Genomic DNA, 45,856 nt, shown 5'->3' on the forward strand with positions numbered 1-45,856 from the left:
CCGCTTTAATCGTCACACCTTCACCTTTTTCTATGGTATCTGGTAAAACTTTTGCACCGGTAACAATTTTCACGCCTTTTTTCTTAAGAATACGGGTTGCTTCTTTGGAAACTTCCTTATCTTCAGTCGGTACGATGCGGTCAGCATATTCGAGTACAGTAACTTCTACACCAAAATCAATGAACATTGATGCCCATTCGATACCGATGACTCCGCCACCGACAATTGTGATTGAGGAAGGTAATTCTTGTAGCTGTAAAGCCTCATCAGAAGTAATAACTAAATCACCATCAATATCAAGACCAGGTAAGCTTCGGGGACGTGATCCAGTCGATACCAACAGATTTTTAGGAACTAAAATGACATTTTCGTCGCCGTTATTAAACTCAACGGAAACTGCCCCTGGCATTGGTGAGAAGATTGATGGGCCCAAAATACGTCCATGCCCCTCAAATACATCAACCTTTCCCTTTTTCATGAGATGCTGAACACCTTTATGCAACTGGTCAACAATAGACTGTTTTCGTTCTTGTACACGTTCAAAGTTTAACGCAACATCCTTTGCGATTACTCCGAACTCTTCTCCTTTTCTTGCAGTCGCATAAACTTCTGCACTTCGGAGTAAAGCTTTACTCGGAATACATCCTTTATGTAGACATGTTCCTCCGAGTTTTCCTTTTTCTACGATCGCAACAGTTAATCCGAGCTGGGAAGCGCGAATTGCAGCTACATATCCACCTGTTCCTCCACCGAGGATGACGAGATCATAATTCTCAGCCATGATTCTATCCCCTTTCGTTTATACAGTCTCTTTAATCGCTTCATTCGGGTATATTTTCGATTCCTCTTCACCACGAAGAACACGTAAACCACCTTCAGCAAGAGCCTGAAGTTCGTTCTCACCTGGTTGGACAATGACATCACTAATCCATTCAATTCGCTTGGTAATTTCGTTTACAAAGTCTTTACCATACGCGAGTCCCCCAGTTAATACAATCCCATCAACTTGACCATGTAATACAGCACTAGCTGAACCAATTTCTTTTGCAACTTGATAAGCCATTGCATCATACACGAGTTTTGCCTCGTGATCTCCCTCTTCTATACGTCTTTCAACCTCAACCGCATCGTTCGTTCCAAGGTATCCGACGAAGCCTGCTTGTCCTACAAGTTTTTTCATGATTTCTTCGGCATAATATTCTCCTGAAAAGCACATTGAAACGAGGTCGCCAACAGGTACTGTTCCAGCTCTTTCTGGTGAAAAAGGCCCTTCTCCATGGAGACCATTGTTTACATCGATGACCCTGCCTTCTTGGTGTACGCCAACTGTAATTCCACCGCCCATATGCGTTACAATTAGACGCAAATCTTCATAGGAGCGACCAAGCTGTTTAGCGACTCTACGTGCTACGGCTTTTTGGTTCAACGCATGAAAAATACTTCTACGTTCAATTTCCGGAACGCCGGATACTCTCGCAATTGGCGCCATTTCATCGACAACTACGGGGTCCACAATAAATGACGGGATGTTAAGTCCCTCGGCAATTTCATAGGCAATGATTCCACCGAGATTTGAGGCATGTTCACCTGAAAATCCATTACGAAGGTCTTCTAGCATTTGATCATTGACATTGTAAGTGCCACCTTCAATCGGTCGTAATAATCCACCTCTGCCGACAACCGCACTTAATTTTGAAACATTAATACCTTCATGGTCTAGTGTCTCCAAAATAACATTTTTACGAAATTCATATTGATCGATGATATGTTCAAATGAACGAATTTCTTCCGAATTATGTCTGATTGTTTTTTCAAACACAGAGCGTTCATCGTCAAATATACCGATTTTCGTAGATGTTGAACCTGGATTTATTACGAGTAAGCGATATTCTCTTTGTTGCAAAACGGAACCCTCCATTGATAATGGCCATTTGAAAGAGGAGACTCAAGGCAATGATCTTGACTCATCCCCTTTACAGGCACTGTTCTAATATTGTTATTTCCTTTTAACGATTTGAAAGAATATGACGTTCGTTTAACAAGAATTGACTTCTTGAATTCTTCACACGTTCAATTCGTTCCTCAGCAAGTCGGTCTGCTGCCATATAAGTAGGGATATTGTCGCGACTAGAAATCTCAAACACGCGAGCAATGTTGTCATAAATCAATTCTACCTTCTTCATAGCACGCTCACGATTGTAACCATGTAGTTCATCTGCTACGTTGATTACTCCACCTGCATTGATCACGTAGTCAGGTGCATAGGCAATACCCATTTCATGAATTTGATCACCATGGGTCGTCTCTTTAAGCTGGTTGTTTGCTGCACCAGCAATTACCTTTGCTTTTAATTGTGGAATCGTTTCATCATTTATTGTCGCACCCAAAGCACATGGAGCATAAATGTCGCAGTCGACAGAATAAATATCATTAGTATCTACTGCTTTTGCACCGAAATCTTCAACCGCACGCTGAACAGCTTCCTTGTTAATATCTGTTACAATTAACTGCGCTCCTTCTTCATGAAGGTGCTTACACAGGTTATAAGCCACGTTACCTACACCTTGCACAGCGATCACTTTACCTTCTAATGAGTCTGTTCCAAATGCAGCTTTAGCAGCAGCTTTCATTCCACGGTATACTCCGTAAGCCGTAACTGGTGAAGGGTTACCAGAAGATCCAAATGCTGGTGAAACGCCTGTAACGAATTCCGTTTCTTGACGAATCAAGTCCATATCCGCAACCGTAGTTCCAACATCTTCAGCAGTAATATAACGACCATTCAAACCGTGGATGTAACGACCGAATGCACGGAACATCTCTTCGTTCTTGTCTTTACGTGGATCTCCAATAATAACTGTCTTACCTCCGCCAAGGTTCAATCCAGCAGCAGCGTTTTTATAAGTCATCCCTTTCGCTAGACGAAGGGCATCTTCAATAGCTGCATCCTCAGTTTCGTATGTCCACATTCTAGTTCCACCGAGTGCAGGTCCAAGGGTAGTATCGTGGATACAAATAATTGCTTTTAACCCGGATTGCTTGTCTTGACAAACTACCATTTGCTCATAATCATACGTTTCCATATACTTGAATATCTCCATTTTTTTCATCCTCCTTAGAATATAAACCTTTACCTTTATCTAAAAATGTGCTAAATCTCATCATTAAATAATGGTACTAGCACGTCCAATGGTTACTCTTAAACGTTCTCGTTATGCTGAACTCACAGCAAGTGCAATAGAATAGAGTTTACTCTCTGCTGAATCAGCACGTGACGTAAGTACAATCGGTGCTTTTGCACCAGCAATCACTGCACCAACTCTAGCGCGTGCGAAATAGATTAAGGACTTATATAGTGCATTACCTGTTTCAATGTTTGGCACAAGCAAAATATCAGCTACGCCTGCTACTTCTCCCTTAATTCCTTTATGCGCAGCAGCTTCTATAGACACAGCATTATCAAGGGCAAGTGGACCATCAACGACACAACCTTTGATTTGTCCGCGACGATTCATCTGCGTAAGTGCTGCAGCATCGAGTGTAGCTTCCATTGCAGGGTTTACCACCTCAACAGCTGCAATTGGGGCAACTTTCGGTTCTTTAATACCGATACTAGCTGCAATATTGACCGCATTTAGAATAATATCCGCTTTTTGCTGAAGATCGGGTGCGATATTCATTGCAGCATCTGTAATGAACACAAAACGATCATAGCCAGAAATTTCAAATGCGGCTACATGCGATAGTACTTTGCCTTTTCGTAATCCGTATTCTTTGTTCAACACTTCTTTTAGAATACGGGCAGTGGGTACCATCCCTTTCATTAATACATCAGCATGTCCGCTACTAACTGATTGGACAGCTTTCTTAGCTGCATCTTCTGGAGATGTGCATGGGATGATCTCTAGCTTGTCAGAAGTTTTCAAGTTCAACTCCTGAAGCATTGCTGCGGTTTTGCTTTCGTCTCCAAACAACTGAAAAGAAGCAATGTCTTGTTCCAAAGCCATTTTTACTGCTTCGACCACTTCATGATCCTCAGCTGCTGCGACTGCAACCACCTTATTCGTTCTCTGGGTTGCTTCTTGGATGAGTTTTTCTAATAACATGATCTGACGTCAACCCTTTCTAATCTAAAGGTTCCTTCACAACTAATAAGTTAGTGCAAGTTTCATGCCAACATTAAATTGTTCCTATACGCTGGTTCCTGAGCAAAGTCCTATGCAAATTATTGCACGCCACGCAAAATTTTGCGTGCTGTTTTATTCAAAATTATATTTATCGAGTTTATAATATAAATTCCTTAAGGAAATACCCAATATTTTTGCTGTTTTCGTTTTGTTATGATTACAATGGGTCAACGTTGTTCGAATCACTTCTTTTTCAAATTCATCCATTTGTTTCTGTAGTGTGTGTTCGGGTACCGATTGTTCCCTTGGTTTGCTTGGTTTTGATACACCCGTCCCTAATGGGGGAATCGCCTCAACATTGATCCAGGATTCGTGAAAGGATAAGTGAATAATTGCACGCCCAAGAATATTCTCAAGCTCACGCACATTCCCCGGCCAGTCGTATTCTTTAAGGAACCGTATTGCTGGTTCGGTTATCCCTTCAATGTTTCGACCATAATCTTGATTCAGTTTTTGAATCAGATGCTCACATAATAAAGACAAGTCCTCTTTTCGTTCACGTAAAGGAGGAATGAAAATAGGAAGACGATTTATCCGATAATATAAATCTTCCCGAAAAGAACCATCAATTATTCTTTTTTCGAGGTTAACATTTGTGGCAGCAATCACTCTGACATTAATCGGGACTGATTTTGTGCCTCCAACTCGGATAATTTCATTTTCTTGGAGTACTCGGAGTAGTTTTGCCTGAGTATCCCCTGAAAGCTCACCAATCTCATCAAGAAATATACTGCCTCCGTTCCCTTCTTCAAACAGGCCCCTCTTGCCGCCTTTTTTTGCACCTGAGAAAGCTCCTTCTTCATACCCAAAAAGTTCACTTTCAAGTAAAGATTCGGAAATGGCGGCACAGTTAACACGAACGAATTTGTTATATTTACGATTACTGCCGTTATGGATAGCGTGTGCGAACAATTCTTTGCCCGTTCCAGACTCTCCCCTTAGTAATACTGTTGCTGGAGTTGACGCACCGAGCTTTGCTTGTTCGACAGCGAAGTTCATTTCACTTGATTGGCCAATAATATCCGTGAACGAATACTTGGCTTCTAACGTGCGAATGATTTGTCTTGCTCTGTGTAATTCATCTGTTAAGGATTGAATTTCAGACATGTCGTGAATAACCCCGACACTTCCTTTTATTTTCCCATCTACAATTACGGGTGCGACATTGACGATCACATCTCTGCGATTTGGTCCAACCTTTTGTCTTACCCCACGGACAGGTTTACGAGTTCGTAACACCCTCATGTGCATGCTCTCACCCTCAGATATGTCCGTTGTAGCGGGTTTCCCATAAATGTCTCCAGCCTTCATTCCCGTCAAGCGTGTATAAGCAGGGTTAATCATTAGGCCTTTTCCTTCTTCATCAACCACTGTAATGGCTTCATCAGAAGACTGAATAATCGCCTCAAGCATCGTTTGTACACTTTTTAAACTTGTGACTTCTTCAGCCATTTCAACGACCTCTGTAATATCTTTAAATACAGCAAAAGCACCGACAATATTTCCTGTATCGTCAATCATCGGAATTCTAGTTGTTATTATTTTTCTACCATTATCAAGCACTTGCTCCCTATTCACTTCGGTCACACCACTATCTAAGATTCTAGGCAGTTCACTATTAGGAATAAGTTCTGTAATTTCCCGACCGATTACATCTTTCATTTCAGAGCCAATCATGGATTGAGCACTTTTATTAAAAATAATCACTTGCCGGTTTTGGTCAATTGCAATCATTCCATCGTGAGTTAATCGAAGCACGAGGTCTTGTTTTCTTGATTGTGCGGATAGTTGGTCGATAAGACTTTCTTGTTCTTCCATTAGATCCGAGATTAATGTTGCTACAGTAGCAGGAATTATGACCCATCGACGATCTTTTACTTTCCTGAGTGAAGAAAAAATCTTTTCATTACCGGTCGTTTCAATCACCACATCAATGGGCTGATCACTGAACTCTTGCCACTTGTTATCTGTAGCGATTCCTCTCTTTTGCGCAAGCTGCATTGCAGGAGCATCTTCATTTGGGTCAATCACAGCAGCTAAGTGGAAGGAATCAGATTGATCAATAATATTGACAAGTGCAGCTCCAACTTTACCTGCACCAATAATAATCGTATTCTTCATATTTGCACACCCTAAATTTACCATGCAATTTTTTTCACACTCACTATTTTAAACCTACCTAGACTCTTTAGCAAACTTATGGACATTGCCATCTAAAATCGATACAATGAGTAGCGATAGAAAAGGATGGTTATCATGATACGAATAATAGCACTTCTTATCCTCGTGATCCCTGGGATTGCAGGTGTACTAGGAATTAAGTTAATGCGGGATGCACTGTTTGGAATCATACACCCGCCATTTCCGAATTTCATTGTCGAAATGATTGGCGGGTTACTGTTATTTATTTTAGGTTTTGCATTTATCGGTGGTTTTATTTTTCACCGTGATCGAAAACGAAATAAGGTACAAAAGCGATTTCGAAACAAATAAGGAGGTTTGACGTGGAACAATTCAGCGTTATCTTTTTTGAAGAGAACTTTCTGAAATTCGTTGAACAAAACAATGATGTTTTTTCTAAACAACAGGCCATGAATAATTACTATGTATCGATGGTGTCTACAATCATTAATGATAATATTAATAAGAATTCAGAGCTAGTGAAACGGATTCGGAACTTAGACACCGCATACCAGAACGTAAGATAATTTTTATCGCAACAAAAATGGGAGGACCCACTAACTGGTCTTCCCATTTTTCCTGTAGTAATTAAACTATAGTTATGACATTTTAGAATAACATAATTGAGTTATTATCGGTTACGTTATGCTAACATCCGCTTAACCTTTGATGTACCTACTTTCAGCCTGCTTTATGTTCAATCCTCAACTTATCAGCGACCATCGCGATGAATTCACTATTCGTTGGTTTGGCTTTAGACATACTAACCGTATATCCGAAAAGATTGGAAATTGAATCGATATTTCCGCGACTCCATGCTACTTCAATTGCATGACGTATTGCTCTCTCTACACGACTTGCTGTTGTATTAAATTTCTTTGCAATATCCGGATATAACACTTTTGTGATTGATCCAAGAAGTTCGATATCGTTGTATACCATCGTTATTGCCTCACGAAGATACATATAACCCTTAATATGAGCAGGTACTCCAATTTCGTGAATAATACTTGTAATGCTAGCATCTAAATTTCTTGGTTTGTATTCCTTAGTAAATGATCTTGATGAAGAAGATTTTTGAATGAAAGATTTTTTAGAGCCGCTAATTTGGCGAATTTGATTCGTAAGATTTTCCATATCAAATGGTTTCAGAATAAAATAAGATGCCCCTAGTTCTACAGCTTTCGAAGTAACATCCTCTTGTCCAAATGCGGTTAACATAATGACATTCGGCTTTGAACTTAAATTTAAATCATGCATATTTTCAAGGACTGCAAGACCGTCCAAATGCGGCATAATAATATCTAATACCAACACGTCTGGGGATTTTTCCTGTAACAGTTCTAAACAATCTTTTCCATTGTAAGCTACCCCAACAACTTCCATATCCTCTTGACTTTCTATATACTCCTCAAGAAGGTTCACCAATTCTCTGTTATCATCTGCTAGACACACTTTAATTCTTTGCAATTTTCTATTCCTCCTCATAACATTTTCATGTATGGTGATCTGCTTTTTTGATGCTACGATATGATTTCCACATATGCATCATATTTCCTCTATTTTTTTGTATTTTTTATAAAAAATATATTAATATCTGATTCATGCTCTTATTTTCTCTTTATTTCGACGTAATCCACAAGTTGACAAGTCGTATTTAAGTGTTATTTGTCGAATTTTCTTTAAATCTTAGTTTTTATTTTATCAAAACTATTTTCGATATTCAATTAACTCTTAAAAACGCACAAAAAAAGCGAGCCTTGTTTAGCTCGCTGCTTTTTCACCATTTCGATTTTCTTTATAAATATCTATACCGGCCTCATCTAACATCCATTCAATATGAACGCCATAGCCTGAGGTTGGATCATTTACGAACACGTGAGTTACGGCTCCAACTACTTTCCCATTTTGGATTATCGGACTTCCGCTCATTCCTTGAACGATTCCACCAGTAGCTTTTAGAAGCTCGGGATCGGTTATCTTTATTACTAACCCCTTTGTTGCAGGGAATTTTTGCGGTACTGAACTAACTATTTCGACATCATATTTCCGAACTTTTTCCCCTTTAACTACTGTTAAAATTTCAGCAGGACCTTCTTTTACCTGATGCGATAGCGCGATCGGCATCGGTTTATCTAAAATTCCATTCCGAAGATCCGTATTTAACTCCCCAAAAATTCCAAATTGTGTGTTCTCAGTTATTGAACCTAATATTTTCTCTCCATCACTAAAACGAGCTAATTTTTCTCCAGGATTCCCATTACTCCCTTTTTCGATAGAGGTAACTGTCGATTCAATAATTTGTCCATCGTTTACGACAATTGGTTTTTTCGTATCCATATCTGAAATGACATGTCCTAGTGCTCCATATTTTCCTGATTCAGGGTGGTAGAACGTCATAGTTCCAACCCCAGCCGCTGAATCTCTAATATATAAGCCAATACGATACGTATGATCAGACGCATCTTCTACAGGAGTTAGTTTCTTTTTTATCTTTTCTTTATCCCTTAAGATGGTTACCGTCATTGGATTATGTGAGCCGGCACTTTCTTTTACGATAGGGGCAACATCACTTAACTTTTGAATGGGTTTACCATTGATGGCTGTTATCATATCCCCTACATGAATCCCTGCTTTTTCACCTGGTGAGACTTCGCCTTTGGACGTATCCACTTGGTGATGACCTACAACAAGGACCCCGACTGTGTTCAATTTTACGCCAACCGTTTGGCCACCAGGAATTATTTTAAAATCTGGAAGAACTTTCACGTCGACTTTTTTGACAGGCATATTTGAGACTTTTAATGTAACCTCTGTATCTCCAGGTTTTTCTGTATGAAGAGAAAAAGATTGAGGTTTGTTCTCAGGTTTTGCAATCGAAACAATTGCTTCTTGCTGATCTGATGATTGAATAGTCGCCGAAGATGGCTCGTGGTCTATAGTTAATTCCTCTCCTTGGAAGACGGTTATATCAGTAGGAATACTGAGATAATCCTGAACCGGCTTTAGAAAGCCTAGGCTTATGAGGAAGCCAAGGAGAAGAATGCCAATCACTTTTCTATATGCAATTTTCTTCATTCATTCACTCTCCTCTCTCCTTACCCTGCACCTTTGTTGGCTGCATTTATAATGTAGCCTTTCGACGTTGTTTCTATAACTTTGTTCAGAAGAAAAAGCTATCCTATTTTGGATAGCTTTTCATGAGCTTACTTTAATCCCGTCTGCGAACTGAATCATTTCCTTTGCGTGTTGTTTGGTAAGATCTGTTATTTCGACCCCGGAAATCATTCGACCAACTTCTCTTACTTTTTCATCATAGGATAGTGGATTCACGCTCGTTAACGTACGATCACCTTTTATTTGTTTTTCAATATATAAGTGCTGATCTGCCATTGCTGCAACTTGGGGTAAATGTGTAATACAAAGTACTTGTGACCCTGCAGCAAGCCTTTGTATCTTTTCTGCGATCGCTTGTGCAACCCGACCACTCACCCCTGTATCCACTTCATCGAAGATAATCGAGGACACCTCCTGCTGATTAGAAAATATCGCTTTCATTGCAAGGATAATCCTTGACAACTCACCACCAGAAGCAATTTTAACAAGAGGTTTTAAAGGTTCCCCAGGATTTGTAGATATCAAAAATTCCACTTCATCGATTCCTTGTTTTGTAAAATGAACATATTTACCGTCAAACTCTGGGTCAATTCCTGGCTTTGCATTTGGAATTGAGAACGCAACCTCAAACGTCGTTTTCTCCATATAGAGATCTTTCAGTTCTCGTTGTATTGCTTTTTCTAACTTTGATGCGATATCCTTTCGCAATTGCGTTAAATTTTTGGCCTCAACATAAATATCCCAGCTTATTTCCTTCAATTCTTCATTTAGATTTTGTATTCGGCTATCTTTATTTGTAATGGTATCACGTTCTTCTTCTATTCGTGAGCTATACTCCAAAATTTCTTCAACTGATTGACCATATTTTCTTTTCAGCATATTGATTTCGTGAAGCCTTTCTTCGATTCTGTCAAGGCGATTTGGTTCAAACTCCAATGTATCAACAAAATCTCTAAGTTGGTGTGCAGAATCCTCCACTATGTAATAAGCATTTGTTACGGCTTCCTTTAAAGATTCTAAGGATGGATCGAGCTCTGCTACATCCTCTAAATGACTCATTGCTAATCCTAAATAATCAAGACCCCTTTGTTCACCATATAAGGACTGGTAGGAATCATTAGCAGATTGAAAAATGCGTTCAAAATTGTTTAAACGTTGTTTTTCCTCCTGTAGCTTTTCATCTTCATTCGGTTCCAAGTTGGCCTTTTCGATTTCATCCAATTGATATTGAATTAAATCCATTCTATGGGCAACTTCTTGTTCATTTTCAGTCAAGTGACGCAGTTGGTTTTGTATCGAAGTAAATCGTTCATATAATTGTTGATATTCTCGAATTGAGCGTTTCAGGTCTTTCGAGTTAAATTGATCGAGCATACGTAAATGTTTATCGTTTTGGAGGAGATACTGATGTTCGTGTTGACCATGTATATCAATCAAGGATTGACCAATCTCTCTAAGGATTGCGAGCGTTACAAGTTTACCGTTAACCCTGCAAATACTTTTACCCGACCCAGTTATATCCCTTTTCAAAACGATCATCTCATCGGAAATGTCAATCCCAAGCTGCTCACATTTATCGACAGAAGGATGGTCAGAAGAAATGTGAAATAACCCTTCCAGTTCTGAACGGCTAGTTCCATGTCTTACATATTCAGCTGAACCGCGTCCTCCAATCAAAAGTCCAACAGCATCAATGATTATGGATTTTCCTGCTCCTGTCTCTCCAGTTAAGACTGTAAGACCTTCATCAAATGGAACTGTTATTTCTTCTATAATTGCAAAATTACGTATTGAAAGCTCGGCAAGCATACGATCCCACCTTAACTAAATTTACAGCATATCCAAGAACCTTTGGGTAATCATCGGGCTGGCATCCGCTGATCGACAAATAATTAAAATCGTATCATCTCCGCAAATTGTACCCATAATCTCATCCCAATCGAGATTGTCAATTAGGGCACCTACAGCATTTGCATTACCAGGAAGCGTCTTCATCACAATCAAATGATCAGTTTGTCCAATATTAATAAAACTGTCTGTTAATGTACGCTTTAATTTTTGCAACGGATTAAATCGTTGATCTGCAGGTAAACTGTACTTATAACGTCCATCTTGCATAGGAACTTTTACAAGATGCAATTCTTTAATATCTCTAGAGACAGTTGCTTGTGTGACATTGAATCCTGCATTCTTTAGCCGATCTACTAACTCATCTTGAGTATCTATGTCAAAATTCGTAATAATTTCCCTGATTCTAATATGGCGTTGTCCTTTATTCATCATGTGTAACCTCCAGCCGTTTACTTCCGTTTCTTTGCTAGTTTAATGATAAACCAAGTCGTGTTGAAAGTACAATAATACTGTATAAAGATGTAGTTTTTTGTATAACGCAAGAAAAGCGGAAGCGACCCCGAACACCTGGGTGCTGAACCTAGACAGTGCATTCATGTAGAAAGAAAAGCGCAAGCGCCCTGCTTAGCCACGAAGGTCACTGGAAGACCGACGAGGAGGCTCGAACCAAACTCTGTTTGGTCCTGCGTGGGAATACACATGATGTAAATCAGTGTGTTGCCGCCGCAGGAGGCCTGAAGTGATCCAAGTGGTTGGGCGCTGAAGCTGGACATTACATCNATACACATGATGTAAATCAGTGTGTTGCCGCCGCAGGAGGCCTGAAGTGATCCAAGTGGTTGGGCGCTGAAGCTGGACATTACATCCATGCCGCAAACTTTTATACTTTCTTTACTCACAAAAAAAGACAACGAGTTACTCGTTATCTTTTGTCAATCTCCCTATTTTCATGAGCCTCATTAACAACTTGTTCAATACTACCGTTCCATTTTAGTTCCGCAGGATCATTTGGAGATGGTTTTTCGAGATGTAGTAAAAATTCGATATTGCCTTCCCCTCCTCTAATCGGTGAGGAAGTACAATCCAAAATGTGAAATCCTGTTTCAAGTGTAAATGAGATGATTGAATCCAATACAGATTGATGGACCTTATAATCACGTACAATTCCCTTTTTCCCTACTTCTTCCTTCCCAGCTTCAAATTGTGGTTTTACGAGTGCCACAACTTGACCCTCAGAGAGCAGTATCTCTTTTAATACAGGGAGAATTAATCGTAAACTTATAAATGAAACATCAATCGTAGCAATGTTTGGTAATCCATATTGGAAATCAGCTGGATTACTATAGCGAAAGTTAGTCCGTTCCATCACATGTACCCGATCATCATTACGTAATTTCCATGCCAGCTGATTGTAACCAACATCAAGTGCATAGACCTGACTGGCACCATTTTGGAGTGCGCAGTCAGTAAATCCCCCCGTGGATGCTCCAATATCTAGCATGATTTTATCTGTTACTTCAAATTGAAAAATGTTTAAAGCTTTTTCAAGCTTCAAGCCTCCTCGACCTACATATGGAATCGGATTACCTTTTAGTTCGATAGGTATATCCACATTTACTTTTTGTCCAGGCTTGTCTAAACGTTCCTGGTCAGAATAAACAAGTCCTGCCATGATGGAGCGCTTTGCTTTTTCTCTCGTTTCAATTAAACCTCGCTCCATAAGGAGAACATCGAGCCGTTCTTTCTTTTTCATTCAAAATGCCCTCTGTCTCTGTTTTGGTACCATCGACTTTACACGCTCGACAATGCCCTCAGGCGTCAAATCTATTTCTTCAAGTAACTTGGAAACACTTCCATGTTCAATAAAGCGGTCAGGTATACCCATACGGTCAATTATTGCATTATGAATCCCAATATCATGAACGAATTCTAAAACCGCACTCCCGAATCCGCCTTGTAGGATGCCTTCCTCTATCGTTAGCATTGGGACACGGCTCGTTACAAGTTCTGTTACCATGCCATGATCAATCGGTTTAATCGACCGTGCATTAATTACCTTGGCTGATATCCCTATCGCATTAAGATGCTCAGCAGCTTGTTGAGCAACTGGAATCATTGTACCGACCGCCAATAATGCAACGTCCTTACCTTCTCGTAATACTTCCCACTTACCAATCTCAACCTTGTGTAATTCTTTATCCATTGGAACACCTAGACCAGTTCCTCGGGGATACCGAACGGCAATCGGTCCATCATTATATTGTAAGGCTGTATACATCATATGCTGTAATTCATTCTCATCCTTTGGATTTAACACAACCATATTTGGCAAGTGACGGAGGAACGAAATATCAAATACACCTTGATGTGTTTCACCATCAGAGCCTACTAATCCCGCACGGTCTACTGCAAAGACCACATTTAAATTTTGTCTACATACATCATGGACCAATTGATCATAAGCTCTTTGCAAAAAGGTAGAATAGATTGAGAGAACTGGTTTCATATCCTGAGTAGCAAGACCTGCCGCCATTGTCGTGGCATGCTGTTCAGCAATTCCGACATCAAATAATCGATCCGGAAACTCCTCGCCAAAGGCTTCGAGCTTAGAACCAACAGTCATGGCAGGCGTGAGTACAACCACACGCTCATCCTTTCGTGCAATCGTACGCAATGTTTCACTAACGACTTTACTATAACTTGGTCCCGCTACAGTTGGTTTGATAAAGTCCCCTGATTCAATTTTATAGGGTCCCGGACCGTGCCATGTACCAATCGCATCTGTTTCAGCAGGTGTGTATCCTTTTCCTTTTTGAGTGAGCACATGTACAAGAACAGGCCCTTTTGTTTTCTTTGCATATCGAATATTCTCGGTTAAATCTTCAATACTATGACCATCAACAGGACCTAAATAAGTAAACCCTAATTCTTCAAAAAAGATTCCGGAAACGAGCAAGTATTTCAAACAATCCTTTAACCGCTCTGCTGTAGATGCAAGCCTTCCGCCTGCTGGAACTTTCTTTATTAGTGATTCGAATTCTTCTTTTACCTTTTTATATTTCCCAGCAGTACGCAATCGCCCTAATACATTGTGCAACGCACCTACGTTAGGGGCAATTGACATTTCATTATCGTTTAAGATCACAATCAGATCTTTCTGTTCATGACCGATATGATTTAGTGCTTCTAGTGCCATTCCACCTGTTAACGCACCATCACCGATAATCGCCACAACGCTTTCGTTTGTACCTTTTAAATCACGAGCAGTGGCCATTCCCATTGCTGCGGAAAGCGAAGTAGAGCTATGCCCAGTCTCCCACACGTCATGATCACTCTCTGATCGCTTCGGGAAACCACATAAACCTTGATACTGTTTGAGTGTATCAAATTGGGCAGCTCGTCCTGTTAAAATTTTGTGGACGTAAGCCTGATGTCCTACATCCCAAATGAATTTATCTTTTGGACTTTCAAATAACCGGTGTAATACTAAGGTTAACTCAACAACACCAAGGTTTGGCCCTAGGTGTCCACCGGTTTTTGATATCGTTTCGATTAAAAATGCACGTATGCTTGTAGCTAACTCCTCAAGTTTATCTGTATCGTACATTTGTAAAAATTTTGGGTCTTTGATTGATTCCAAATCCATGGAATATCCTCACTTTCCTTTCGTATTCCGTCTCAGCTTATTTCCGGCAGGCTGTGAGATTAATTGCTTTAGTTTTAATCTTTCCCCAAAGAAATAGATTACTCGTCCAACCTGAAAAATAATGGAAGTAGAGAAATGAATGGCAAATGATTTCCCAAAAGCCTTTCCCCCTACTGTGAGCGCAGCAACTACGCTGGTGAATACGATTGATACAATATATTCGTAAGCGGTTGTGTCAGCACCACCAAATGCATCCGTTAATTGAACAATAACCACTGCTGATGCTGTACCGCTGATTATACCAGATATGTCACCAATGACATCATTGCAAAAGCTCGCTACTCGATCCGCATTTCTACAAATTGTAATAGCTTGACGTGAACCTTTCACTTTCTCAGACGCCATGGCATGAAAAGGAACTTCATCTGATGCAGTTGCAGCCACTCCTATAATATCAAAAACAACCCCCATTAGCACAATCATAAACACAATCATCATCCCGATTGCCCAATTGACACCCTCTAAAGCAAGAGTTGAAACAACTGAAAAAATAGCCGCTAACACTAGTGTGATAACGGCGATCCCTGTACTCCATTTTAGCGATTTATGAAAAATTTTGTTCATGTAATCTCCCTATTTATATATAAATACGTGTTCAAAAAGTAAACGAATCAGAATAACGAAGAAATTCGCAGGTTACCAACGAGCGGTACTTGCATGAACGCTACGAGTTGTACCGAGGAAGCTTACATCAAAGCATACACTTGTAGACGCAGGTACATGGGCTCTTGGATACTTTTTGAACATCCTTATGTATTGTGGAGTGGCCATTCAAAGAGTAAACACTACGGCTTAGGTCCAGTAGGTTTTCCCAGAGAGGTACCAGAGCGTTGCCACACTGGAGGTTTCCCTTTAATCCTCCCTTGACGTTGTCACCAATCGTCAGACTAGATTACCACTTAGTCCGCACTATAATCCCCTTTGAATGTCACTTTTGGAACAGTCTAGGAGTTTTCCTCTACAGCCTTTACCATTTCCTAGCCCCTTTTGCAAAGCTGATTTCATATGGTACAGAACTGAAATCACCGGCGGCCAACCAGTGCAGGTTCCTCATCCATAATCCCCTCAAACTTCACTCAAGGCAGGCTACGCTGTTTACCGATAATTTCTAGCGAGCGAAAAAACCAGCAAAACAGGTTTATAACCTCAGTTCGCAATAAGGTATTAGCACACAAATCGCAAAGTTAAGGTCCTCCGCGGCAAAAGGGTCAACGCCCACATGCCCTTGTGGATCGCCCTTCAGCCTTAACTCCCAATGTAGACCCAAAGCTGGGCGCCTCGAGCCTATACAAGGAACTTCATCGATGTGCCCTTTGGCGGATTTTTAGGCCCGCCCTCAGAAATGGGAGACTGACTAGAATACTGCACCACTCCCCATATGTATTTAATATATCATAAATCCGGTATTTTCTCAATGATTTCTAGTGATCCCGACTCACCATATAGTCAGTAAACTTCTCTAGCCAGGAATGATCAATATTTGCCTTATAAAGATATTCCTTGGCTTGAGCAACCTCTTGTACTAGCTTCTCTTTTGCTCCTTCTAACGTTAAAAGCTGAGGGTAGGTACTCTTTTTATTCTCCAAATCGCTGCCGATTGGCTTCCCAATAACTGATTCGTCCCCTTCAACATCAAGAATATCATCCTGAATCTGAAAAGCGAGACCGAGATGGTGAGCGAATTGTGTTAGTTGCGCAATTTGTTCTTTCGATCCTCCAGCTATTTTCGCACCAGCAACTATTGAATACCCAAGTAATGCTCCAGTTTTATGACGGTGAATATGCTCCAAGTCGTTTAGAGCGATCGTTTTCCCTTCCGCTTCAATATCTGCTGCCTGACCATCTACCATTCCCTCTGGACCTGCAGCTACTGCAAGTTTACCTATGAGCTCAACAATTAGGTCACTAGTTACGGCACTTGATTGAGCAATCGTTTGAAAGGCTAAGGTTAATAAGGCATCTCCAGCTAGAATTGCCATCGCTTCCCCATATACTTTATGATTCGTCAAATTCCCTCGGCGGAAATCATCATTATCCATTGCAGGAAGGTCATCATGAATAAGGGAGTACGTATGGACCATTTCGATTGCACAGCCCACATCTATACTTTGTGTACTGTCCTTCCCAAAGGCTTCGATTGTCATTAAAAATAAAATAGGGCGGAGCCGTTTGCCGCCAGCGAGAATCGAATACAACATCGCTTCTTTTAAGTCTGTCCGTGTCTCTAGACTCTCGACTTTCGCTGGTAGTGCTTCATCAATTTCCTGTTTACTGTTTTGTAAAATTTCCAAGAAGTTATCCGTATTCAACCTAAATCGTCCTCCTGTAGAGTGAAGGGCTCAGTACCACCATCTTCATTTAAAAGTTCGTCCATTTGTTTTTCAACCTTTTGTAACTTATCGTTGCATTGTTTAGAGAGTTTCATACCTTCTTGAAAAAGGCGGATCGATTCCTCAAGAGGTACATCCCCTTCTTCGAGTTTGTTAACAATTACCTCAAGCTCTTCCATGGATTCCTCAAATGTTTGTACTTTTTTCTTATCCATTACGTATCACTCTCCTCTATTCCCCATATCTGACAGTCTAGCTTCCCATCCTTCAGCCTTACAGTAACCTGATCACCAGGCTGCACATGATCAATACTTTTAATAAGTGATTGGTCTTTCCTATAAGCAAGACTGTACCCTCTCTCCATAACCTTTAGCGGGCTTAATGCATTTAGTTTACCTATTTGGTGATTGAACTGCGACTGATTTCTTTCAAGTGTTTTATGCATTTCCTTCCGCAATAGCCTAGTAAGGCCATTAAATGTGGAGCTTGCCTGTTTATGCTTTTCGGCAGGATGGTTTCGTATTAAACTTTTTTCCACATTACGAATTCGTTCGTTCTTGAGTTGCATGCTTCGATTGCTTTCCCGATGTAATCGTTCCACCAATCGGTCAAGTTCCTGCTCTTTTTGTTTGACAAGTTGTGTTGGATATTTAAAGGCATACGATCTTTGCAGTCGATTTAACTCACTTCTATACCCGGATACAACTTCTGTAATAGAATGCGTAAGACGTAACTGTCGTTGCCGAATCCTTTCATGTAATTCTTCAATATGAGGAACAGCAAGCTCAGCTGCAGCAGTTGGTGTAGCCGCTCGCATATCCGCAACAAAATCAGCAATTGTGAAGTCCGTCTCATGCCCCACAGCTGAGATGATTGGAATTTCTGATTGAAAAATACTTCTCGCAACCAGTTCCTCATTAAATGCCCATAATTCTTCGATCGAGCCTCCACCACGACCAACAATTAATACATCCCATTCGGAACGTTGGTTAGCAAGCTCGATTGCTCTAGATATACTTGGTGCTGCATGGGACCCTTGAACAAGTACAGGGATAACCGTTACCTTTGCAATCGGAAACCGACGTTTGATCGTTGTCAACACATCACGGATAGCAGCTCCCGTAGGTGATGTAATGACCCCAATTCTTTCAGGTAAAGAGGGAAGCGAACGTTTCCGATCTTCTGCAAAAAGCCCTTCTCTGCTCAGCTTATCCTTAAGTTCTTCGTATGCAAGAAACAAATTTCCAATTCCATCTGGCTGCATTTCTTTTGCATACAACTGATACTGTCCATAGGGTTCATAAACAGAAACCTCTCCACGAATCAGTACCTTCATGCCTTCTTCTGGCCGGAATTTTAAAAATCGGTTATTCCCAGCAAACATTACTGCTTGAATCCGACTTTTCTCGTCCTTTACTGTAAAATAGATATGACCTCGGCTGTGGAATTTCACATTGGAAAGTTCTCCGCGGATCCATACATCTTGTAGATTTCCATCCTCTTCAAATTTACGCTTTATATATCGGGTTAAAGCTGTAATACTAATATATCGATCACTTGACATTAATTAACACCTTCAGCTTGATGGCTCCATTTCGCAGAAAGAATTGTGTTGTGAAGAAGCATAGTGATTGTCATCGGTCCTACACCTTTTGGAACTGGCGTGATATAAGAAGCGATCTCCATAGCCTCTTCGAACTTGACATCACCTGTTAACTTCCCATCCTCTTTACGATTTACTCCAACATCGATAACGATCGCACCAGGTTTGATAAACTCTTTTCCAATAAAATCAGCTCTTCCAACCGCAACAACGAGTATATCTGCTTGGGTGGTCATTTCTTTCATGTTCGTAGTGCGGGAATGGCAATATGTAACCGTTGCATTTTCGTTAAGAAAGAGCTGTCCGACTGGTTTTCCTACGATATTACTTCGTCCAATAATTACAACATGCTTTCCACCAATCTCAATGCCCTTTGCTTTCACCATTTCGATGATTCCAAAAGGAGTGCATGGTAAAAAAGCACGCTGTCCAGTCATCATTCTCCCAATGTTTATCGGGTGAAATCCATCTACATCCTTATCAGGTGAAATCGCTTCAATGACCGCTTTCTCAGAAATATGATTTGGTAATGGGAGTTGTACGAGTATTCCATGGCATGAATCATCATTATTTAATTGATCGATTAACCCTAGTAAGTCGGATTCAGGGGTTTCTTCAGGCAGTTCAATTAGCTTGCCATCAATCCCGACCTTCTCACATGCCTTTTGCTTCCCTCGTACATATGATTGAGATGCAGGGTCTTCACCAAGAATAATCACGACTAAACCTGGCACGATGCCTTGTTTTGACAACTGTTCAACTTCCATTTTCATCTGTTCTCTTTTCGTGTTCGCGATTTCATGTCCTTTAATTAGTTCAGCAACCATATTTGCGCCCTCCATTATTGAAATGATTTGCTTATTTTGGATAATACAGCATTTACAAAGCGTCCTGATTCATCACCACCAAATGTTTTGGCGAGATCTATAGCTTCATTAAAAGTGACATTAATCGGTATTTCTTCTATGAACAACATTTCAAAAACAGCAAGCCTAAGAACGGATCGGTCTACGTTTCCAATTCGATCAAAGCTCCAACGTTCGAGATGTTGTTTAATCGTTTCATCAATCTCATCCAGATGATCTGTTGTTCCTTCAACAAGCTGAACAAGAAAGTCATCTTTACCTTCATCTTCATTCAAAACGTGGCTGATCGCGTCTTCCCGGTTAACTTCGCTTACATCTATTTGAAATAAAGATTGAATTGCCTTTTCCCTTGCTTGCCTTCTTTTCATATCGTTTCTTCCTTTCAAATTCTTCTCTACAGTATGATAGCATATTAAGGTGGAAAAGCGGAAGCGCCCTGTTCAGGTGTGACAAGCGCTGGAGACTTTTGATCAAACCTCAACAAAAAAGGAGTCAGAAACCTCCTGTCCGGAGACTCTGACCCTTTCTGCAACTTATTTAAAATTCGTCGGCTTCCTCAATTTGATCAAGTTTACCTTCAAATTGAACACCTACTACATGTACATCGATCCGATTAGGTTCGAGAGCTGTCATAGTATGCAAGGTTTGGCGGATGTTTACCTGAATCTTTTCGGCTGTATCTGGTATAGAAACACCAAAACTCATCGTCACATATACATCAATGTTAATGCCGTCTTCAGATAGTTCTACCTTCACACCTTTTCCTAACGTCTTTTTGCCAAGCCTTTCGACAACACCAGAAGCAAAGTTCCCACGCATTGCAGATACACCTTCAACCTCAGTTGCAGCAATACTGGAGATTACTTCAATAACTTCTGGGGAAATTTCAACCTTACCTAAATTTGCATCTTTTTCTTCCATTTCAAACGATTGAAATTCACTCATTACTAACACCTCCACTTACGTAGATTTTGATGTTAAATCGTGTTTTTCTAAAAACTTTGTATTAAATTCACCACTCACAAACTGCTCATGCTCCAAAAGCCGAAGGTGGAATGGAATGGTTGTGTCAACACCGTCGATCACAAACTCACTAAGTGCCCGCTTCATCCTGCGGATAGCCTCATCACGAGTATTCCCATAAGTAATTACCTTAGCGATCATCGAATCATAATAAGGCGGTATAAAGTATCCTGGATAGGCGGCAGAATCGACTCGAACTCCAAGTCCACCTGGAGGGAGATACATATCAATTCTTCCTGGTGACGGCATGAAATTTTTATCAGGATTTTCAGCATTAATTCTACACTCTATCGACCAACCATTAAACTCTATATCCTCCTGAGTAAAGGAAAGACGTTCTCCACTAGCTACTCGAATTTGTTCCTTAATTAAATCGATTCCCGTTACCATTTCTGTTACAGGATGTTCTACCTGAATCCGGGTATTCATTTCCATAAAATAAAAGTCACCAGTGTGATCAAATATAAACTCAACTGTTCCTGCACCTGAATAATTTACGGCTTCAGCTGCTCGTACTGCTGCAGTGCCCATTTCATTTCTCTTTTCAGGGTCAATGGCAGGAGAAGGCGTTTCTTCGAGAAGTTTTTGAAGTCTCCGTTGAATCGAACAATCTCGTTCACCTAAGTGAATGACATTTCCGAAATTGTCACCTAGTACTTGGATTTCAACATGTCTGAAATCCTCGATGTATTTTTCAATATATACACCTGGGTTCCCAAAAGCGGTTGCCGCTTCCTGCTGAGTAATATTAATCCCTTTAATGAGCTCCTGTTCGGTTCTTGCTACTCGTATTCCTTTACCACCACCGCCAGCAGTTGCCTTGATAATAACAGGATAACCCATTTCCTCTGCAAGCTCAGTAGCTTCTTCCTTAGATTTAATTATACCCTCCGAACCGGGTACAATCGGGACGCCAGCCTCTTTCATCGTTGACCTAGCAACATCCTTCGTTCCCATCCTGTTGATTGCTTCTGGGCTTGGCCCGACGAATGTAATATTACATTCAGCACAAATTTCCGCAAAATCAGCGTTTTCTGCTAGAAACCCATACCCTGGGTGAATCGCATCCACTCCGGTCAACGTTGCAACACTCATAATGTTCGTAAAGTTTAAATAACTGTCTTTCGAGGCAATCGGTCCGATGCAATAGGCTTCATCTGCCATACGAACATGTAGGGATTCCTTGTCGCCTTCTGAATAAACAGCAACTGTTTCAATCCCTAACTCTTTGCACGCACGGATAATCCGGACGGCAATCTCTCCTCGGTTTGCTATCAGTACTTTTTTTATCATATTATCACCCTACTGTTTCTTCACAAGGAATAAAGGTTGTCCATACTCTACAAGCTGCCCGTTTTCTACAAGAATTTCGACAATTTCTCCATTTACTTCTGCCTCAATCTCATTAAACAGCTTCATCGCCTCGATAATACATACAATCGAATCATTGGAAACTTTATCTCCTGTGCTAATATATTGAGGATCCTCTGGTGACGGTGATGAATAGAACGTACCAACCATTGGAGATTCAATCTTATGTAAGGACTCGTCAGTTACTTCTTCAACTGGTTTGGGTTCTGACTCTGTCTTCTGCTCCACTGGTTGTGGCACAGGCTGGGGTATGCTTACTTCCTCACCACTTTTTTGTGGGGCTATTTGAGCTACAGGTGCTGCTCCAGCTTTCTTCAAAGTAACCTTTGCACCTTCACCTTCATATTCGAATTCATTAATTGAGGATTGATCGATTAACTTGATCAATTCACGAATTTCTTGAATCTTGAGCATCTTGTCCACTCCTTCAATCTGACTGCTGTTTTGTTTGTTGTTATTATAGCATATATCGTCCTAAAATCACTTAATACCTTCCTATGCAAGCAGGTGCTAAGTTCGTTTTTATCATATCATAAACTAAAAAAAGCACAAGCGTTCTCTAGGTAGACCACGAAATTTGCTGAAAGATCACCGAGAAGGATGTCGTTGCGGAAGACTGAAAATGACCCGAGGGGCTGACATTACACCTATGCAAAGGCGATCGATTACGATACATCGTTTGCCTGACTAGAAGCTGCAATCTCATTTAGAAAATCAGATCCATAAAGTTCTAACTTTCGCTGCCCCACGCCCTTGACCTGCAACAATGCTTCTTCAGAAGCCGGTAATTGCGCACACATTTCACGTAACGTTGCGTCAGAAAAGATGACAAAAGGAGGCACTTTCTCAGCTTCAGCAAGATTTTTACGCAACATTCTTAACCGATCAAACAACTCGCCTCCGACAAACAGTTGCTCCGCTTGTATTTGTTCCTTTTTCAATACATCTTGTTTACCCAGGATCACTTCTGCAGCCTTCTTTGTCAAAGTTAATACCGGGTATGAGCCATTCGTAGGTGACAAATACTCTTCGGCTGTTAAAAAGTCGATCAATTCGATGACATGCTTTTGAGTTTGATCTTTCATAATTCCATAAGTGGAGATTTGGTCAAACCGAAATTGTTTGACTTTACTATCTGATGAACCCGTTAATACTTTCGCGATAACTGTTTTCCCAAAGCGCTCTTTCATCCGTTTAATGCATGAAAAAACCATTTGAGCTTCACGGGTTATATCAACGGACTGTCGGTCATCTGTACAATTACTGCAGCGGCCACACCCATCTGCCTGCTCTCCAAAATATTTCAAAATGTATTGTTGCAAACAGGACTCTGTATGACAGTAACCAACCATTTGCTGCAATTTTTCATACTCATACGTTTTTCGTTCCGGGTCCATATCAGATTCTTCAATAAAAAATTTCGGTAGACGGACATCTTGAGGAGCGTACATCAAAACACATTCACTATCTACACCGTCCCGCCCTGCGCGTCCAGCCTCTTGATAATAAGCTTCAATGTTCTTTGGTAAATGGTAATGAACCACATAACGGACATTCGATTTATTAATTCCCATACCAAATGCAGATGTCGCCACCATTATCGTAACATCATCATAAAGAAATTGTTCTTGATTAAGGTCGCGTTCATCTTCAGACATTCCAGCATGATATTTTCCGACAGGGAGTCCAATCTTTTGTAATCGAGTGAAGATACGTTCGACTTCTTTTCTTGTAGCTGCATAAATAATACCCGATTGTGATTCATTTCTCTTTATGTATGCTTCTAGGAAAGTATCACGGTTTTGACCCTTAATGACGCGAAATGAAAGATTACTGCGTCCGAACCCTGTAGTCACAACACTCTCTTCATCAATTTGTAACATTTCACAAATATCATCCGCTACCTCTGGAGTGGCGGTTGCTGTTAAGGCGATAATGACTGGTCTATTCTCGAGTCGCGTGATCATCTGTTGAATTGAAAGATAACTTGGCCTGAAGTCATGACCCCATTGGGAAATACAATGGGCTTCATCGATAGCAATTAGCGAGATCGGTAACCTATGTAGCAACTGAGAAAAGGAAGGGGACTCCAATCGTTCGGGTGCTACATATATGAGCTTGTATTGACCATTTGCCGCACCTTTCAAACGCTCCCGTACTTCTCCAGTTGAAAGAGAGCTATTAATGAATGTCGCGGACACACCCTCTTGATTAAGTGCATCTACCTGATCTTTCATTAGAGAGATCAGTGGAGATACGACTAGCGTTACACCTGAAAAAATCATTGCAGGTATCTGATAACATAAGGATTTCCCCCCACCTGTAGGCATAATACCAACTGTATCTTTCTTTTGCAGTATACGTTCAAGAATTTCATCCTGTCCCTCACGAAACGAATTATATCCGAATGTATCCTTTAGAATTGTTTGTGCATGGTGAAGCATTTAATTTCTCCTTCTTAAAACATGATAAACACTTATGAAAAGTATATCATTTAGATCCTTTGTTAAACAGAAAAGTAACGTTAAAATAGAATAAATAAAAACCACCCGTGATAACGGGTGGTTTTCTCTGCGGCTGAAAGCCTTTGTTACTGACCAAACCCTAAAGGGCTACTGAATGGTTCGCCAGGTGCACTACTTTTTCTGGCCAGACCTCAAAGGCCACCTGCTCACTTTCGTTTTTTCTTTTTCTTTACTTCTTCACCTGTAAAAGGATCGATGTATTCCATCATACTTATTTGTTCTGCGACTACATCATCTTGTATCTGATTACGTATATATTCTTCGATTGCCTTCTTGTTCTTCCCACTGTATCTACATAATATCCTGTACACCAAAATTTTCGGTTTCCATAACTGTACTTCAAATTGGCGTGACGATCAAATATCATCAAACTACTTTTTCCTTTTAAATACCCTACAAATGCGGATACACTTAATTTAAGTGGAATGCTTACTAACATGGATATGATCTTTACATGCTGTGGCTTCGATTATTTCCACTCCTTTTCTTTCACATAGTGCCCGGAGTATTTCCCCAATGTCCTTTTTGATTTTCCCATAAATAACTTGTCTTCTGTATTTCGGTGCAAACACGATGTGATACTTACAATTCCAGGTTGTGTGTGCTAAACTATTAGTGTCTTTAGACATCTAAGACTCCTCCGTATGCTTTTATTTTGGTTGGCGAACCAAAAATAGTTTAGCATATCAGAGGAGTTTTTTTAATACAACGCTGAAAGCTTTTTTGAACCCTAGGCCAAGCCTAGGGTTTTCTTTTTCATAAAAAAACGGGGACTCAAAGGAGTCACCCGTTTATTTTGCTGCTTGGTATGATACGGCGACTTGCTTATCACCTAGTTGTTTTTGGGCTTTTCTCATAATTTCATTCGCTTCTTTCTTAGATAGCTCCTCATCGACTTTAACGATGATTTGAACTTCTTCTTCCATAGTATTAACTAAGACATCTTCATAACCCATTCCTTTTACCAGGGTCTCAACTGTATCTTCTTTCATTGCCAGCTCTTGTAATGCTGTCAATTGGTCAAGTGCTTGTGACTGAACTTCCGCTGCAACCGATGTTGAAGCGAGTACCTCATTATACTTCTCAGCCATTTTTGCTCTTTTATCTTGAATCTCTAAGCGCAGAGCCGTGAACATTTCATCGCTGTCCACTTGTTGAACGGTAGTATCACCTGATGTTTCTTTCGCTTTATCCTTTGAAGCCTTTTCCTCCTGCTCAAACGCCAGGTCTGTCGGTGATTGTTCTGGAGAAGTGATGTAATAAACGGACAAGACAATAATTAAGCTTAACATTGTTAAAAGCCAAACGGTTTGCTTTTTCAATAACATTGTTATTCCCCCTTGTACTTTTTCGGCATTACACTTACTCTGTGACTCGGAACATCAAATACGCGAGTTACAACATCAATAATCCATTGTTTCACTTGTAAATTTTCTGCTCCACCTGCGAGAACAGCAACCCCTCTCACCTCAGGCATTTCAGTGGTTACGATAATCGGATGCTCCCCCTCCCCGTCTTGAATAATGACAACTTTCTCCTCAGATTGGTTTGAAGTTGATTTCCTTTCCCCTCCATGCTGATCTGTCTCGTCTGTCGTGGAGCTTTGACGATTGACATCTTTTTCATAAATCTTTTTCACGGTGGAGTCCAGAGTTACAACGACTGTTGAATCCTTCACTCCTACCATTTCATCCAAAAGCTCTTTCAATTGATTCTCGTAATGATCTTCCATTGCTCTAACAGAAGATGGGTCCCCTGACTTTTTGAAAGAGAAAGTGGATTCAGCCTTCTTGTCCTTCTTATCCATGCTAGTTACGGGTGAAGTATCTGGGGTATCAAAAAGATTCTGAACGAGCATCATCGCTACTCCAAGTCCCAGAACGATTAATATGTACTGGGATTTCTTACTCTTTTTCGGAGCATCCTTCGGCGGGTTCAGCATCGACTTTAGCCAATCATATTTCTTCTTTTCAGACATCCAGCATTACGAACCCCCTTCCTCTTTTACTACAATGTCATCGATAGGAACTTCCCACTCTTCGGATAGAAATTGCTTGATTTCTCTAAAATCTGTATCGTTCTTCACTTCAGTAGTTTGTTCTTGTGTGTTAATGGTAACTTCCTCGACCGCTTCGATTTCAGTATCTTTGTCATTTGCGTCTGCAAGAGTGACATAGACGATCCATTGCTTCGGTTGTTTCGTTTTAGAGTCTTTTTGAGATTGTTCCTGCACCTCCACATCCTTTACCCTTTTCTCAAAAGTTTCTTCTAGTTTTTTGCTGTCGACCTTCTTTTTTAATAGGACAGCCACTTGATTTAATTTATATGCATCTTGTGAGGCTTGTATTTCACTTTTCTTCTTTTCTATTGAATTTTTCATTTTTTCATTTTCTATAGAGTTGCTCCCAGCTTGTAAAGACGCCAGTTCATCTGTAAAATCAACAGACATTAATTGAATGAGTGGATTTAAAATAGCCATGATCAGTAAGAGGCCGATAACCACCTTTATATACTTTTGGAAAGCTGAAGAAGGGAGGAGTAACTCTAGAACCGTTGCAAGTAATATAATGAGAATAATGTTTGTGATCCATTCGTAAATAAACGACACACAAATCCCCCTCTTCACTTCATCATGAGCGTTAGGTTCCCAGCTGCAATCATCATCGTTACAGCGAGAAAGAACATAAAACATACAATCGACAATGCCGCAAAGATAAAGAAAACATTCTTACTAATGATGTTTAAGCACTGGATGATCGGTCCTCCCCCTAGTGGTTGAAGAACAGCTGCGGCAATTTGATAGATTAACGCAAGTGATAGAATCTTTAAAGCAGGAAAAGCACATATAAGTATTAGAATAACAACACCAGCTATACCGACAGTATTTTTGAGTAAAAGAGATGCACTCAACACTGTATCAGTAGCATCCGTAAACATCCGTCCTATGACTGGAATGAAATTACCTGTGATAAATTTTGCAGTTCGAATTGCGACTCCATCAGCTACTGCTGCTGTTGCACCTTGAACACTGATCACGCCTAGAAATACGGTAAAGAAAATTAGCATTGTTCCAATTCCAATTCCCCTTAAAAGGTTGGCAAGCTGGGTGACTTTGTAATGATCTGTTAACGTGCTGACAATACTTAACAAAGCGGATAGGAATAAGAGAGGTAGTACAAAATGCTGGATCAACAAGCCGCTCGTATTGACCAATAAAATGATGAAGGGATGAAAAAAGGCGACAGAAACGACACTTCCTGTGGATGCCATTAGTGCAAGAAGTAGCGGAATAAGCGCAATGATGAATGCATTCATATTTTGGATCGCTTCAACCGTATAAGAAGCCGCTACATGGAAGCTATTCAATGCAATGATGGAAAGAATCATATACACAATTCCATAAGCGACTTTACTCACTGCCTGGTGTTCAAACGCATTCTGCATCGTCTGCAGTAGCATACTAAACACGGTAAGCAAAATTAACATGCCTAGTAATTTCCCGTTGGTTAAGATTTCATGAAATAAATATTTAAGTAAGCCTTTTCCCCACTCCATTATCGAAAAATCTTTATCACTTTGGATAAATTCCAAAATGCTTCCTTTTTGGCTTTCTGGCAAAAACCCGCCATACTCACTTCGTATATCATCCCAGTAATCTCTTATATCCTGCAACTGTTCATCTTCAAGTGTGAGGGATGGATCTATGTCAGACTTTGTATTTGTTTCGGCCCAAACCATGTTCATGGGTTGTCCAAGGAAGCTGAAAAAAAGAACGAGTACCATTAACCAAACATATCGTTTAGATAGATCCGGACCTGTCATCCTTTCACCCCTAACTTGGCAACAGTGTTATTATCGTTTCAATCAAAACCGTAAGAATCGGAATTGCCATGACGAGAATCAATACTTTCCCTGCTAGTTCAATTTTGGCTGCAATCGCTCCTTGACCAGCATCCCTCGTAATTTGAGCTCCAAATTCAGCAATATAGGCAATTCCGATTATTTTCAAAATCGTTTCGACATAAACCATATTCAAGTTTGCATTCGTGGCTAGACGCTCTAACATAGCGATAACAGCCTGAATTTTTCCAATTAAAAATAAAAAGATTGAGGCACCGGCAAAAAGTATAAGCAGAAATGAAAATGCCGGTTTTTGTTCCTTAATGATGAGCGCTAGGAAAGTTGCGATTAAACAGAAGCCAACAATTTGAATGATCTCGATCGTAAGTCCCTCCTCAGCCCTGGAAGAGAAATACACCCCGTATTTGCTGGAACAAATCCTCAAGCAAGGTAATAACAATAAATAGAACAAGTACAAAACCTATCAAGGTTATCCAGTGAGCAATGTCTTCTTTTCCCATTTGTTTCAAAACTGTGTGCAACATTGCAACCACAATTCCGATACCCGCAATTTGAAAAATGGTATTCACATCGTACGGCATCCTGTTACGCTCCCCTCAGGCTAAATCAACAAAATGACAATTAATAAACCTGTTAAAAAACCCAAACTTTTGATCATCGTTTCATACCTGTGCTGTATATCAATTGCTTCACTTTCTTCACGTTCGAGATGGACGATGGCAAGCTTGATTTGTTTTTGTTGGTGATCCCGATCGTGACGCCCAAGCATCGAACCGAACTGCCTTAATACCTCAATCTCACCTTTTTGTAGTGCAGAATGTTTATGAATAACAACTAAGCTCTCCTCCCAAGCCTCACGGACTGAAGACTTACCTGATATCAGACCTGCTGAAAATTGTTCGAAAAACCAGGATAATGGTGGATCCAATTGTGTAGAAAGACGTGCACATGCTTCATTAAGTGGGGTCAGCCCATATACAATTTCTGCTTCTAATGATTGAAGAGCAACTTTCAATTGTCTTAACTGGCGCGGCCTTGCTTGCAATCGTTTTGCCCACTCAAATCCGATCCAAGTTGTCGCTAAAATAACGAAGATGGCACCGATCATTTTCATTCGAATTGTCGTTCCTGTCGGAAGGATAAAGGTTGAAAATTACTATCCAATACCCGTTGCACCCTGCCTGGTCCATTCGCTCTTGTTAATTCAACAAACCGATCGAAGAGCTTTATATCCACCAATTTTCTTAATGTTGGCCGTTTAAGGACGTTTTCAATACTGTAGCCATGTGCTGTCATTATCATTTGGACACCTGCATTCATTGCCTCAAGGATCGCTTCTGAATCTTCCGTTCTACCTATCTCATCAATAACAATCACATCAGGACTTAGACTTCGAATCATCATCATGACTCCCTCCGCCTTTGGACATGCGTCCAGTACATCAACCCGATTACCAAGATCATGTTGGGGGACTCCCTTAATCGAGCCTGCTATTTCTGAGCGCTCATCCACAATTCCTACCTTACAAGAAGGAATACCCCGTTCAGGTACACCGCAACTTATGGTTCGTGCAACATCTCTCAGCAAAGTTGTTTTCCCTGTTTGTGGTGGTCCAATTATTAATGTATTTAACCATCTTCGTTCAAACAAATAAGGAATGAGCGGATCAGCAATCCCCTTTTTCTGTCTAGCAATTCTTATGTTAAATGAACTTATGTCCCGAATAGCTTTGACTTGTCCTTTTTCCGTTATTACCTTACCCGCAAGGCCAACCCGATGCCCGCCTTGAAGTGTAATGTATCCACGTTTTAATTCTTCTTCAAAGGCATACAACGAGTACTGACTCAGTTTGTTCATTAACTGATTCGCATCCTCTGGTGTAACGATGTACTGCTCCAGTCCACGAGAACCTATATAATCGGGTTGACCGTTTCGGATAATTTCAAATGGTCGCTGAATTCGGATACGTAATTCTTCAACTTCATCTAAGAGTTTGCTTGGATAACTTTCAATTAAATGCTTGATTGATTCAGGCAGTATTTCAATAATTTTTCTCATAGAATCCCTGCTTTTCTAACTGGGCTTGTATTCTCAATGTATGCGCTAGAGCATGTTTTATGACTTCTACACAGTTGCGAAAATTATTTTAAGAATGCTAGTACAATAAAAAATACGCCAAGTCCAATCAACGCGAGTTTTTCGAATGTAATTTCGCCCGCTACCCCTACCAAACCTAGCGCCATCGTAGTCAAAAAAATACAAGGGCCAACAACTGCGAGTGACGCATTAATTACGATTGCTTTTTGAATTGAGTTAAAATAGAGCATTAGAAACGCAGCGGTAAATTCGAGCGTTGCTGATAATATTCTGAGACTAGCCATACCAGCAAGATAAGGGCCAAAATGATCAATAATGAACTTCATAAGATTTCCTCCACATTTTTAGTACAACCTATGTGGAAATGATAAGAAAAAGACTAGGAATAAACTTCTAGGGGAATTTTCATTCACATTGGTTCGAGGATGACCATTTTTTCTTGATGAATTATTCTTGATACGGATGAATTCAGATTTTTCCGGATGAATTATTCTCAACGCGGATGGATTCCAGATTTTCCGGATGAATTATTCTCAACGCGGACGAATTCTGGAAACTTGGGAAGAATTATTCTGAGAACAGCTGTTAAAACTGCATGTTTTCATTTTTATACTTTCTTAACGTGCAATGAAAAAACCCGAGTGGAGTATATTCACCTCCACTCGGGTTCATTTAACTAAAGCTTATAATATTCGTTACGCTCTGGACATATAGTCGCCGGAGCGCGTATCAATAATTAATACGTCTCCTTCATTTACGAAGAACGGCACTTGTACAGACAAGCCTGTTTCGAGGATAGCTGGTTTTGTTCCTCCAGAAGCTGTATCCCCTTTAATACCCGGCTCTGTTTCCGTTACTTTAAGGTTAACAGTATTCGGTAATTCTACCCCGATTGTTTCACTCTGGTACATTTGAACTTGAACCGTCATATTCTCGAGAAGGAATTTAAGTTCATACTCGATTTGTGAAGATTGCAGTTCCAATTGATCATACGTTTCAGTATCCATAAATGTATGAGTGTCACCTGAAGAATAGAGGTATTGCATACGACGGTTGTCGATGTGAGCTTTTGCAACTTTTTCTCCGCCCCGGAACGTCTTTTCCTGGATTGCTCCCGTTCTCAAATTACGTAGCTTAGAGCGAACAAACGCTGCACCTTTACCTGGCTTAACGTGTTGGAAATCGATAACAGACCAAATACCGCCATCAACTTCAATTGTTAGCCCTGTTTTAAAGTCATTTACTGAAATCATTGGATTCCCTCCTGATTTTACTCTCCTATAATGAGCAATTCTTTTGTTGATTTAGTGAGACGTTCATTACCGTTCTCTGTGAGTACGACATCGTCCTCGATCCGCACGCCACCAAGACCAGAAACATAAATTCCCGGCTCAACTGTAACGACCATGCCTGATTCAAGCCTTGTATCAACCTTACCTGATAGACCCGGTCCTTCATGAACATCCAATCCGATTCCGTGTCCTGTTGAGTGACCAAACTGTTCACCATAGCCTTTTTCTTTAATGTAATCTCTTGTAAGGGCATCGGCTTGTTTTCCAGTAATCCCAGGCTTCAATCCTTCAAGACCCTTTAACTGAGCATCGAGAACAATCTGGTAGATGTCTTTAAGTTGTTCTTTTGGCTCACCAATAGCAACGGTTCTCGTAATGTCAGAGCAATACCCGTTATAAAGAGCTCCAAAGTCCAATGTGACCATATCACCCTGTTCGATAATCTTGTTTGATGCTACACCATGTGGTAACGAAGAGCGAATACCTGATGCCACAATAATATCAAATGATGAGGAGGTCGCCCCATTTTTTCTCATGAAAAACTCTAATTCGTTTGAAACATCAATTTCGCGCAATCCAGGTTTGATAAACGATATAATATGTTCAAAGGTTTGATCAGCTAATTGAGCCGCATCTTTTAAAACTTGTAATTCACCTTCATCTTTTATAAGGCGGATCCTTTCAATGATACCTGAGGTTGGAACAAGTATTCCATCAATAGCTTGTTCGTAGGTTTGATGTACTGCATATGTAAGGTTGTCTTGTTCGAATCCAAGCTTACCAATCCCCATTAGTTTTGCTTGTTTGGCAACTTCGGAAGGTATCGAAGCAGTATGTTGAACAATATCAAACTCTTTAGCTTGTTCTGTTGCTTGATCCATATAGCGGAAGTCTGTGATAAGTTTTGCCTCTGTTCCAGAAATCAAAACGACACCAGAAGATCCGGTAAATTGACTTATATAACGACGATTACTCGTACTCGTGATCAAAATCCCATCAATATTTTGTTCATTAAATTCAGATCTAAGACGTTCAATTCGATTCAACATATTTTATTCCCCTCTCAAATAATGTAACAGCCCTTCCAGACCGAGTTCATAACCTTTGCTGCCCAATCCTGTGATCTGCCCGACGGCTACCTCTGCCAATACAGATGTGTGTCGGAATGATTCACGCGCATAAATGTTAGAAAGATGGATTTCAATAGTGGGAACCTGAACACTTGAAATTGCATCTCTAATGGCATAGCTGTAGTGGGTATAAGCACCAGCATTCAACAGCAAACCTGCACAATCGTTTTTAGCATCATGAATCCAGTCAATGATTTCTCCCTCATGATTGGACTGCCGATCGATGATTGTACAATTGAGTTGTTCTGCCTTCTCTTTGAGCGAAGATACAATATCAGCTAATGTTGTCTGTCCGTAAATTTCAGGCTCACGGCCACCAAGAAGATTTAAATTCGGGCCATTTATTACCATGATTTTCATTATGTAACCATCCTCTCAAAACCTATCTCTTACATCACAGATAAAGAGACAGCTATCATATAGTTAACCAAATAGCTTTTTATGCACGTAAAAAAACAGAATGCTCCATGGAACATTCTATCATAGCTCTTATTGTTTGAATAGTTATTGACTCTGGCTCTTATGCTGTTGTGCCTTGTCATTTTCATTGTATTCGAAGGAAATCGAAAACCCAACGAATAGACCATAAAGGACATATAAGCATATGGTCGTTGATAACGTATTTACTCCAAGTTCATGGATAGGCTTTAAACCTGGAAACATCGGTCTTAATAAATAAAATACGATTATCCATAATATAATCCCGAAAACAACGCCAGCTGCCATATGTTTGAACTTTGCAAATAAAATTTTGTAAACAAGGGCTACTCCCATCGATAATATACCAATGACAACAATGCCAATCCAATCTCCTAACGCTTGCTCTTTCCATTCCCCTATGGCCCAAGGCTCTAAGACAAATGACGGACGAATCTCCGTAAAGTTTAATACATAAGCTAAATAACCGATCAAACTCCAAAAAACACCACCTACAAAACCGACTGTCAAAACTCTTCCTGTAAAACTAACTGGCTCTTCTCGTTTATTTTGCTCAAGCTGTGCAGACTGATTATCCGTTTCCATTCTTGCACCTCCTGATTCTAGTATGTCCGACTGTTTAAATTTCTATTTAGTATAATGTCTTATTTTCGCAGCATACTATGTGTAAATAAAGAGGAAAAAGGGAAAGATAAAAACAGTTCATTCCATTGATTTACACGTTAAGAAAGTATAAAAATACTTTCTATAGTATAAGCGCAGCAAGGCTCAGCCAGTGCCAAAGGTTTGGCTGAACCAAGTTTTCTTTATTTGTCAAGTATCTTCTGAAATCTTAATGACAATAAGTCCACACATATAGAGGTTTCCTTCACTATCATGTAGAATAGAAAGTGAACGTAGATTGGTAACGAAGACATATCAATATTTTCTGGACATGTTGGACAGAATATAATTGAAGGCATATTAAAACTAGCTTTACTGCTATCTTACTTATACTTTATCTCTTTAATACCAGTCGTATTAGGAGTATCTTACGAAGTCTTACAGTCTACAAATAAGTTACGTAGCGTCCCGGTTCTTCGCTATCTTGGTTATCCAGGTTTATGGCTCCAGCTTCTTACTACAAAGAACCAGCTGCAGTTCATACGGAGGTCGCTATCTCATCATTTAATGAAATGAAGAGAAGAGATGAGCAATACGAGCAGATAGCTACTGAACAAACGAGTATGAAAGTTGTGTAAAGAAGAAAAAAGTCGCACGCAATCAGCCTTGTTGTACATATTTGTAAATAAAGGAGGTGAGTCTTGTTGTTTCTACGTAGATTTAATGTGATTATCATTTTGTTGTTGGGTCTCGCTGCTTTCGGGTTTGTAACATCCTTGATTACAAATCCAATGAGTATTCTCAAAATGATTGTAGTCTTCTTAGCAGTCGGGGCGATTTTCTACTTTCTCTATCGACGCTTTCTCGCAAAGCGGATGGGAAATATGTCAGGACAATTCCAGCAAGCGGCTCGCTATTCAAAGAAAAAGTATCAAACCCAATCTCGTAATGTCACAAAATCAAAGCCTACAACAAAATCCTCCTTTAAAACGAATCTTAAAAAAACCAAAAAGCGTCGTGATCATCTTACTGTAATTGAAGGTAAAAAGGGCAAGAAAAAAAATCGGGCATTATAAGCTCGATTTTTTTGATTTTATTTTCGTATAGATACCGAATCGATTACTGCGCCAATTTCTTAAAAATTTCTCTGTGTTCTCTTTTCCTATATTCGCGAGTTCATCAATTACTTGTTCTGATAGGTCGAAGTTAACCATCGAAATCTGCTTTACTGGGATAAAAACGATGTCAGTACTATGTGCTTCAGAGATATGCCGATTGTCATGAGCATCCATCATCGTATCAAAAAGCCCATGGAACAGAGAAATAGCATTGTTGATTTTATTCGGTTGTTGGTCAAATTGAGAAGGTCTAAGTTGGAAACCAATTACAGGACGTTTCGAGTTATTCTTTTTATCTTGAAATAACCAAATTGGAAAATTGCTCAATACTCCTCCATCGACGATATAATTTTTTTTACCCATATGATCGTAGATTTTGATCGGATCAAAAAAATAGGGAATACTGGCACTCATCCGAACCGCTTTGGCAATCTTGAACCGTTCAGGTAAAAGTCCATACCGTTCCAAATCATCTGGCAGCACGATCAATCGACCATTTGAAATATCCGAAGCAACAATTTTTAATGAGTCTTCAGGGACATCTGCAAAGGTTTTAATTCCTTTAGCAGCAAGTACTTCTTCAATCCAATCCTCCATTTTCTTCCCTTTATAAAGCCCTAATTTCCGATATAACGATAGCCATTTCATATATGGGAATGGAATTGAAAGACGTCTCGGATCAAGAAATTCTTTTAGATCTACATCATGGATCAATTGTTTTATATCTGTTGAATTATACCCTGCCGATATGAGTGCGGCGAAAATTGCACCCGCGCTCGTTCCCGCTGTTCTTTTAAAGCACATTCCTTGAGCTTCGGCCACTTGCAATGCCCCAACAAACGCAATTGCCTTCACACCACCACCTGAAAAAACACCATCGATTTCCATAACACACCCCCCTTTATATATGTATAAAGGAGGAATGTATTTCAGTATTAGGAATTTACCTTCCCTAGCCCGATCGCTAAATGCTCCCAAAGAATTTCTTCAACTAATTGAGCCTGTTCTTCCTCACAATCAACTATGAGTATGACTTCAGAATGCTTACCACGTCGTAGAAGGTTTTGCTTTTTCTTAACTACTTTTAAAACGAATAACTTTATTCCTAATCCTAAAATAAAACCACTAACAGCACCAATTAAACCCCAAAAGATCGGACCCCAAGCCAAAATAAATCCAACACTTGCACCAATCACTGAAAACCCAGTAGCTAATGCCATGGCCACGTCAACAAGTGAAACTCCATCCGAACGATGAAGTGTATCAAAAAGTTTCCGCTCTTCCCGGCGGTTGTCGAGTGGAACTGCAAATATATTCTCTTTTTTTATTCCCTTTTGTTCTAATAAAGAAATTGCCAATTCTAAATAGCCTGAGTTTTCAAAGGTTGAGAATATCTGCATTGCCTTCACTCCGCTTTTTCTCTATTTAAGATCTTGAAATGTGGGTTTTGATAATTCGCTTCTAAGAAGTTACGTTGATCATTTTCATACAGTTTATTATTTTCAACCGTATTCACATAGGCATCATAAGCCGCAAAACCAAAAACAGATGGAAAGAAGAGAAACCATTCACTATTTAATACAGACGTGGCTTGTTCTACTTTTCCTATAAAAAGTAACGATACGGCTTCGAGACCGTGAGAAAAGTAGAAAAAGATAACAGCCCATACAATCAAATAAGTTGCAGTAACAATTCTATGTACGTAAAGTTGGCCTAAACCAGGCATAAATAGGGACCACATCATTGCTGTTGAGGGCTTCAGCTTATCCAAATAATTAATTTCCATAGCTCCAATACTAAATGTATTAAATCGATGGTTCTCCCGTTCTGCCAAAAGGTACATTCTATTTAAATCAACCGTTGATCGATAACTATCCCATATAGCAAATAAATAAACAGGAATATAAATGAGTAACCATCTTGTATCCAATGCGTCCTTTGCCAATTCAATTTCACCTTGAAAAGAATAGATCATAGCTACGTTTACATTGGCGAACACATTTATAATGACTTCCCATGTAAAAAGGACAAATCCACGAAGATATTTTGATAAGAGCAAGTGGCCAAACCCTGGAAAAGCCGCTGACCACCAACCGACAATATAAGGATTTCTTAAATGCAGTTGAGTGGTTCCGAGTATACTTACATGAGCCTTATAGCGTCTCGCTGTATTGTTGTTTGTATAGTTGTCCACACGAATTCTCCTATATAAAGAAAGTAACGATATGTTTCCCCTCGTTTAAACAAATTATGATGATAGCCGAGACGAAGAGAATTCATGGTAGTATTTGATGGAAGATGAGTTTATTTGATAATGGAGGTCCATGAGGAAACGTTATTTATTAAAAATTGATCAGAAAATACATTGACGGTGGTAGAGTAAAAGTTCTTTTTAATTTGGCACATATTCATTTATTTATCCAAAATAAGACTGGTTCTAAGGAGAATCGATGAATAAAAGATGGGTAATGAAGGTTAATATAAAACATGGAATACTGTGATAAGAGTACGAAAATACAAAGGTAGACAACAACGATAAGGAGGAATCCTTGATGGAAGCCGATCATAACCCCAAACTAACAGCGTCTGAAGTCTCAAGCCTCTGGGCAACTTTCCAGACCAGTACAATGATGAATTGTGGTGTGAAATATTTTTTAGAAACCGTTGAAGATGAAGAAATTCGTTCGGTTTTGGAATTTGCTTCAGATTTTATTGGAGATCGGATTCAAACGATTACTCAACTATTTCATGAAGAACAATATCCGATACCAGTAGGTTTTACCGATGACGATGTCAATACAAATGCCCCTCGCTTATTTTCCGATATAATGATTCTGCAATATATGATGAATATGGGTAAGTTTAGCCACACGGGAGAAAGTATTTTATATTCCTTTTCAACAAGGGATGATATTGCTGCTTTCTATTATCAATGCTTAGCCGATGCGAAAGAACTTGCTAACAGAGCGAGAAAGGTTTCCTTAAAAAAAGGTGTACTCGTCCGAGCTCCATACCTCCCGAGGCCTCACGGCGTTGATTTCGTGAATAAACAGAGCTTCCTCACAGGATGGTTCGGTAATCGCCGCCCATTACTCGGTATTGAAATCTCAAATCTTTTCTATAATGCTGAACGAAATGCACTTGGTCATGCGCTAACTATCGGATTCAGCCAAGTCGTTGGATCAAAAGAGGTTCGAAAATACATGGAGAGGGGTAAAGAAATATCGGCAAAACACTTTGAGGTTTTCAGTTCGGTTTTACAGGAAGAAAACCTATCAACTGCTAATAGTGTAGCATCAGAAGTCACCGATTCGACTGTCTCTCCATTTTCAGATAAGTTAATGATGTTCCATGTTAGTGTTCTTGTCGCTTCAGGAATTGCCCAGTACGGAGCGGGAATATCTGCTAGTCCGAGACGGGATTTGGGAGCTATGTATACACGTTTAATGGCTGAAACGGGTAAGTATTCTGAAGATGGAGCAAATATTATGATTGATAATGGATGGCTTGAGCAGCCACCCCAAGCTGCAGATCGTGAATCATTAGCTAGAAATGAGTAAGACATGGAATCTTATACTTTTTTACGATGTGGGATGCGTTCAAAGACGCTGGAGGAGGGCAAAATCCTTATGCTTTCCTTCCTATTGCAGTTTCGGCCGATTTGGTAACCCTAGGATTAATTTTTTTGGAACACCTTATTCGATGTATTGTTGGGACCCGTTTGGTTACTGATCCTTTTTGTAATACCGGGGATAATTATAGGTTCCTCTGTTCGATTTATTAAATTTCATAAAGAAAACTTGGCGATCGCCTTAGTTACACTTATACTATAGAAAGTATTTTTATACTTTCTTTACGTGAAACTAAAAAACAACCACAACAAAGTTATGATTGCTCTTCTTCTTCTTCATTTTTTCTTTGTACTTCCCGAAGATTACTGACTCGGCTTCCATCTTCCTCGAAATATTGAACAAGGTCTCCGATTCGGTCAATCGCATTCCAGCTTAAATGGTGCTCGATACCCTCTACATCGTCGTAGATTCTTTCATCATCCACTCCAATGACCTGCAGAAATTGTTCAAGTAGTTCGTGGCGGAAAACTAAACGCTTTCCTAATTTTTTACCATTAGGGGTCAGTACGAATCCACGATATTTTTCATAAACAACATATTTCCCTTTGTCTAATTTTTGGACCATTTTTGTTACCGAAGATGGGTGTACTTCTAATGCTTCAGCAATATCAGATACTCTGGCATACCCTTTGTCTTCGATTAGTTGGTAGATCCGTTCAATATAATCCTCCATACTTGGAGTTGGCATTGTTTCCCCTCCAATACTGCAGATCCTGTTTTCAAAGGGTTCACAGAATCAAAACATACTAAAAGGATACAACATTAATCATAAGGTGACAAGAGAACCCATCTTTTAAGAAAAGACTCAATTTATCTTCAAGACATAGTAACTATAGATATAAGTTCGAATGTTTCTTCTATTACTCCTTGCCCCATCATTCAATTAACGTATTTCACATCCAATTAACACACCAATTTTCGTTCTACCTCATACATTTCAAATTTCTCCTCGGGTAACGTCTTATAATCACTCTCTTAGCAGATTTCGTAAACCAACGTTGAATAGTTCATAAGTTATGTTAGAAAAATATTTATGTGGAATTGCTGTGTAGTTCTTGAAAACAAATATTTTACCATTATGGCTTACTGGGAAAGCATATATATAATGAAATCTTCTTTTATATTGGATTTGCTATGTCTCTTTCGGTGGCATGGGTATTCACATAAACTAATAAGATTTGATAACTGATTCGCATTTCTCCAATCACCATTAAAATCTCTAAATGGAATTATATGATGGACTGATAACTCTTGTCCATATAGTTCTTCGGTTATCCCACAATCTTGGCACTTAAAATCATCCCTTTTCCGAGCCTTTTTCCTTTGTTGCCTCCAATTCAATCCGTAATAACCTGGATCCCCTCCTTTCCAAGTACCACTTTTAGGACCAGAAAATGCATCTGTTTTTGAATAATATTCTGCCATACAAAATTGATTACAGAAATTCCACTGTTTAATTATTGATGGTTTTCTTTCTAAACGTTGATTACAGTTTGTACAGTTCACCTTTACTCTTTTGCTATATTGAACACTTCCCCTTTTACCGTTCGCAATTCCAACACATTTTTTTGAACAATACTTTGCGGTCAACTTTCTTGATTCTATAACTTCAAAAGTTGAACTACAGATTTCACAATTGATATGTATTCGTTTTCTTAGATTTTGATTAGGTTTATTCATTCGTAAATATTCATATAAACATACCCTACTACAATAGTTCTTTTCACCAGTAGAGCTCGGTTTTCTTAATATTTTTTTGTTACAGTTTGTACAGTTAACATTCGTCTTTTTAGACAATCTACTCCATGATTCAGGTGGGTGTTTTCTTAAGTACGTTGTTTTACAGACCCGTGAACAATACTTCTTTCTATTATAATGACTAGGCTTAACTCTTATTTCTTTTCCGCATTCAATACAAACTTTTATCATCATTTACCCCCCTCGTATTTAATTACACGAACAAACGTTCCATAAATCAACATTTATGTAGTTAAATGGAGTAAAAAAAAGACCGAGTAATTAAACCCGGCCTGTTAACTATTTTAAATTCCACACTTAAGCTGTGCATTACAGTTTGTACATGTATTACAACCGCCGATTTCTTTTACTTGACCTTTTCGGCAAACTGGACAAGTGTTTCCGACTTCGTTTCCAATTGTAACATCGGTTGAACGTAAATCGGCAATCGTGTCAACGAGTACCACCTTCTGCGGTTCATCGTTATTTGTTTCTTCCTCATCATCAAAGGTGTTGTCCTCTGCCTTCAGAGTAAGAACCTGAGAGTCACGGCTTCCATCTACATAAACGGTTCCGCCTTTAGCCCCACCATTGTACAGACGTTCGTATACGGCTTGAACCTGTTCGACTGTATATCCTTTTGGAGCATTGACTGTCTTACTTATTGAACTGTCAATCCAATTTTGAATAACACATTGTGTATCAGCATGGGCTTCTGGTGCAAGTTCCATAGCGGAAATGAACCATTCAGGAAGATCATTTGCATCTACATCAGGGTTTCGCTTTAGATATTCGTTTACGATGTCTGCCTTTACTTCGATAAACTTTCCAAGACGTCCACTTCGGAAATAAGAAAATGAGAAGTAAGGCTCAAGTCCTGTACTCACACCAACCATCGTCCCTGTACTCACGTTTGTTACTCCCTGCTTTTGCAGGTGGAGGGATTATTAGCACCCTCTCCACATGTCGCCATATGGGTCAGACTATATCATCAACCAGTATTGTTACTGGTGCTCAGCGTGTAGTCGTTGAGGGGTCAGCCACGACTTCCCTGCGGATCGTCTGCACCTTTTACTTTTTACCTTATCGTGTTGGCAAGACACAGGTACAAAAGGATACTCAGAGTTTCCCGCATATAGCTAAGTTTACCTACACTTTTACAAATATAGGGGGCAATCATTTACCCGTAGGAGCAACAGTTAAAAGGTGTGAATTTCTTATTCCATATTCTAAAATTCCTTGACGTACATCTTCCGGCATTTTCTTCATGTAGCCTGTATTAATATAAGCTTCACGGAGTTCTTTCGTTTCGTTATCCGTTTCTCCAACTAAGAAAGGGAAGCTTCCTTTTTCTTTCGCTAATTCTACAGATTCCCGATAAGCTGTTGTAGCAATCGTTTCAAAGATTTCATCTACAAGCTTATTTCCTTCTTCGGAACCATATACAGTATCACAATAAATCAGTAAGTCGTGAAGCCCCATTACGCCAAGGCCAACACGGCGTTCCCCAAGTGCTTGTATACGGTTTTTCTCTAAAAAGTATGGTGTTGCATCAATGACGTTATCTTGTAAACGTACACCGGTTCTTACCGTTTGTTTCAACTTGTCAAAATCAACTTGTTTACTTTCTTTGTCTGCAACATTAGCAAGGTTTACTGCCGCTAAGTTACACACAGAATAGGGTGCAAGTGGCTGTTCCCCACATGGATTCGTTGCTACAACCTTCTGGCCATAGGCTTTGGCGTTTGTCATTTCATTCGCATTATCAATAAAGAAAATCCCAGGTTCAGCTGAGTATGTTGCACATACATTGATCAGGTTCCAAAGTTCACGAGCCTTAATTCTCTTGTAAACACGGATACCATATCCTTGTGCTTCCCATTCGCGAACATCACCAGATTCTTGCCATTTCTTGTTGTATTCAAGCATTTCTTCAAATGTATAGTTTTCAACATCTGGAAAGCGTAGTTCATATTCTGCATCATTTTCTACCGCTTCCATAAATTCTTTCGTTATACACACCGAAATGTTTGCCCCTGTTAGAAACTCTGAGTTGTGGACAGTGTAAGTTCCACCAGTATTGAGCTTTTGCTCAGCTTCTTTAATTCCTTTTTCCGTAAAACCACCCTGGCCTGGAATCGTTTTATAGTTAACGATGCTTTGGTACATATCGCGCTCGGTTTCACTTAGTGGTGTAAACTTCAGCTTATCCTGAGCCAATTGTTTAATGGTTTCGTCCTCTGTATTTTCAACAAGGTAACGTAGTATTCTTGGGTTTTGCATTTTTGAAGTAATGAATTCAATAATATCAGGATGCCACGTTCTCTACCGTCCTTTTCAGGATACTTTAACTCTGCTATTCGCAGACGGCCTAGACTATATCATCACCCTCAGCTTTACCTGTTAGGGGCCGGGTGCTTCGAAGATCTTAAGATCCCCTACTCTACTCCCTTGACAGTATTTTAGTCAGGTTTCGATAGTCGTTGAACCTTCACCATTTAAGGTGCTCGGCTGCTGATTATCCAATTCAATCAATTTTCAGCATTCACGCTCACCGTTTCCAGTCACGTTGTAGCTTGATGACTATAAGGACTTTTCAGCAATTCACCCGATTTCCTAGTCATTCATTGTCTGAACAACGCGGACTAGTATTCTTAATCCGCTAACATTATCATTTGTGCTCCACGCAATATTGTTACTCCTCGGTATGAGGGGCCAGGTCATTTCTGCCTGACTCTTATGCTTTTACATAAGATCGGACTATATCATCAAGAAATTGAATTAATTAATTTAAACACCTTTTCTTTTCGTTCTAATCGTAAATGACCGGTATCTTCGGCATACATTTTTTGATAAAGGGTTTGTAAAGTTTTTATACTAGACATTTCAAAACTTACACAACCTATTTTTTCATATATAGCTTTTTTAGGAGGTAGGATATTTTCAGACTTTAAAAAATTTATGATCTGGACCATCATGGGTTTATTTCCTGTAAGTGTGAACTTTACCTTATCATACCCGTATCTCTTGTACTTTCGAATGTGACCATCTGCATCAAAGAAGCCTCTTAAAAATGCCCATTTGCAATTTGTTGATAGCCAAAAAGGGAATATTTCTTTTCCTGTTTTTTTAGGTACAATTCCATACTTTGAAAGGTCATTACAAATCTTTGTACAACTCACTGTTAAGCAGATTTTGTCTTGTTCACTTTCTACAGAGGCCATTCGAATTTTCAATAATCCTACCATATTCATGTAGATGGCCATATCTTTTAATATTTGCTTATCTGATATTGCAATTGATATAGCTAATCTTTTGGATTTAGATCTATCATGAATACAGCCATCTCCCATTATAAAGCCCACTATATATGCAAGGTTTGGGTCCATTGTATTTTCGAAAATATCCTCGTCATATGCATATATTTTCGACTTTAACTTCCCTGCCTCACCTGGTTGTCGCGGCGAAAAAAAGTTTTGTTCCTTATTCCATCTAAGGATAGTACCACGACTAATTTTCAGAACCTTTGAAATGTCTACCTGACTTAGCCCTTTATCATGAAGGTGTTTAATTTCTTTCATCAACAATTCCTTGTCCCGCGCCTCGAAAGGACATTTTTTGTTCTTTCGATTTACTTGCACCTTATTTTCCATTTAATAACCTCCGAAAAATTATTTCTTGGAAAAGGTAGGTGCTTTCAATAGTCTCTGAACGTTCATCTTAGTTTCCCAAGACACTTCGCTGCTGATTGCCCATTATAATCCTTGAAATTTTTGAGCATTCACGCTCGTTGTCGCCAACCACGTTGTAGCTTTCAAGGCTTTAGGGTGTTCCAGCAATTCACGGGATTAAGTCGCCATGGTGTTAACGACTTCCCCCTTGCTCAACAAGGTGAGTAAGCTTCGCAATATCATCTAGCCATGAAACTGAACCAGATGACTTTCCATTTACGCCTTTTGCTAATGTGTTCCGTGGGCGTAGTGTTGATCCATTTGTTCCAACTCCACCGCCGCGGCTCATAATCTCCATTACTTGCTTCCGATGATCGGATATACCTTCGCGAGAATCCTCAACGAAAGGCATGACGTAACAGTTGAAATAAGTAACCTCTGTCGCTGCTCCCGCTCCGTATAGTACACGTCCAGCAGGTACAAAGTTCAAATTAACCAACTCATGATAGAAACGTTCAAAGGATTCTTGACGCTTTTCTTCTGTCGTTTCAACCGATGCAAGGCCAGTCGCATTCCTTTTAGCAATTTGCTCGTAATAGACTTCCAACGGCTTATCGATGATATCAAGGGAACGTTTTACCACACCCGTTTCTACCTCACCTGGCCTGTCTAAAACACCTCTATACTCCTCGTCCACTTTTACCTCTGCGATATTCTGCTCTCGGTCGATTCTAACGATGTAACCAAGACCCCTTGCAGGGAACTTTGGATCATCTTTTACGGTAAGGACAACAAAATCCCCTTCTCGTAATGTTTTCTTCTCAGTATCCTTGAAAGAATACCGATCCAACATGACCAATCTTGATACCCCTTTGTGTGTCGTATGCATATCCGAGGTAATTGCATGCACCTGTTCGAATTTGTCAATGTCTTCATTTAATTGATCGATGTTAATTGATTGTCTTTCTTCCCCTGTCACAATTGCCATACAGGATCCTCCTCATCAAAAGATCGTTTTTTGTTTTTTATAGTAAGTTGTTTATCTATTAGGTTACCCAAATAGTAGCATAAAAAAACACCAAATATCAATATATAGTGTACATTATTTTAAAATAATACAATATATTGTGTAAGAGAACGAACTATTATAAATTTGTCAAAATCAAAAACAGATAAGAAATGTAGAAAATTGAAGGAAAATGTACAATTTTATCAACTAATCATCTGAAAAGGTTATTTTTCTTCATTGATAAAATGATTAACTTTTGAACCACTTGTCATTCCTCGTCTTTTATTTCACTGTTCGAAAAGGGCTAACTAAAAAAATTAAGAAAACTTGGCGATCGCCATAGTTGCACTGATATGAACGAAACTGTCAAGCCCCGCCAACTTTTGGGCAACCTTAACTAAGAGTGCACTTTTTGGTGTTCTCTTAACGTCTATTTGTACTCCATATGGCTCTTTACGTGAGCAGGATAAGCGCACGGCACGAAGGCAAAGATCTCTACATCGGTCAA

45 protein-coding genes and 5 pseudogenes (1 of these 50 cut by a window edge) are annotated in these 45,856 nt (G+C 39.7%); 6 read left to right on the forward strand and 44 right to left on the reverse strand.

Annotated features, from left to right (window positions below; translation table 11 throughout):
• From lpdA to NON16_RS06760, 5 genes are all read right to left on the reverse strand, one after another.
• A protein-coding gene (gene lpdA, locus NON16_RS06740; protein ID WP_257348003.1) for a dihydrolipoyl dehydrogenase crosses the window boundary here: on the reverse strand, positions 1–781 show its 5' portion. Its footprint begins 641 nt before the window's first position; only the first 781 of its 1,422 coding nucleotides appear in the window; it begins with the start codon at positions 779–781; its stop codon lies off the left edge, out of view.
• An 18-nt stretch (positions 782–799) separates the two neighbouring features.
• Positions 800–1,918 carry a butyrate kinase gene (gene buk, locus NON16_RS06745; protein ID WP_372508756.1) on the reverse strand — a complete coding sequence of 373 codons (1,119 nt, stop codon included), beginning with the start codon at positions 1,916–1,918 and terminating at the stop codon, positions 800–802.
• 88 nt (positions 1,919–2,006) lie between these two features.
• Complete coding sequence (bcd, locus tag NON16_RS06750; RefSeq protein WP_257348005.1) at positions 2,007–3,101, reverse strand: branched-chain amino acid dehydrogenase; 1,095 nt, start codon at positions 3,099–3,101, stop codon at positions 2,007–2,009.
• Positions 3,102–3,212: 111 nt separating this feature from the next.
• Entirely contained in the window at positions 3,213–4,106 is an 894-nt protein-coding gene (gene yqiS / locus NON16_RS06755) for a phosphate butyryltransferase (RefSeq protein ID WP_257348006.1), read from the reverse strand.
• Between the two features lie 153 nt (positions 4,107–4,259).
• Positions 4,260–6,308 (reverse strand): sigma 54-interacting transcriptional regulator, encoded by a 2,049-nt coding sequence (locus tag NON16_RS06760; RefSeq protein WP_257348007.1) that lies wholly within the window; start codon positions 6,306–6,308, stop codon positions 4,260–4,262.
• 135 nt (positions 6,309–6,443) lie between these two features.
• On the opposite strand from NON16_RS06760, the gene NON16_RS06765 reads away from it, so the two are divergent.
• Entirely contained in the window at positions 6,444–6,680 is a 237-nt protein-coding gene (locus tag NON16_RS06765; protein ID WP_257348008.1) for a DUF2627 domain-containing protein, read from the forward strand.
• Between the two features lie 11 nt (positions 6,681–6,691).
• Positions 6,692–6,895, forward strand: coding sequence for a protein YvfG (gene yvfG / locus NON16_RS06770; RefSeq protein ID WP_257348009.1), 204 nt, complete (start codon positions 6,692–6,694; stop codon positions 6,893–6,895).
• Between the two features lie 154 nt (positions 6,896–7,049).
• Here the strand turns inward: yvfG and spo0A are convergent, their stop codons facing one another.
• From spo0A to NON16_RS06920, 30 genes and pseudogenes are all read right to left on the reverse strand, one after another.
• The gene (gene spo0A, locus NON16_RS06775; protein ID WP_257348010.1) at positions 7,050–7,838 is read right to left on the reverse strand and encodes a sporulation transcription factor Spo0A; all 789 of its coding nucleotides are present in this window, start codon (positions 7,836–7,838) and stop codon (positions 7,050–7,052) included.
• Positions 7,839–8,132: 294 nt separating this feature from the next.
• Complete coding sequence (gene spoIVB / locus NON16_RS06780) at positions 8,133–9,446, reverse strand: SpoIVB peptidase (RefSeq protein WP_257348011.1); 1,314 nt, start codon at positions 9,444–9,446, stop codon at positions 8,133–8,135.
• 120 nt (positions 9,447–9,566) lie between these two features.
• Positions 9,567–11,294, reverse strand: a complete 1,728-nt coding sequence (gene recN / locus NON16_RS06785) for a DNA repair protein RecN (RefSeq protein ID WP_257348012.1) — start codon at positions 11,292–11,294, stop codon at positions 9,567–9,569.
• Between the two features lie 21 nt (positions 11,295–11,315).
• Positions 11,316–11,765, reverse strand: a complete 450-nt coding sequence (gene ahrC / locus NON16_RS06790) for a transcriptional regulator AhrC/ArgR (protein ID WP_257348070.1) — start codon at positions 11,763–11,765, stop codon at positions 11,316–11,318.
• Positions 11,766–12,258: 493 nt separating this feature from the next.
• Positions 12,259–13,089 carry a TlyA family RNA methyltransferase gene (locus NON16_RS06795; RefSeq protein WP_257348013.1) on the reverse strand — a complete coding sequence of 277 codons (831 nt, stop codon included), beginning with the start codon at positions 13,087–13,089 and terminating at the stop codon, positions 12,259–12,261.
• Positions 13,090–14,982 carry a 1-deoxy-D-xylulose-5-phosphate synthase gene (dxs, locus tag NON16_RS06800; protein WP_257348014.1) on the reverse strand — a complete coding sequence of 631 codons (1,893 nt, stop codon included), beginning with the start codon at positions 14,980–14,982 and terminating at the stop codon, positions 13,090–13,092.
• A gap of 9 nt (positions 14,983–14,991) precedes the next feature.
• A complete protein-coding gene (locus NON16_RS06805) occupies positions 14,992–15,606 on the reverse strand; it encodes a hypothetical protein (protein WP_257348015.1) in 615 nt (204 codons plus the stop codon).
• An 857-nt stretch (positions 15,607–16,463) separates the two neighbouring features.
• A complete protein-coding gene (locus NON16_RS06810) occupies positions 16,464–17,351 on the reverse strand; it encodes a polyprenyl synthetase family protein (protein WP_257348017.1) in 888 nt (295 codons plus the stop codon).
• A complete protein-coding gene (xseB, locus tag NON16_RS06815) occupies positions 17,348–17,587 on the reverse strand; it encodes an exodeoxyribonuclease VII small subunit (RefSeq protein ID WP_257348018.1) in 240 nt (79 codons plus the stop codon). The genes NON16_RS06810 and xseB overlap by 4 nt, the downstream gene beginning before the upstream one ends.
• Positions 17,587–18,936 carry an exodeoxyribonuclease VII large subunit gene (gene xseA, locus NON16_RS06820; RefSeq protein ID WP_257348019.1) on the reverse strand — a complete coding sequence of 450 codons (1,350 nt, stop codon included), beginning with the start codon at positions 18,934–18,936 and terminating at the stop codon, positions 17,587–17,589. The genes xseB and xseA overlap by 1 nt, the downstream gene beginning before the upstream one ends.
• The gene (folD, locus tag NON16_RS06825) at positions 18,936–19,802 is read right to left on the reverse strand and encodes a bifunctional methylenetetrahydrofolate dehydrogenase/methenyltetrahydrofolate cyclohydrolase FolD (protein WP_257348020.1); all 867 of its coding nucleotides are present in this window, start codon (positions 19,800–19,802) and stop codon (positions 18,936–18,938) included. Before folD ends, xseA begins: the two co-directional genes overlap by 1 nt.
• 14 nt (positions 19,803–19,816) lie before the next feature.
• Positions 19,817–20,209: a transcription antitermination factor NusB gene (gene nusB, locus NON16_RS06830; protein ID WP_257348022.1), complete on the reverse strand. Its 393-nt coding sequence runs from the start codon at positions 20,207–20,209 to the stop codon at positions 19,817–19,819.
• A 169-nt stretch (positions 20,210–20,378) separates the two neighbouring features.
• Positions 20,379–20,786, reverse strand: a complete 408-nt coding sequence (locus tag NON16_RS06835; protein WP_257348023.1) for an Asp23/Gls24 family envelope stress response protein — start codon at positions 20,784–20,786, stop codon at positions 20,379–20,381.
• Positions 20,787–20,801: 15 nt separating this feature from the next.
• On the reverse strand, positions 20,802–22,157 hold the full coding sequence (gene accC / locus NON16_RS06840; RefSeq protein WP_257348024.1) for an acetyl-CoA carboxylase biotin carboxylase subunit: 1,356 nt from the start codon (positions 22,155–22,157) through the stop codon (positions 20,802–20,804).
• A 9-nt stretch (positions 22,158–22,166) separates the two neighbouring features.
• Positions 22,167–22,649, reverse strand: a complete 483-nt coding sequence (gene accB / locus NON16_RS06845) for an acetyl-CoA carboxylase biotin carboxyl carrier protein (RefSeq protein WP_257348025.1) — start codon at positions 22,647–22,649, stop codon at positions 22,167–22,169.
• Positions 22,650–22,900: 251 nt separating this feature from the next.
• On the reverse strand, positions 22,901–24,679 hold the full coding sequence (recQ, locus tag NON16_RS06850; RefSeq protein WP_257348026.1) for a DNA helicase RecQ: 1,779 nt from the start codon (positions 24,677–24,679) through the stop codon (positions 22,901–22,903).
• Between the two features lie 227 nt (positions 24,680–24,906).
• A pseudogene (gene tnpA, locus NON16_RS06855) lies at positions 24,907–25,389 on the reverse strand (IS200/IS605 family transposase).
• Between the two features lie 162 nt (positions 25,390–25,551).
• A complete protein-coding gene (locus NON16_RS06860; protein ID WP_257348027.1) occupies positions 25,552–26,088 on the reverse strand; it encodes a SpoIIIAH-like family protein in 537 nt (178 codons plus the stop codon).
• 2 nt (positions 26,089–26,090) lie between these two features.
• On the reverse strand, positions 26,091–26,738 hold the full coding sequence (gene spoIIIAG / locus NON16_RS06865; protein WP_257348028.1) for a stage III sporulation protein AG: 648 nt from the start codon (positions 26,736–26,738) through the stop codon (positions 26,091–26,093).
• 6 nt (positions 26,739–26,744) lie between these two features.
• Positions 26,745–27,368 (reverse strand): stage III sporulation protein AF, encoded by a 624-nt coding sequence (gene spoIIIAF, locus NON16_RS06870; protein WP_257348030.1) that lies wholly within the window; start codon positions 27,366–27,368, stop codon positions 26,745–26,747.
• A 14-nt stretch (positions 27,369–27,382) separates the two neighbouring features.
• Positions 27,383–28,582, reverse strand: coding sequence for a stage III sporulation protein AE (spoIIIAE, locus tag NON16_RS06875; RefSeq protein ID WP_257348031.1), 1,200 nt, complete (start codon positions 28,580–28,582; stop codon positions 27,383–27,385).
• Between the two features lie 10 nt (positions 28,583–28,592).
• Positions 28,593–28,982 carry a stage III sporulation protein AD gene (gene spoIIIAD / locus NON16_RS06880; protein ID WP_257348071.1) on the reverse strand — a complete coding sequence of 130 codons (390 nt, stop codon included), beginning with the start codon at positions 28,980–28,982 and terminating at the stop codon, positions 28,593–28,595.
• Positions 28,983–28,995: 13 nt separating this feature from the next.
• Positions 28,996–29,202 (reverse strand): stage III sporulation protein AC, encoded by a 207-nt coding sequence (gene spoIIIAC, locus NON16_RS06885; protein WP_257348032.1) that lies wholly within the window; start codon positions 29,200–29,202, stop codon positions 28,996–28,998.
• A 20-nt stretch (positions 29,203–29,222) separates the two neighbouring features.
• A complete protein-coding gene (gene spoIIIAB / locus NON16_RS06890; RefSeq protein WP_257348033.1) occupies positions 29,223–29,735 on the reverse strand; it encodes a stage III sporulation protein SpoIIIAB in 513 nt (170 codons plus the stop codon).
• Positions 29,732–30,679 carry a stage III sporulation protein AA gene (gene spoIIIAA / locus NON16_RS06895; protein ID WP_257348034.1) on the reverse strand — a complete coding sequence of 316 codons (948 nt, stop codon included), beginning with the start codon at positions 30,677–30,679 and terminating at the stop codon, positions 29,732–29,734. The genes spoIIIAB and spoIIIAA overlap by 4 nt, the downstream gene beginning before the upstream one ends.
• Before the next feature lie 83 nt (positions 30,680–30,762).
• On the reverse strand, positions 30,763–31,044 hold the full coding sequence (locus tag NON16_RS06900; RefSeq protein ID WP_257348036.1) for a YqhV family protein: 282 nt from the start codon (positions 31,042–31,044) through the stop codon (positions 30,763–30,765).
• A gap of 369 nt (positions 31,045–31,413) precedes the next feature.
• Complete coding sequence (efp, locus tag NON16_RS06905) at positions 31,414–31,971, reverse strand: elongation factor P (protein ID WP_257348040.1); 558 nt, start codon at positions 31,969–31,971, stop codon at positions 31,414–31,416.
• A 17-nt stretch (positions 31,972–31,988) separates the two neighbouring features.
• Positions 31,989–33,056 (reverse strand): M24 family metallopeptidase, encoded by a 1,068-nt coding sequence (locus NON16_RS06910; protein ID WP_257348072.1) that lies wholly within the window; start codon positions 33,054–33,056, stop codon positions 31,989–31,991.
• 6 nt (positions 33,057–33,062) lie between these two features.
• Entirely contained in the window at positions 33,063–33,503 is a 441-nt protein-coding gene (aroQ, locus tag NON16_RS06915; RefSeq protein WP_257348073.1) for a type II 3-dehydroquinate dehydratase, read from the reverse strand.
• A 141-nt stretch (positions 33,504–33,644) separates the two neighbouring features.
• Entirely contained in the window at positions 33,645–34,163 is a 519-nt protein-coding gene (locus tag NON16_RS06920) for a YqhR family membrane protein (RefSeq protein WP_257348042.1), read from the reverse strand.
• 414 nt (positions 34,164–34,577) lie between these two features.
• On the opposite strand from NON16_RS06920, the pseudogene NON16_RS06925 reads away from it, so the two are divergent.
• Positions 34,578–34,819, forward strand: a pseudogene (locus NON16_RS06925) (DUF1385 domain-containing protein); the annotation flags it as partial.
• Positions 34,820–34,885: 66 nt separating this feature from the next.
• A complete protein-coding gene (locus NON16_RS06930; RefSeq protein WP_257348043.1) occupies positions 34,886–35,257 on the forward strand; it encodes an SA1362 family protein in 372 nt (123 codons plus the stop codon).
• Here the strand turns inward: NON16_RS06930 and NON16_RS06935 are convergent.
• The 3 genes from NON16_RS06935 to NON16_RS06945 are packed head-to-tail and all read right to left on the reverse strand — an operon-like array spanning position 35,252 to position 37,493.
• Positions 35,252–36,187: a patatin-like phospholipase family protein gene (locus tag NON16_RS06935; RefSeq protein WP_257348044.1), complete on the reverse strand. Its 936-nt coding sequence runs from the start codon at positions 36,185–36,187 to the stop codon at positions 35,252–35,254. The genes NON16_RS06930 and NON16_RS06935 overlap by 6 nt on opposite strands.
• A 47-nt stretch (positions 36,188–36,234) precedes the next feature.
• Complete coding sequence (locus NON16_RS06940; protein WP_257348045.1) at positions 36,235–36,699, reverse strand: hypothetical protein; 465 nt, start codon at positions 36,697–36,699, stop codon at positions 36,235–36,237.
• Positions 36,700–36,704: 5 nt separating this feature from the next.
• Complete coding sequence (locus tag NON16_RS06945) at positions 36,705–37,493, reverse strand: hypothetical protein (RefSeq protein ID WP_257348046.1); 789 nt, start codon at positions 37,491–37,493, stop codon at positions 36,705–36,707.
• Positions 37,494–37,851: 358 nt separating this feature from the next.
• Here NON16_RS06945 and NON16_RS06950 point away from each other — a divergent pair, with 358 nt between their 5' ends.
• Both NON16_RS06950 and NON16_RS06955 read left to right on the forward strand, forming a co-directional pair.
• Entirely contained in the window at positions 37,852–38,859 is a 1,008-nt protein-coding gene (locus tag NON16_RS06950) for a DUF3231 family protein (protein WP_257348048.1), read from the forward strand.
• An 11-nt stretch (positions 38,860–38,870) separates the two neighbouring features.
• Positions 38,871–39,132, forward strand: a pseudogene (locus NON16_RS06955) (hypothetical protein); the annotation flags it as partial.
• Between the two features lie 52 nt (positions 39,133–39,184).
• On the opposite strand, the gene mntR reads toward NON16_RS06955, so the two are convergent.
• The 6 genes and pseudogenes from mntR to NON16_RS06990 form a co-directional block, all read right to left on the reverse strand.
• Positions 39,185–39,619 (reverse strand): transcriptional regulator MntR, encoded by a 435-nt coding sequence (mntR, locus tag NON16_RS06960; protein WP_257348050.1) that lies wholly within the window; start codon positions 39,617–39,619, stop codon positions 39,185–39,187.
• A gap of 395 nt (positions 39,620–40,014) precedes the next feature.
• Positions 40,015–40,863: an HNH endonuclease gene (locus tag NON16_RS06965; protein WP_257348052.1), complete on the reverse strand. Its 849-nt coding sequence runs from the start codon at positions 40,861–40,863 to the stop codon at positions 40,015–40,017.
• 110 nt (positions 40,864–40,973) lie between these two features.
• A pseudogene (locus NON16_RS25605) lies at positions 40,974–42,975 on the reverse strand (hypothetical protein).
• Positions 42,976–43,436: 461 nt separating this feature from the next.
• Positions 43,437–44,321 carry an LAGLIDADG family homing endonuclease gene (locus tag NON16_RS06980; protein ID WP_257348053.1) on the reverse strand — a complete coding sequence of 295 codons (885 nt, stop codon included), beginning with the start codon at positions 44,319–44,321 and terminating at the stop codon, positions 43,437–43,439.
• A 214-nt stretch (positions 44,322–44,535) separates the two neighbouring features.
• Positions 44,536–45,327: pseudogene (locus NON16_RS06985) on the reverse strand (ribonucleotide reductase N-terminal alpha domain-containing protein); the annotation flags it as partial.
• Positions 45,328–45,665: 338 nt separating this feature from the next.
• Positions 45,666–45,856 (reverse strand): hypothetical protein (locus NON16_RS06990; protein ID WP_257348055.1); only part of this gene is annotated, 191 nt, incomplete at its 5' end.

This window comes from Pseudalkalibacillus decolorationis (genome assembly GCF_024609785.1).
In the GTDB taxonomy this organism is placed as follows: Bacteria; Bacillota; Bacilli; order Bacillales; family Fictibacillaceae; genus Pseudalkalibacillus; species Pseudalkalibacillus decolorationis.

Excerpts from the sequence above, each read along its gene's own strand:
- xseB (WP_257348018.1), bottom strand. The coding sequence starts at position 17,587 with ATGGATAAGAAAAAAGTACAAACATTTGAGGAATCCATGGAAGAGCTT.
- NON16_RS06980 (WP_257348053.1), bottom strand. The coding sequence starts at position 44,321 with ATGGAAAATAAGGTGCAAGTAAATCGAAAGAACAAAAAATGTCCTTTC.
- NON16_RS06900 (WP_257348036.1), bottom strand. The coding sequence starts at position 31,044 with ATGAAGTTCATTATTGATCATTTTGGCCCTTATCTTGCTGGTATGGCT.
- spoIVB (WP_257348011.1), bottom strand. The coding sequence starts at position 9,446 with ATGAAGAAAATTGCATATAGAAAAGTGATTGGCATTCTTCTCCTTGGC.
- NON16_RS06950 (WP_257348048.1), top strand. The coding sequence starts at position 37,852 with ATGGAAGCCGATCATAACCCCAAACTAACAGCGTCTGAAGTCTCAAGC.
- recQ (WP_257348026.1), bottom strand. The coding sequence starts at position 24,679 with ATGCTTCACCATGCACAAACAATTCTAAAGGATACATTCGGATATAAT.
- buk (WP_372508756.1), bottom strand. The coding sequence starts at position 1,918 with ATGGAGGGTTCCGTTTTGCAACAAAGAGAATATCGCTTACTCGTAATA.
- NON16_RS06860 (WP_257348027.1), bottom strand. The coding sequence starts at position 26,088 with ATGTTATTGAAAAAGCAAACCGTTTGGCTTTTAACAATGTTAAGCTTA.
- NON16_RS06965 (WP_257348052.1), bottom strand. The coding sequence starts at position 40,863 with ATGATGATAAAAGTTTGTATTGAATGCGGAAAAGAAATAAGAGTTAAG.
- recN (WP_257348012.1), bottom strand. The coding sequence starts at position 11,294 with ATGCTTGCCGAGCTTTCAATACGTAATTTTGCAATTATAGAAGAAATA.
- xseA (WP_257348019.1), bottom strand. The coding sequence starts at position 18,936 with ATGTCAAGTGATCGATATATTAGTATTACAGCTTTAACCCGATATATA.
- efp (WP_257348040.1), bottom strand. The coding sequence starts at position 31,971 with ATGATTTCAGTAAATGACTTTAAAACAGGGCTAACAATTGAAGTTGAT.
- spoIIIAA (WP_257348034.1), bottom strand. The coding sequence starts at position 30,679 with ATGAGAAAAATTATTGAAATACTGCCTGAATCAATCAAGCATTTAATT.
- NON16_RS06835 (WP_257348023.1), bottom strand. The coding sequence starts at position 20,786 with ATGAGTGAATTTCAATCGTTTGAAATGGAAGAAAAAGATGCAAATTTA.
- spoIIIAB (WP_257348033.1), bottom strand. The coding sequence starts at position 29,735 with ATGAAAATGATCGGTGCCATCTTCGTTATTTTAGCGACAACTTGGATC.
- accB (WP_257348025.1), bottom strand. The coding sequence starts at position 22,649 with ATGCTCAAGATTCAAGAAATTCGTGAATTGATCAAGTTAATCGATCAA.
- accC (WP_257348024.1), bottom strand. The coding sequence starts at position 22,157 with ATGATAAAAAAAGTACTGATAGCAAACCGAGGAGAGATTGCCGTCCGG.
- folD (WP_257348020.1), bottom strand. The coding sequence starts at position 19,802 with ATGGTTGCTGAACTAATTAAAGGACATGAAATCGCGAACACGAAAAGA.
- NON16_RS06935 (WP_257348044.1), bottom strand. The coding sequence starts at position 36,187 with ATGGAAATCGATGGTGTTTTTTCAGGTGGTGGTGTGAAGGCAATTGCG.
- NON16_RS06760 (WP_257348007.1), bottom strand. The coding sequence starts at position 6,308 with ATGAAGAATACGATTATTATTGGTGCAGGTAAAGTTGGAGCTGCACTT.
- spoIIIAC (WP_257348032.1), bottom strand. The coding sequence starts at position 29,202 with ATGCCGTACGATGTGAATACCATTTTTCAAATTGCGGGTATCGGAATT.
- NON16_RS06795 (WP_257348013.1), bottom strand. The coding sequence starts at position 13,089 with ATGAAAAAGAAAGAACGGCTCGATGTTCTCCTTATGGAGCGAGGTTTA.
- spoIIIAE (WP_257348031.1), bottom strand. The coding sequence starts at position 28,582 with ATGACAGGTCCGGATCTATCTAAACGATATGTTTGGTTAATGGTACTC.
- dxs (WP_257348014.1), bottom strand. The coding sequence starts at position 14,982 with ATGGATTTGGAATCAATCAAAGACCCAAAATTTTTACAAATGTACGAT.
- bcd (WP_257348005.1), bottom strand. The coding sequence starts at position 3,101 with ATGGAGATATTCAAGTATATGGAAACGTATGATTATGAGCAAATGGTA.
- ahrC (WP_257348070.1), bottom strand. The coding sequence starts at position 11,765 with ATGAATAAAGGACAACGCCATATTAGAATCAGGGAAATTATTACGAAT.
- spoIIIAG (WP_257348028.1), bottom strand. The coding sequence starts at position 26,738 with ATGTCTGAAAAGAAGAAATATGATTGGCTAAAGTCGATGCTGAACCCG.
- mntR (WP_257348050.1), bottom strand. The coding sequence starts at position 39,619 with ATGCCAACTCCAAGTATGGAGGATTATATTGAACGGATCTACCAACTA.
- NON16_RS06805 (WP_257348015.1), bottom strand. The coding sequence starts at position 15,606 with ATGAACAAAATTTTTCATAAATCGCTAAAATGGAGTACAGGGATCGCC.
- yqiS (WP_257348006.1), bottom strand. The coding sequence starts at position 4,106 with ATGTTATTAGAAAAACTCATCCAAGAAGCAACCCAGAGAACGAATAAG.
- NON16_RS06920 (WP_257348042.1), bottom strand. The coding sequence starts at position 34,163 with ATGGAAACGGATAATCAGTCTGCACAGCTTGAGCAAAATAAACGAGAA.
- NON16_RS06765 (WP_257348008.1), top strand. The coding sequence starts at position 6,444 with ATGATACGAATAATAGCACTTCTTATCCTCGTGATCCCTGGGATTGCA.
- nusB (WP_257348022.1), bottom strand. The coding sequence starts at position 20,209 with ATGAAAAGAAGGCAAGCAAGGGAAAAGGCAATTCAATCTTTATTTCAA.
- NON16_RS06940 (WP_257348045.1), bottom strand. The coding sequence starts at position 36,699 with ATGCAGATATTCTCAACCTTTGAAAACTCAGGCTATTTAGAATTGGCA.